This is a genomic window from Mycolicibacterium peregrinum (genome assembly GCF_001665625.1).
GTDB lineage: Bacteria > Actinomycetota > Actinomycetes > Mycobacteriales > Mycobacteriaceae > Mycobacterium > Mycobacterium peregrinum_B.
The window spans coordinates 57,194-112,082 of record NZ_LZSY01000086.1 but is presented as its reverse complement, the minus strand read 5'-3'; the positions used below and the strand labels follow the sequence as shown (position 1 = coordinate 112,082).

58 protein-coding genes (1 of these 58 only partly in view) are annotated in these 54,889 nt (G+C 67.3%); 38 read left to right on the top strand and 20 right to left on the bottom strand.

Annotated elements, in window-relative coordinates; genetic code table 11:
• The first annotated feature begins 39 nt into the window (after positions 1–39).
• Together A5779_RS11750 and A5779_RS11745 are read left to right on the top strand one after the other, a co-directional pair.
• The gene (locus tag A5779_RS11750; protein WP_064881974.1) at positions 40–1,200 is read left to right on the top strand and encodes a THUMP-like domain-containing protein; all 1,161 of its coding nucleotides are present in this window, start codon (positions 40–42) and stop codon (positions 1,198–1,200) included.
• A gap of 74 nt (positions 1,201–1,274) precedes the next feature.
• Entirely contained in the window at positions 1,275–1,964 is a 690-nt protein-coding gene (locus A5779_RS11745) for an esterase (RefSeq protein WP_064881971.1), read from the top strand.
• A 7-nt stretch (positions 1,965–1,971) separates the two neighbouring features.
• On the opposite strand, the gene A5779_RS11740 is transcribed toward A5779_RS11745, so the two are convergent.
• A complete protein-coding gene (locus A5779_RS11740; RefSeq protein WP_064881969.1) occupies positions 1,972–3,255 on the bottom strand; it encodes a BamB-related PQQ repeat family beta-propellar protein in 1,284 nt (427 codons plus the stop codon).
• A gap of 122 nt (positions 3,256–3,377) precedes the next feature.
• Here A5779_RS11740 and A5779_RS11735 point away from each other — a divergent pair, with 122 nt between their 5' ends.
• Entirely contained in the window at positions 3,378–4,121 is a 744-nt protein-coding gene (locus A5779_RS11735) for an acyltransferase (RefSeq protein ID WP_029111445.1), read from the top strand.
• A gap of 6 nt (positions 4,122–4,127) precedes the next feature.
• Here A5779_RS11735 and A5779_RS11730 read toward each other — a convergent pair whose 3' ends face one another.
• The 7 genes from A5779_RS11730 to A5779_RS11705 form a co-directional block, all read right to left on the bottom strand.
• Positions 4,128–4,733: a hypothetical protein gene (locus A5779_RS11730; protein ID WP_064881995.1), complete on the bottom strand. Its 606-nt coding sequence runs from the start codon at positions 4,731–4,733 to the stop codon at positions 4,128–4,130.
• Between the two features lie 63 nt (positions 4,734–4,796).
• A complete protein-coding gene (locus tag A5779_RS11725) occupies positions 4,797–5,555 on the bottom strand; it encodes an ArsR/SmtB family transcription factor (RefSeq protein ID WP_064881967.1) in 759 nt (252 codons plus the stop codon).
• Positions 5,548–6,231, bottom strand: coding sequence for an MFS transporter (locus A5779_RS34495; protein WP_236734742.1), 684 nt, complete (start codon positions 6,229–6,231; stop codon positions 5,548–5,550). The genes A5779_RS11725 and A5779_RS34495 overlap by 8 nt, the downstream gene beginning before the upstream one ends.
• Positions 6,114–6,929: an MFS transporter gene (locus A5779_RS34490; protein WP_236734740.1), complete on the bottom strand. Its 816-nt coding sequence runs from the start codon at positions 6,927–6,929 to the stop codon at positions 6,114–6,116. Before A5779_RS34490 ends, A5779_RS34495 begins: the two co-directional genes overlap by 118 nt.
• Before the next feature lie 40 nt (positions 6,930–6,969).
• On the bottom strand, positions 6,970–8,211 hold the full coding sequence (locus A5779_RS11715) for a glycosyltransferase family 4 protein (RefSeq protein ID WP_064881965.1): 1,242 nt from the start codon (positions 8,209–8,211) through the stop codon (positions 6,970–6,972).
• 91 nt (positions 8,212–8,302) lie between these two features.
• Positions 8,303–9,814, bottom strand: a complete 1,512-nt coding sequence (locus A5779_RS11710; protein ID WP_064881994.1) for a 1,4-alpha-glucan branching protein domain-containing protein — start codon at positions 9,812–9,814, stop codon at positions 8,303–8,305.
• Between the two features lie 92 nt (positions 9,815–9,906).
• On the bottom strand, positions 9,907–10,680 hold the full coding sequence (locus tag A5779_RS11705) for a class I SAM-dependent methyltransferase (RefSeq protein ID WP_064881962.1): 774 nt from the start codon (positions 10,678–10,680) through the stop codon (positions 9,907–9,909).
• Positions 10,681–10,908: 228 nt separating this feature from the next.
• Here A5779_RS11705 and A5779_RS11700 point away from each other — a divergent pair, with 228 nt between their 5' ends.
• From A5779_RS11700 to A5779_RS11645, 12 genes are all read left to right on the top strand, one after another.
• Positions 10,909–11,700, top strand: coding sequence for an electron transfer flavoprotein subunit beta/FixA family protein (locus tag A5779_RS11700; protein ID WP_055112679.1), 792 nt, complete (start codon positions 10,909–10,911; stop codon positions 11,698–11,700).
• Between the two features lie 22 nt (positions 11,701–11,722).
• Positions 11,723–12,679, top strand: a complete 957-nt coding sequence (locus A5779_RS11695; RefSeq protein ID WP_064881960.1) for an electron transfer flavoprotein subunit alpha/FixB family protein — start codon at positions 11,723–11,725, stop codon at positions 12,677–12,679.
• 288 nt (positions 12,680–12,967) lie between these two features.
• Positions 12,968–13,711: an SDR family oxidoreductase gene (locus A5779_RS11690; protein ID WP_064881957.1), complete on the top strand. Its 744-nt coding sequence runs from the start codon at positions 12,968–12,970 to the stop codon at positions 13,709–13,711.
• 1 nt (position 13,712) lies between these two features.
• Positions 13,713–14,123 carry a cupin domain-containing protein gene (locus A5779_RS11685; protein WP_064881955.1) on the top strand — a complete coding sequence of 137 codons (411 nt, stop codon included), beginning with the start codon at positions 13,713–13,715 and terminating at the stop codon, positions 14,121–14,123.
• Entirely contained in the window at positions 14,123–14,782 is a 660-nt protein-coding gene (locus A5779_RS11680; RefSeq protein ID WP_064881952.1) for a nitroreductase, read from the top strand. The genes A5779_RS11685 and A5779_RS11680 overlap by 1 nt, the downstream gene beginning before the upstream one ends.
• Positions 14,783–14,868: 86 nt before the next feature.
• Complete coding sequence (locus tag A5779_RS11675) at positions 14,869–15,717, top strand: GNAT family N-acetyltransferase (protein WP_064881951.1); 849 nt, start codon at positions 14,869–14,871, stop codon at positions 15,715–15,717.
• A complete protein-coding gene (locus A5779_RS11670) occupies positions 15,714–16,556 on the top strand; it encodes a lysophospholipid acyltransferase family protein (protein ID WP_064881949.1) in 843 nt (280 codons plus the stop codon). The genes A5779_RS11675 and A5779_RS11670 overlap by 4 nt, the downstream gene beginning before the upstream one ends.
• 47 nt (positions 16,557–16,603) lie before the next feature.
• Positions 16,604–17,818, top strand: coding sequence for a cysteine desulfurase family protein (locus tag A5779_RS11665; protein WP_064881948.1), 1,215 nt, complete (start codon positions 16,604–16,606; stop codon positions 17,816–17,818).
• Positions 17,815–18,885: a tRNA 2-thiouridine(34) synthase MnmA gene (mnmA, locus tag A5779_RS11660; protein WP_064881946.1), complete on the top strand. Its 1,071-nt coding sequence runs from the start codon at positions 17,815–17,817 to the stop codon at positions 18,883–18,885. Before A5779_RS11665 ends, mnmA begins: the two co-directional genes overlap by 4 nt.
• Entirely contained in the window at positions 18,882–19,892 is a 1,011-nt protein-coding gene (locus A5779_RS11655; protein ID WP_064881944.1) for a uroporphyrinogen decarboxylase/cobalamine-independent methonine synthase family protein, read from the top strand. The genes mnmA and A5779_RS11655 overlap by 4 nt, the downstream gene beginning before the upstream one ends.
• 69 nt (positions 19,893–19,961) lie before the next feature.
• A complete protein-coding gene (locus A5779_RS11650; protein WP_064881942.1) occupies positions 19,962–20,456 on the top strand; it encodes an SRPBCC family protein in 495 nt (164 codons plus the stop codon).
• A complete protein-coding gene (locus A5779_RS11645; protein ID WP_064881940.1) occupies positions 20,453–20,776 on the top strand; it encodes an ArsR/SmtB family transcription factor in 324 nt (107 codons plus the stop codon). The genes A5779_RS11650 and A5779_RS11645 overlap by 4 nt, the downstream gene beginning before the upstream one ends.
• A gap of 75 nt (positions 20,777–20,851) precedes the next feature.
• On the opposite strand, the gene A5779_RS11640 is transcribed toward A5779_RS11645, so the two are convergent.
• Positions 20,852–22,426: a 4-coumarate--CoA ligase family protein gene (locus A5779_RS11640; protein ID WP_064881938.1), complete on the bottom strand. Its 1,575-nt coding sequence runs from the start codon at positions 22,424–22,426 to the stop codon at positions 20,852–20,854.
• 12 nt (positions 22,427–22,438) lie between these two features.
• Complete coding sequence (locus A5779_RS11635; RefSeq protein ID WP_064881937.1) at positions 22,439–22,840, bottom strand: MmcQ/YjbR family DNA-binding protein; 402 nt, start codon at positions 22,838–22,840, stop codon at positions 22,439–22,441.
• 94 nt (positions 22,841–22,934) lie between these two features.
• Between A5779_RS11635 and A5779_RS11630 the strand changes: the two genes are divergently transcribed.
• Together A5779_RS11630 and ligA are read left to right on the top strand one after the other, a co-directional pair.
• Entirely contained in the window at positions 22,935–23,525 is a 591-nt protein-coding gene (locus tag A5779_RS11630; RefSeq protein WP_064881992.1) for a class I SAM-dependent methyltransferase, read from the top strand.
• Between the two features lie 31 nt (positions 23,526–23,556).
• Positions 23,557–25,677: an NAD-dependent DNA ligase LigA gene (ligA, locus tag A5779_RS11625; RefSeq protein WP_064881934.1), complete on the top strand. Its 2,121-nt coding sequence runs from the start codon at positions 23,557–23,559 to the stop codon at positions 25,675–25,677.
• Between the two features lie 6 nt (positions 25,678–25,683).
• Here the strand turns inward: ligA and A5779_RS11620 are convergent, their stop codons facing one another.
• Positions 25,684–26,352, bottom strand: a complete 669-nt coding sequence (locus A5779_RS11620; protein ID WP_207549066.1) for an ACT domain-containing protein — start codon at positions 26,350–26,352, stop codon at positions 25,684–25,686.
• A gap of 170 nt (positions 26,353–26,522) precedes the next feature.
• On the opposite strand from A5779_RS11620, the gene A5779_RS11615 reads away from it, so the two are divergent.
• From A5779_RS11615 to A5779_RS11580, 8 genes are all read left to right on the top strand, one after another.
• Positions 26,523–27,290 (top strand): DUF4190 domain-containing protein, encoded by a 768-nt coding sequence (locus A5779_RS11615; protein ID WP_064881932.1) that lies wholly within the window; start codon positions 26,523–26,525, stop codon positions 27,288–27,290.
• A 19-nt stretch (positions 27,291–27,309) separates the two neighbouring features.
• The gene (locus tag A5779_RS11610; RefSeq protein WP_131811637.1) at positions 27,310–28,131 is read left to right on the top strand and encodes a hypothetical protein; all 822 of its coding nucleotides are present in this window, start codon (positions 27,310–27,312) and stop codon (positions 28,129–28,131) included.
• Position 28,132: 1 nt separating this feature from the next.
• Entirely contained in the window at positions 28,133–28,855 is a 723-nt protein-coding gene (locus A5779_RS11605; protein ID WP_064881929.1) for a DUF4190 domain-containing protein, read from the top strand.
• 39 nt (positions 28,856–28,894) lie between these two features.
• Positions 28,895–29,722: a DUF3824 domain-containing protein gene (locus A5779_RS11600; RefSeq protein WP_131811636.1), complete on the top strand. Its 828-nt coding sequence runs from the start codon at positions 28,895–28,897 to the stop codon at positions 29,720–29,722.
• 106 nt (positions 29,723–29,828) lie between these two features.
• Positions 29,829–30,401, top strand: a complete 573-nt coding sequence (locus tag A5779_RS11595) for a hypothetical protein (protein ID WP_131811635.1) — start codon at positions 29,829–29,831, stop codon at positions 30,399–30,401.
• 65 nt (positions 30,402–30,466) lie between these two features.
• On the top strand, positions 30,467–30,766 hold the full coding sequence (gatC, locus tag A5779_RS11590; RefSeq protein WP_064881926.1) for an Asp-tRNA(Asn)/Glu-tRNA(Gln) amidotransferase subunit GatC: 300 nt from the start codon (positions 30,467–30,469) through the stop codon (positions 30,764–30,766).
• Positions 30,767–30,771: 5 nt separating this feature from the next.
• Entirely contained in the window at positions 30,772–32,253 is a 1,482-nt protein-coding gene (gene gatA / locus A5779_RS11585) for an Asp-tRNA(Asn)/Glu-tRNA(Gln) amidotransferase subunit GatA (protein ID WP_064881987.1), read from the top strand.
• 102 nt (positions 32,254–32,355) lie between these two features.
• Positions 32,356–33,387, top strand: a complete 1,032-nt coding sequence (locus tag A5779_RS11580) for an ATP-dependent 6-phosphofructokinase (protein ID WP_064881925.1) — start codon at positions 32,356–32,358, stop codon at positions 33,385–33,387.
• Positions 33,388–33,402: 15 nt separating this feature from the next.
• On the opposite strand, the gene A5779_RS11575 is transcribed toward A5779_RS11580, so the two are convergent.
• A complete protein-coding gene (locus tag A5779_RS11575) occupies positions 33,403–34,095 on the bottom strand; it encodes an NAD(P)-dependent oxidoreductase (RefSeq protein WP_064881985.1) in 693 nt (230 codons plus the stop codon).
• A gap of 74 nt (positions 34,096–34,169) precedes the next feature.
• Between A5779_RS11575 and A5779_RS11570 the strand changes: the two genes are divergently transcribed.
• Both A5779_RS11570 and gatB read left to right on the top strand, forming a co-directional pair.
• Positions 34,170–34,643: a MarR family winged helix-turn-helix transcriptional regulator gene (locus tag A5779_RS11570; RefSeq protein WP_064881923.1), complete on the top strand. Its 474-nt coding sequence runs from the start codon at positions 34,170–34,172 to the stop codon at positions 34,641–34,643.
• Positions 34,644–34,667: 24 nt separating this feature from the next.
• A complete protein-coding gene (gatB, locus tag A5779_RS11565; RefSeq protein WP_064881919.1) occupies positions 34,668–36,179 on the top strand; it encodes an Asp-tRNA(Asn)/Glu-tRNA(Gln) amidotransferase subunit GatB in 1,512 nt (503 codons plus the stop codon).
• A 7-nt stretch (positions 36,180–36,186) separates the two neighbouring features.
• Here gatB and A5779_RS11560 read toward each other — a convergent pair whose 3' ends face one another.
• Complete coding sequence (locus tag A5779_RS11560; RefSeq protein ID WP_064881918.1) at positions 36,187–36,846, bottom strand: TetR/AcrR family transcriptional regulator; 660 nt, start codon at positions 36,844–36,846, stop codon at positions 36,187–36,189.
• Positions 36,847–36,947: 101 nt separating this feature from the next.
• The gene (locus A5779_RS11555; protein WP_174554320.1) at positions 36,948–38,066 is read right to left on the bottom strand and encodes a PQQ-dependent sugar dehydrogenase; all 1,119 of its coding nucleotides are present in this window, start codon (positions 38,064–38,066) and stop codon (positions 36,948–36,950) included.
• A 135-nt stretch (positions 38,067–38,201) separates the two neighbouring features.
• Here A5779_RS11555 and A5779_RS11550 point away from each other — a divergent pair, with 135 nt between their 5' ends.
• Entirely contained in the window at positions 38,202–39,044 is an 843-nt protein-coding gene (locus A5779_RS11550) for a DoxX family protein (protein ID WP_064881917.1), read from the top strand.
• Positions 39,045–39,070: 26 nt separating this feature from the next.
• Here the strand turns inward: A5779_RS11550 and A5779_RS11545 are convergent, their stop codons facing one another.
• Positions 39,071–39,412: a PH domain-containing protein gene (locus tag A5779_RS11545; protein WP_064881916.1), complete on the bottom strand. Its 342-nt coding sequence runs from the start codon at positions 39,410–39,412 to the stop codon at positions 39,071–39,073.
• A 367-nt stretch (positions 39,413–39,779) separates the two neighbouring features.
• On the opposite strand from A5779_RS11545, the gene A5779_RS11540 reads away from it, so the two are divergent.
• Genes A5779_RS11540 through ilvC form a run of 3 tightly spaced genes read left to right on the top strand, consistent with a single transcriptional unit; the run spans position 39,780 to position 43,223 of the window.
• A complete protein-coding gene (locus A5779_RS11540) occupies positions 39,780–41,642 on the top strand; it encodes an acetolactate synthase large subunit (RefSeq protein WP_064881981.1) in 1,863 nt (620 codons plus the stop codon).
• On the top strand, positions 41,642–42,154 hold the full coding sequence (ilvN, locus tag A5779_RS11535; protein ID WP_055112725.1) for an acetolactate synthase small subunit: 513 nt from the start codon (positions 41,642–41,644) through the stop codon (positions 42,152–42,154). The genes A5779_RS11540 and ilvN overlap by 1 nt, the downstream gene beginning before the upstream one ends.
• A 55-nt stretch (positions 42,155–42,209) precedes the next feature.
• Positions 42,210–43,223 (top strand): ketol-acid reductoisomerase, encoded by a 1,014-nt coding sequence (gene ilvC / locus A5779_RS11530; protein WP_064881915.1) that lies wholly within the window; start codon positions 42,210–42,212, stop codon positions 43,221–43,223.
• A 73-nt stretch (positions 43,224–43,296) separates the two neighbouring features.
• On the opposite strand, the gene A5779_RS11525 is transcribed toward ilvC, so the two are convergent.
• The 3 genes from A5779_RS11525 to A5779_RS11515 all read right to left on the bottom strand — a co-directional run bounded on the left by A5779_RS11525 (position 43,297) and on the right by A5779_RS11515 (position 45,744).
• On the bottom strand, positions 43,297–43,581 hold the full coding sequence (locus tag A5779_RS11525) for a hypothetical protein (RefSeq protein WP_236734739.1): 285 nt from the start codon (positions 43,579–43,581) through the stop codon (positions 43,297–43,299).
• 124 nt (positions 43,582–43,705) lie between these two features.
• On the bottom strand, positions 43,706–44,317 hold the full coding sequence (wrbA, locus tag A5779_RS11520; protein ID WP_064881909.1) for an NAD(P)H:quinone oxidoreductase: 612 nt from the start codon (positions 44,315–44,317) through the stop codon (positions 43,706–43,708).
• Positions 44,314–45,744: a phytoene desaturase family protein gene (locus A5779_RS11515; protein WP_110777154.1), complete on the bottom strand. Its 1,431-nt coding sequence runs from the start codon at positions 45,742–45,744 to the stop codon at positions 44,314–44,316. Before A5779_RS11515 ends, wrbA begins: the two co-directional genes overlap by 4 nt.
• 60 nt (positions 45,745–45,804) lie before the next feature.
• Between A5779_RS11515 and serA the strand changes: the two genes are divergently transcribed.
• From serA to A5779_RS11495, 4 genes are all read left to right on the top strand, one after another.
• Positions 45,805–47,391, top strand: a complete 1,587-nt coding sequence (serA, locus tag A5779_RS11510; RefSeq protein ID WP_064881906.1) for a phosphoglycerate dehydrogenase — start codon at positions 45,805–45,807, stop codon at positions 47,389–47,391.
• Positions 47,388–48,398 carry a 3-isopropylmalate dehydrogenase gene (locus A5779_RS11505; RefSeq protein WP_064881904.1) on the top strand — a complete coding sequence of 337 codons (1,011 nt, stop codon included), beginning with the start codon at positions 47,388–47,390 and terminating at the stop codon, positions 48,396–48,398. Before serA ends, A5779_RS11505 begins: the two co-directional genes overlap by 4 nt.
• A 25-nt stretch (positions 48,399–48,423) precedes the next feature.
• Positions 48,424–49,011 carry a hypothetical protein gene (locus tag A5779_RS11500; RefSeq protein ID WP_064881902.1) on the top strand — a complete coding sequence of 196 codons (588 nt, stop codon included), beginning with the start codon at positions 48,424–48,426 and terminating at the stop codon, positions 49,009–49,011.
• 89 nt (positions 49,012–49,100) lie between these two features.
• Complete coding sequence (locus tag A5779_RS11495; protein ID WP_055112736.1) at positions 49,101–49,715, top strand: dihydrofolate reductase family protein; 615 nt, start codon at positions 49,101–49,103, stop codon at positions 49,713–49,715.
• Positions 49,716–49,731: 16 nt separating this feature from the next.
• On the opposite strand, the gene A5779_RS11490 is transcribed toward A5779_RS11495, so the two are convergent.
• On the bottom strand, positions 49,732–50,856 hold the full coding sequence (locus A5779_RS11490) for a hypothetical protein (protein WP_131811634.1): 1,125 nt from the start codon (positions 50,854–50,856) through the stop codon (positions 49,732–49,734).
• 261 nt (positions 50,857–51,117) lie between these two features.
• Positions 51,118–52,308, bottom strand: a complete 1,191-nt coding sequence (locus A5779_RS11485) for an MFS transporter (protein ID WP_064881898.1) — start codon at positions 52,306–52,308, stop codon at positions 51,118–51,120.
• Between the two features lie 91 nt (positions 52,309–52,399).
• Between A5779_RS11485 and A5779_RS11480 the strand changes: the two genes are divergently transcribed.
• The 3 genes in view from A5779_RS11480 to gltX are tightly spaced (at most 60 nt apart) and all read left to right on the top strand, a layout consistent with a single transcriptional unit that may run on beyond the window.
• The gene (locus tag A5779_RS11480; protein ID WP_064881977.1) at positions 52,400–53,575 is read left to right on the top strand and encodes an alpha/beta hydrolase family protein; all 1,176 of its coding nucleotides are present in this window, start codon (positions 52,400–52,402) and stop codon (positions 53,573–53,575) included.
• A 60-nt stretch (positions 53,576–53,635) separates the two neighbouring features.
• On the top strand, positions 53,636–54,412 hold the full coding sequence (locus A5779_RS11475; protein WP_064881896.1) for a fumarylacetoacetate hydrolase family protein: 777 nt from the start codon (positions 53,636–53,638) through the stop codon (positions 54,410–54,412).
• Positions 54,413–54,421: 9 nt separating this feature from the next.
• Positions 54,422–54,889, top strand: the 5' portion of a protein-coding gene (gene gltX, locus A5779_RS11470; protein ID WP_064881894.1) for a glutamate--tRNA ligase. 999 nt of this gene lie beyond the right edge of the window; the window shows 468 of its 1,467 coding nt (coding positions 1–468); it begins with the start codon at positions 54,422–54,424; its stop codon lies beyond the right edge, outside the window.

Here is a 54,889-nt window from a genome sequence, read left to right as displayed (position 1 = left end):
GTCACCGGGGTTAAGCCGACAGTAGATTGAGGCCGCCCGCTGTTTGATATCGGAGCCGTCGCATACCTGCGCTCGGAGGCGGGGGAGCAGGCCCTGGGTGAGGTGGCCGAGCGCCGCCTCACCGGAGCCAGCCTGGTCAGTGACATCGCCTCTGTCCGAGCGCAGTTCGGTGACCACGCGGCGGTGCTCGTGGAAACCGTGCAGCTGCGCAGGCGTGCGCAGGCCAAGTTCACCGACCCGGACCGGTGGTTGTTCACCGACGAAGCACTGCAACAGGCCACGGCCGCACCCGTGGCCGTCCACCGGGCCCGAAGGCTGACCGGCGCCCGGGTTCACGACGCCACCTGTTCGATCGGCAGTGAGCTTGTGGCACTGCGTGATTGCGCAGGGCAGCTGCTCGGAAGCGACCTCGATCCGGTGCGGTTGGCGATGGCCGCGCACAACGCCGAAGGCGTCGACCTCTGCCGCGCCGACGCGCTGGTGCCCGTCACCCACGACACGGTGGTGATCATCGACCCGGCCCGCCGCGCCGGCGGACGGCGCCGTTTCGACCCGCGGGCCTACACCCCGGCGCTCGATGCGGTCCTGGACGTTTACGCCGGCCGGGACCTGGTGGTGAAGTGCGCTCCGGGAATCGATTTCGACGAGCTCACCAAGATGGGCTTCACCGGGGAGATCGAGGTGACCTCGGTGGGCGGCAGCGTACGGGAGGCCTGCCTGTGGTCACCCGGGCTGACCGCGCCCGGGGTGCGGAGGCGGGCCAGCATGCTCGAGACCGGTGAGGAACTCACCGACGCCCAACCGGACGACTGTCCCGTCGCCGAGGCGGGCCGCTGGATCGTCGACCCCGATGGTGCGGTCGTGCGCGCGGGGTTGGTGCGCCACTACGCGGCCCGGCATGGCCTGTGGCAGCTCGACCCCGACATCGCCTACCTGTCCGGTGACGAGTTGCCCGCCGGGGTACGAGGTTTCGAGGTCCTGGAACAGCTGCAATTCCAGGAACGTCGGCTCCGGTCCGCACTGGCGGCACGGTCGGTAGGAGCGCTGGAAATCCTGATCCGCGGGGTGGACATCGACCCCGACGTGCTCCGGAAGCGGATGCGGTTGCGTGGCACCGAGCGCCTGGCGGTGGTGATCGCCCGTCTCGGCTCCGGAGCGGCCAGTCGGGCAACGGCATTCATTTGTCGCCCGTCTCGATGACTGGCACGTACCCTGAACGAAACACGCCGGTGGATCCACCGGTGTGAGTTGATCGCCTGCGAGGACGACTGACGATGCGAATTTCCCATGTGACAGCGCTGCTGGCGGCCGGTGCGCTGCTCGGCTGGCTCGGCATGCCCGTGGCGGGTGCGCAGTCGGCCTGTGTCGACCTCGGCGGCACCGTCGACGGTGACCAGACCTGTCAGGTGCACACCGCCAACGCCACCTACACACTGGATTACACGTTCCCGGTCGACTATCCCGATCAACAGGCCGTCGCCGGATACCTGATCCAGACCCGTGACGGTTTCGTCAACGTCTCGGGCATGCCGGGCTCACGCGATCAGCCCTATGTCCTGGACGCGAAGGGCACCGCGTACAGCTCGGGGACCCCACCGCACACCCAGAGCCTGGTGTTCGAGGTCTATCAGAACGTCGGCGGCGCCCACCCACAGACCTGGTACAAGACGTTCAACTACAACGTGGCCACTCGGGCGCCGATCACCTTCGACACCTTGTTCAAGCCGGGATCCAAGCCGCTGGATGTCATCTTCCCGATCGTGCAGCGCGAACTGCAGAAGCAGTCCGGCGTCGAACAGGCCATCACGCCGGCCGTCGGCCTGGACCCCGCGCACTATCAGAACTTCGCGATCACCGACGATTCGGTGATCTTCTTCTTCGGCCAGGGCGAACTGCTGCCCGAGGCCGCCGGCGCCAGCCAGGCCAACGTCCCGCGCTCAGCGGTGGCGGGGCTGCTGGCCTGAGCGCCGATCAGGCCGGCGCGAACCCGTACACCTGACCGTCACTGGTGGCGGTGACGATCCGGTGGTCGTGCCCGATCGACACACCGACCGGCCAGCCCGTGGCCTCGGGCACGGGATAACTGTTGAGGGTGTGCCCGTCGCCGGTGTCGAAGACCAACAGCGTCTGGCCGTGTCCGCCCTCCCGGGCGACTGCGTAACCCACCCCGTCCGCGCGGCTCGACGTGGTCAGCGGAACGACGTCGTCACGGGTCCAGGCCACCTCGCCGTGATCGCCGGCGTCGCGCACCGCGGTCAGCTTGGCCTCCGGCCCGCCGCCGGCAACGATCAGTCCGTCCGGTGACACCGAAGGCGGGGTCTGCGCCAGATAGCTCAGCGGCACCGACCATTTGGCGGAGCCGTCGGCGGAGTTGAGCGCCCACAGCTTCTGGTCACGGCCGTTGACGTACACCGTCGAGCCGTCGGCCGACAGCACCGGGCTGGCCAGCGGCCCGCGGTCCACGGCGCTGCTCGTCCATTCCTGCGTCAGCAATGTCTTCTCGCCGGGGTGGTAGCGCAAACCCATCAGTACGGGCGCCTCGGCGCCGGGCTGCCACACACTGAGCACCACGAGGCCGGCCTCATGCGAGAACGCCGGTGCGGCCGCCACCGGGCAGCGGGACCGGGCCGGTTGGCAATCGCCGAGACCGCGCTGCGAATCAGTCGGGTCCACACCGGAGACCAGGTCCAGCGGCGTGCCCTCGACCGTGCCGCGATGCCCGTCGAACACCAGCACCTGACCCAGATGGGTGACCACCAGCAGCTGGCCGTCATCGAGAAGCCTGGGCGTGGTCGGCATGCCGATCACCGGCTGGCGCCAGCGGATCCACTGGGTCGGAGGGAAGGACAAGATGGTGCCGGGCTGGCCGACGTAGACGTTGTCGAACCCGTCGAACAGGGGACTGGACCAGCCACCGCCGAGGACCAGTCGCGTACACCAGCGCTGGCGGGCGTTGTTGTCGGCCTCCCACACCATCAACGAACAACCACCGGCGGTCTGCGCGTTCACGGCCAGGCGGCCGTCCGAACTCAGCGCCACCTGGGCCGCCAGCTCACCCTTGACGGACCGGCTCCACTCCAGCCGGAGCGCTTCGGGACCACGAGATCGGATGTAGCTGCTGTTGGCGGCGTCTCCGTACTGTGCTGACCACCCCTGTGCGGCCTTTGCGTCCACCCATGAATCGGTGTTCTCGCAACCGGCGAGCAGGCCCGTGAGCAGCACCGCGACCGCCAGTGCAAGGTATCGCCGGAACACGATGTCCTTTCGTCGCCGAACACGCAGGGCGCTCGTAATTGTGACCCAGGTGAGGGTAACGCGACTGCGTAGCGGCGCAGGACCCGGAAGCCGTCGGAAGTGCTCAAGTAGGCTGTCCGGCCATGACGACGATGTGGGGCGCCCCGATTCACAAACGCTGGCGGGGCTCCCGGCTACGTGATCCGCGCCAGGCCGATTTCCTGACGAAAGCGTCGCTGAAATGGGTCATCGACAACCGCGCGTACACGCCGTGGTATCTGGTGCGGTACTGGCGGCTGCTGAAGTTCAAGCTGGCCAACCCGCACATCATCACCCGCGGCATGGTGTTTCTCGGCAAGGGTGTGGAGATCCAGTGCACCCCGGAACTCGCGCAGATGGAGATCGGTCGCTGGGTCCACATCGGCGACAAGAACACGATCCGCTGCCACGAAGGTTCGCTGCGTATCGGCGACAAGGTCGTGCTGGGCCGCGACAACGTGATCAACACCTACCTCGACATCGAGCTCGGCGACTCCGCGCTGATGGCCGACTGGTGCTACGTGTGCGACTTCGACCACAAGATGGACAACATCGACATGCCGATCAAGGACCAGGGCATCATCAAGGGCCCGGTGCGCATCGGACCGGACACCTGGATCGCCGCAAAGGTCACCATCCTGCGCAACACCTCGGTGGGTCGCGGATGCGTGCTGGGTGCCCACGCCGTGGTCAAGGGTGAGATCCCGGATTACTCGATTGCCGTGGGTGCCCCGGCCAAGGTGGTCAAGAACCGCAAGCTGGACTGGGAGACGTCGGCCGCCGAGCGGGCCGAGCTCGCCGCCGCACTGGCCGACATCGAGCGTAAGAAGGCCGCCAACAGCAACTGAGGTGGCTCACGCCCCGTTGCACACCCCGGAGTCGCGGATCACGTTCCCGTAGACATTGGCCGTGGCGACGTTGGCGTTGATGACGCCGGACGGCTGCTGCTTGGCGATCTTGTCGCTGATCTGGGTCAGCTGGTACCACAGGTGATAGATCGAGTCACCGTTGTACAGCGGTGAATACTGGCTCTGGTCTGGGTAATTGGTGATGTACAGGGTGTGGGCGCGGGGATCCAGGAAAGCCGCCGACTGGTCGACGTTGGCCCTCACGGCGTCGCCGGCAGCCTGCACACCGGGCGCGGTCCAATAGTCGTGCTGCCCGCCCAGGAAATTCTGGAAACCCACGATCTGCGTCATCAAAGTGCCGTACTGGGCGTTGAACCACTGGCAGGACTCGCGCTGGGCGTCGATCTGCTCGGGAGTGACGCGGACCTGCCACAGGTTGTACGGGAACACCGTGTAGTTCGGCGCCCAGTCCGAGGGATGGGGCGCGAAGGCGGGCAGGCTGGGGGTGGCGCCGCTGGGTTCGCCGGCTGCCGGCGCCGCCAGACCGAGTGAGAGAGCTGCACCGACGAGTGCAGCGCAAGCCTTGCGTAGGTGTCTCCGGGTGGGGGTCACGGCTCGATTGTGCTTGGTGGACACCGCGACCGACAGGGGTTCCGCGATTCTCGAACGCGTGCGTCAACCCGTCCAGTCGATGTCGAATTGTTTGCTCAGGGCAGCGCGGCCGGGACCGGTCACGGTGAGTGCGCGGTGACGCGGTGTGCGACGCAGCCAGTCCGCGGCCAGGAAATGATCCAGAAGCGCGCAGCCCAGCCCGCCGGCGACATGGTGACGCTGTTCGGTCCAATCGACGCAATAACGCACCAATGGCCTTGGGCCGGTGGGAATTTCGACGCCCATCTGCCGCAACAGGTCACGGCCGCCATCGGTGAGCTGGTAGTCCACGTCGTGGCCGGGACTGCTCAACCGGTCGGTGCCACCGGGGTGAAACCACCCGTCCCCTCCGGTGAGCACGCCCCGCTCCAACAGACTGCCCATGAGTTGCACACCGAGCCGGCCGGCGATGTGGTCGTAACAGGTGCGGGCCGAGCGTAGCCGGGCCGCGCGGGTCCCTTCCCGCAGCGAGGTGACCGGACGGGCCGGCGCCAGCCGGCCGAGCTGCTCGATGAGCGCGCCGACCTCGGGACCGGCCAACCGGTAATACCGATGCCGCCCCTGGATGCGAACGGTAAGCAGGCCGGCGTCGGTCAACTTCGCGAGATGACTGCTGGCCGTGGGACGGCTGATGCCGGCTTCCTCGGCCAGCACACCGGCCGGAAGGGCACGGCCGTCGTCGAGCGCGAGCAGCACCTTGCAACGGGCCGGGTCGGCCAGCAGCGCGGCCACCGCGGCGATGTCCACCTCGGTTGCTCCGGCCAACTCCTGCGCCTCACGCATGGCAGGACTCCTTCCCGATGGCGACCGTGGGCGCCGGTGTGTGCCGCGTCAGCCGCAGGGCCAGCACCGCACCCGCCAACTGGCACAGCGCACCGAGCAACAGCGCGGTGCGCACACCCGCGGCGCCGCCGACGACGGTCATGGCACTACCCAACACCGCGACACCGACAGTGATACCCAGCAGCCGGGACAGATTCACCACGCCCGCGGCCAGACCTGCCCGCCGCACCGGGATCGCGGCCATGGCCAGTGTCACCGCCGGGCCGGTGTTGAGGGCCAGCCCGGCACCGGCCAGCACGAAGGACAGTTCCAGCCATCCGATCGCGGCGTGCGGCCCCGCTGCGGCGTACAGCAGTGAACCCGTCGCCATCAACACCAGTCCGGCCGCCATCGGAAGACGTGGGCCGGTGCGGCGGGCCAGTGCGTTGACCGCGGGTATCAGCGCTAGGTAGACGAGCGCCATCGGCAGGAACCACGCTGCGGTCTCCAACGCACTGAAGCCGCGGAGTTGTTGGAAGGCAAAGCTGTTTACCAGCAGCAGCCCGTAGATGCCGAACGTCATGGTGAAGGTCGCCAGCAGGGCGCCCACCAGTCGGCGGCCGGCGAACAGATCCAGCGGCAGCATCGGGTGTGGGTTGCGCCGCTGGGTGGCCAGGAACCCGCCGACCGCGGCCAGGGCGATCGCGGCGACCGCGACCGTCTGCGGCCAGCGCCAGTCATGCCCCTCGACCAGGACCAGAGTGCCGCCCCGAGCGCCACCACGGCCAGGAGCTGGCCCGACAGATCGATGCGCGCGGCGTTCGGATCATGGGAATCGGGCAGATGCGTGACACTGGCGGCCAACGCCAGCGCACAGACCGGCACGTTGACCCAGAAGATCCAGCGCCAACCTACGGTTTCGGCCAGCGCTCCGCCCAGCAGTGGACCCAGCGCGGTGCTGCTCGCCGCGGCCATCGCCCACGCCGCGGTGGCGCGGGCCCGGCCGCGGGAGTCCGGAAACGCCGCGGCGGCGATGGCCAGGCCCTGCGGCAGCATCATGGCCGCACCGGCTCCCTGTGCCGCCCGCGCCAGCACGAGCCAGGTCAGTGACGGAGCCAGCGCGCAGGCCGCCGAGGCTGTGGCGAAGGTGATCAGTCCGATGCGGAGCATGCGGCGCCGGCTGAACCGGTCACCGAGGGAGCCCGCGGTGAGCAGGAACGCTGCGAATGTCACGTTGTAGGCGTCGATGGTCCATTGCGCGCCGGTCATCCCGCCGCCCAGGTCACCGCCGATGGCGGGCAGCGCCAGGTTGACTGCGTTGGCGTCGACCAGGCCGATGAACAGCCCGAGATACGCCGCGATCAGCGTGAGGACGGCAGATCGTTGTGGTGCCATATCCGCACGCTAGGTGCGGATTGATTCGATGCCGGTCGAATCAGCGGTCGGGGAGCGCGTGCTCGACGATCGGCCGACGCGGATGCGGTTCGCGTTCGGCGCGTTTGGCGGCCAGATAGACCTGGCTGGTCTCGGCGGCCACGGTGTGCCAGTCGAAGTCGGCGCTGAGCCGCTCGCGTGCGGCAATCGCCCGGTGCTGCGCGGCCTCGGGATCGTCGAGTACCGCGCGGACCGCTGCGGCCAACCCCACCACATCCCGTGGCGCGAAGGACATTCCGGTCTGGCCGTCGATCACCGCTTCGCCCAGCCCGCCGACGTTGGAGGTCACCAGCGGGGTGCCGGTGGCCGCGGCCTCCAGCGCCACGATGCCGAACGGCTCGTAGTGGCTGGGCAGCACGGCGGCGTCGGCCGCCTGCAGGGCCTGCAGCAATTCCTCGTGGCCGAGCCGTCCGACGAAGCGGGTCGCCTTGAGCACCTTGTGCTTTCGGGCCTGCTCCACGAGCCACTGCTGCTGGGTGCCGTCACCGGCGATGGTCAGTGTGGTGCCCGGATGTGCGCGGCGGATGCGGGGGAGGGCGGCAATCGCGTCGTGCACACCCTTCTCGTATTCAAGGCGGCCGAGGTAGAGCAGCTCGGGTGGACCCTGACGGGGGCGGCGGGGCGCAAACGGCCAGAGGTCGGCGTCGATCCCGTTGCGGATAACCCGGATCTCGGACAGCTCGGGTCCGAACAGCTCGGAGATCTCGTCGCTCATCGACGCCGAACATGTGATCAGCGAATCGGATTCGCGCACGAGCCAGGATTCCACCGCGTGCACCTGGCGGCTGATCGGCCCGGATACCCACCCGGAGTGCCGGCCGGCCTCGGTGGCGTGGATCGTGGAAACCAGTGGTACATCGAAATATTCGGCCAGAGCGATGGCGGGATGGGCGACCAGCCAGTCGTGGGCGTGCACGAGGTCGGGTACCCAGCGGTCGCCCGAATAGTCTTTGACGGCAAGGCCGGTGCGCACCATCGCATGCCCCATGGCGAGGGTCCAGGCCATCATGTCCGTACCGAACTCGAACTCGTGCGGGTCCTGTGCGGCGGCGACTACCCGCACGCCCTCACTGAGCTCGTCGGTCGACGGGTGGGTGCTCGGGTCGGTGTCGGTGGGCCTGCGGCTGAGCACCACGACCTCGTGACCGGCTTCGGCCAGCGCGGTGGCCAGGTGGTGCACATGCCGGCCCAGACCGCCGACGACGACGGGCGGGTATTCCCATGACACCATCAGGATCTTCATGACTGCGTGCCTTCGTGCCGGTGCGAGCGTGCGCACAATGCTGAGGTTTGGCGGGGTGTCGAGCGGCAGACACGCACGCTCGAGCTGGTGGTCATTTTGGCAGACGCCGGGCGTCGAGGGCGCCGAACAGGCCGTCGGCCTTGTTCCAGCCGTCGGCGAGGCGCTCGGCATGGTCACGACGACCCGAGGCCAGAGCGTCGGAGATCTCGCGGGTCGCGTGGGCGTGCAGGTGAGCGCGGTAGCGCGCGTACTCGGCCGCCGAATCCTTGCTCACCATGAACGGCCAGTCGCTGGAGACCGTCAACAGGGTCTCCCGCAGGATCTGATCGGCCACCCGGTCACGCGCGGTGGGTGCACCGACCGCGGCGTGCTGGGTGAGCGCCTTGTCGACGGTGCTCAGGGCGCCGTCGACCACCTCGCTGTTGAGTTGCACCAGATCGGCCACCTTCTCGCCGTTCCAGACCTGCCAGTTCTTGCCCGAACCCCAAGAGCTGGGCGGCAATTCGACCGGAGCGCCGACGAAACCCTGGGCCTTGGCGTCGGCGAGGGTGCCCACCCGGACGCCGGCCTCGGGCAGGGCCCGCAGTACCCGGCCCAGCCACTCCGGACCCTCGTACCACCAGTGCCCGAACAACTCTGTGTCGAACGCGGCCACCACGTGTGTCGGCCGGCCGAGCCGTTCGCTCTCGCTGATCAGTCGTCGGCGGACCACGCCGACGAAGTCGGCGACGTGCTCGTCGATCGCCCGGTCGGCGCGCTGCGGGTCGTAGGGCGCCTTCTCGTCGGACGGGACGTTGCGACCGGTCACCCGGGAGGGTTTGAGGCCCGTGGTGTGGTCGTAGGTGTGGAAATCGCGGTAGGCGGCGTGACCGGGATACCCCGACTTGGGCGACCACACCCGGTAGCTGACCTGCAGGTCGCGGCCGAACGCCACCACGTCGGACTCGCCGACGGGCCGGCCCAGCGCGGTGTCGCCGTGCAGGGACGGACCGTCCACCATGAAATGGCCGACACCGGCTGCGGCGTAACCGGTTTCCATGCCGGGCGCGTACGCACACTCCGGCGCCCAGATGCCGGCGGGGGTGTGCCCGAAGCGCTGCTGCGCGTCGGCCAGGCCTTCGCGTAGCGCGAACTCGCGCAGTCGCGGGTTGAGCAGCGGCTGGAACGGGTGCGAGAGCGGGCCGCCGAGCAGTTCGATGGTCTCGGCGTCGATCAGTTGGCGTAACAGTCCGCTGGCGCCGTGCCGCCAATGGGTGGTGAATTCCTCGATGGCCGCGCCGGCCTCGGCGTACTCACGAATCCCGAACTGCCGCAAACCTTCTGGCTCGCGCAGCGTCGTCGCCTCCTGGGCGCGCAGCTGCCAGTTGGACAGCCAGTGATGCATCCCGGTGAGGCAGTAAGGGTCATCGAGCTGGGCGGTGACCACCGGCGTCATACCGAGGGTGAGCAGGTGGCTGCGGTCCTCGGCGGCCAGGCCGCGCAGCACCCGCATCAACGGCAGGTATGCCGCCGCCCAGGACTGATACAGCCACTCCTCGCCGACCGGCCACCGTCCGTGATGGGCCAGCCAGGGGAGGTGGGTGTGCAGGACGAGCGTGAACAGGCCCGGAGCCGGGTCGCCGGCGACATTGGATCGGGGAGCCGGGTCGCCGGCGACATTTGGCCGGGGTACCGGCTCGGGGTCGGGATTCGACGTCACGGCCGCACCGCGATCGCCACCAGATCGAGGCTGTCGTCGATGTTGCGCTCGTCGGCGGAGGTCAGGTCGAAATCGTCGATGCTCACCGCCGCGACGTCGGCGAGCAGTTGCTCGGGCCACTCCGCGTCGGCCACCGCGCGCTGTACCTGAGCCTCGATGATCGAGCCACCGTGCCGGGCGTCGAGCTCGGCGAGCCCGGCACCGTGAAAGACCCCGAGCATCGACTCGACCGTGAATCCGGCGTCCTGCAGTAGCTCGGTCAACTCGGCGCCGTTGAGTTCACGGGTGTGGAACGGGTTGAGCGGGGTGTCGCGTCCGGGGGAGAAGGTGATGCGGTTGGGAGTGGACACCAGGAAAACGCCGCCCGGGCGCAGCACTCGGAAGCATTCGGAGACGAACTGCGCCTGGTCCCAGAGGTGCTCGATCACCTGGAAGTTCACCACGACGTCCACCGACTCGTCGGCCAGCGGCAGCTCGGCGAGGTTGCCGTGCTGGATGTCGACCCGGGGGTAGCGGGCCCGCACGTGTGCCACGGTCGCCTCGTCGTAATCCAGTGCCACGACTCGGCGAGCCACATCGGCGATCAGATCGGCTCCGTAACCCTCGCCGCAGCCCGCCTCGAGGACCTCGCGATCGACGCACCGCCCGGCCAATCGCTGATACACCACCTCATGTCGGCGAAACCAGTAGTTCTCCTCGGCCAGGCCGGGGATGGTCCGCTCGCCGGTCAGGGGTAGGGCGTGATCCGGATCGCCAACGAATGCGCTCATTGGAAGGCAGGCTAACCCAGGCTTACCCAGGTTGAAGGGTCGGTAGCGATTCGACCAACGGTTCCCTCACCCCGGAGGTGTGGTAGGGGAGGCCGGAATACAAACTCCGACCAGCTATGGTGTTCCTGCGAACCACTAAAAGTTACCGACCGGTAACATGGTGCTAGTTGCTCAGAACGTGATATGAGCCCGGGCCACCGGTCTCATCGAGGAGGACGAACCAGAGTCATGACGAACATCGTGGTCCTGATCAAACAGGTCCCAGACACTTGGTCGGAGCGCAAGCTGTCCGACGGCGATTTCACCCTCGACCGCGAGGCTGCCGACGCCGTGCTCGACGAGATCAACGAGCGCGCCGTGGAAGAGGCGCTGTTGATCAAGGAGCGTGAGGGTGGAGACAGCACCGTCACCGTGCTGACCGCCGGTCCGGAGCGCGCCACCGAGGCGATCCGCAAGGCGCTGTCGATGGGTGCCGACAAGGCTGTGCACCTCAAGGACGACGGCCTGCACGGCTCGGACGTGATCCAGACGGGCTGGGCCCTGGCCCGCGCGCTGGGCACCATCGAGGGCACCGAGCTGGTCATCGCCGGTAACGAGGCCACCGACGGTGTCGGCGGAGCGGTCCCGGCCGTGATCGCCGAGTACCTCGGTCTGCCGCAGCTCACCCACGTGCGCAAGCTGACCGTCGAGGGCGGCAAGGTCACCGCCGAGCGTGAGACCGACGAGGGCGTCTTCAGCCTCGAGGCCTCGCTGCCGGCCGTGGTCAGCGTCAACGAGAAGATCAACGAGCCCCGCTTCCCCTCCTTCAAGGGCATCATGGCCGCGAAGAAGAAGGAAGTCACCGTGCTCACCCTCGCCGAGATCGGCGTGGAAGCCGATGAGGTCGGCGTTGCCAATGCCGGTTCCAAGGTGCTGTCTTCGACCCCGAAGCCGCCGAAGACCGCCGGTGAAAAGGTGACCGACGAAGGCGAAGGCGGCACCAAGATCGCCGAGTACCTGGTCGCGCAAAAGCTGATCTAGCAGAAAGACATAACGAGAACTCATGGCTGAAGTACTTGTGCTCGCTGAGCACTCCGAAGGTGCATTGAAGAAGGTCAGCGCCGAGCTCATCACCGCCGCCCGCGCGTTGGGTGAGCCTGCCGCCGTCGTGGTGGGCAAGCCCGGCACCGCTGCTCCGCTGGTCGACGGCCTGAAGGCCGCCGGCGCGGCCAAGATCTACGTCGCCGAGTCTGACGACGCGGAGAGCTACCTGGTCACCCCCGTCGTCGACGTGCTCGCCGGGCTGGCCGAGTCGGCCGCCCCTGCCGGCGTGATCGTCGCCGCCACCGCAGACGGCAAGGAAATTGCCGCCCGCCTGGCCGCGCGTATCGGCTCGGGCCTGCTCGTCGACGTCGTCGAGGTCCGCGAAGGTGCAGTGGGCGTCCACAGCATCTTCGGTGGCGCCTTCACCGTCGAGGCCCAGGTCACCAGTGACACCCCGGTGATCACGGTGCGCCCGGGTGCCGTCGAGGCCGCCCCGGCCGACGGTGCCGGCGAGGTCGTCAACGTCGAGGTCCCGGCCCAGGCCGAGAACGCGACCAAGATCACCAAGCGCGAGCCCGCCGTCGCCGGCGACCGCCCCGAGCTCACCGAGGCCAGCGTTGTGGTCGCCGGTGGCCGTGGTGTCGGCAGCGCCGAGAGCTTCTCGGTCGTCGAGGAGCTGGCCGACTCGCTGGGCGGTGCCGTGGGTGCCTCCCGTGCCGCGGTCGACTCGGGTTACTACCCGGGTCAGTTCCAGGTCGGCCAGACCGGTAAGACCGTGTCGCCGCAGCTGTACATCGCGCTGGGCATCTCCGGTGCGATCCAGCACCGTGCCGGCATGCAGACGTCGAAGACGATCATCGCGGTGAACAAGGACGAGGAAGCTCCGATCTTCGAGATCGCCGACCTCGGCATCGTCGGTGACCTGTTCAAGGTCAGCCCGCAGCTGACCGAGGCGGTCAAGGCGCGTAAGGGCTAGTTCCCCCAAGCTGTCGACGCAGAACCCCGGTGCACCTGGTGCGCCGGGGTTCTGTGCTGTGTGGGGGCAATGATGTGGCGAAACGGTCTGGCGAAACGGTGTGGCGCAATCGGCGCCCACAACGCGTGCCGAGTGTCACGCTGGAGTGGCGCTCGAGCCCGAGAGCCACTCTCGCGTGACAAGGCGGCGGTGGGCCAGGCGACCGACTACGGACTTTCCAGGGTTTGGATCTCGGCATGCGGTGCCAGTGTTGGTTCTGTCAGCACGCCAGAGAAAAGGATTCGCACAATGAAAATCACAGTCATAGGTGCCAGCGGGCAGATCGGCTCGCGGGTGGTGCGGTTGCTCACCGAAGCCGGACACGACGTGGTCGCGGCCTCCCTTTCGTCGGGCGCCAATGTCCTCACCGGCGAGGGCCTCGCTGAGGCTCTCAGCGGCGCCGACGCACTCGTCGACGTGGTCAACTCGCCCTCGTTCGAGGACGGCCCGGTGCTGGACTTCTTCACGACGTCCTCGCGCAACCTGGTGACCGCCGCGAAGGAGACCGGTGTCGGGCACTACGTGGCGTTGTCGATCGTGGGGACCGACGGACTCCCGGACAGCGGCTACATGCGGGCCAAGGTGGCCCAGGAGAAGAACATCACCGAATCCGGACTGCCGTACTCGATCGTGCGGGCCACGCAGTTCCAGGAGTTCGCCGAGGCCATCACGGGATCGCTGGTGGTGGGTGACGAGGTGCGGGTCCCCGATGCGCGGATCCAGCTGATCTCGGTCGACGACGTCGCCGGTGAGGTCGCGAAGGTCGCTCAGGGCGCTCCGCTCAACGGGATCGTCAACATCGGTGGGCCCGACAAATTCTCGTTCGCCGACATGGCGCGTGCGGTGCTTGCCAAGCAGGGCGACGACAAGCCGGTCGTGGTCGATCCGCAGGCAAAGTACTTCGGTACCGCGGTCGACGACAACAGCCTGGTCACCGGTGACGACGGGATTCTCGGTGAAACCCGTTGGGCCGCATGGAGCGGGGCTCACTGACATGCCTGTGACCGCGGAGCAGGAAAAGGCCCTGCACGATGCGATGACCGTGATTGCCAGCGTGACACCGCCGTTCATCCCGCCGAACGCCGAAGTGATGACGACGATCATCGAGTGGCCGGCGGGTTCACCCGGCGCACCGCCGCACCGGCACCCAGCCGGACCTGCCTTCGGCTACGTCCTCGAGGGCGAGATGCTGTTCGAGTTGGAGGGTGAGGCACCGCGCGTGGTCAAGGCGGGGGAGGCCTTCTGGGAGCCCGGCGGTGACGTCATCCACTACTCGGATGCCAACAATCGCGACGACGTTCCGCTGCGGTTCCTCGTCAACATGCTGTGTGTGCCCGGCGAACCGATGCTCGTCATCGTCGAGGACGACGAACTCGAGGCCCGCAAGGACCGGCGAGTGCGCTGATGGCCGAGTTCGGAGACGTCGTCCGGTCGCGGCGGTCGTCACGGATGTTCTTGCCGGACAAGCCCGTTCCGCGAGAACTGCTCGACGAGGCACTCGCGCTGGCGATGCGGGCACCGTCGAACTCCAACACGCAGCCCTGGCACGTCTTCTTCGCCACCGGTGAGCAGCGCGTCCGATTGGTCGACGCGCTGCTCACCGCGGTCGATGCGGCCCCGCCGGCGATCGGCTCCGCGGGCCTGCCGCCCCAGTTCGCGCACCGGCGCAGGGAGAGCGGCGCCCTGGTCTACGGAGCCATGGGGATCGCCCGCGACGACGCCGAGGGCCGCTGGGCGGCCCAGCGGCGAAACTGGGAGTTCTTCCACGCCCCGGTCGCCGGGGTGGTCTGCATGCATCGCGATTTCACGAACGTCGACGCGCTCGGCGTCGGGATGTTCCTGCAGACCCTGCTGTTGGCGTTGAACGAACGGGGTATCGGCAGTTGCGTGCAGGTGTCGATCTCGTTCTATCCGGATGTGCTGCGTGAACAACTCGGTATCCCCGACGAGCTGACGGTCCTGTGCGGGGTGTCGATCGGCTATGCCGACCCGGACTTTCCGGCCAACCACCTGGACACACCCCGCGATCCGATCACCGAGAACGTGGTGTTCCTCGACGCCTGATCGCAGCACAAAACGTCACCTGGCGCTCACAGACATGTCATACGGGCGATGCCGTCTGGAGACCCGGCTGGGCGACCGTGCTCGGTATGAGCACTGCATCTGTACTCATCGCCGCTGATCACGCCGACAGTGCGACGCCCGATGCGCCGCGCTACACCCTGCTGTTGTCCGCCGACCCCGACCTCATCGAAGCCGCCCAGCGGCTCCGGCACGACGTGTTCACCTCCGAACCCGGGTTCGCTCTGGCCGGGACCACCGATGGACGTGACGCCGACCGATTCGACGAGCACTGCGACCACCTGCTGGTCCGGGAGGACCGCACCGGCGAGCTGGTCGGTTGCTACCGGATGCTGCCGCCACCGGGCGCCATCGCCGCGGGCGGGCTGTACACCGCCACCGAATTCGATGTACGCGGTCTCGACGCGCTGCGGCCGTCCCTGGTCGAGATGGGCCGCGCCGTGGTGCGCACCGATCACCGCAACGGGGCCGTCGTCCTGCTGATGTGGGCAGGCATCCTGGCCTACCTCGACCGTTCCGGGTACGACTACGTGACCGGCTGCGTATCGGTTCCGGTTGCAGGCAACGCCGACGGGCCGCCCGGAACCCAGATCCGCGGAGTCCGCGACTTCGTGCGGCGCCGCCACGCGGCCCCCGCCGAGCACACCGTGTACCCGTACCGGCCGGTGGTGCTCGACGGCAGAGGACTCGACGACATCGACCCGCCGTCGCGGACCACGGTGCCGCCCCTGATGCGCGGCTATCTGCGGCTCGGTGCGCAGGTATGCGGGGAACCTGCTCACGACCCCGACTTCGGGGTGGGGGATTTCCCGGCTCTACTGGACAAGCGCCGCGCGGACGTCCGCTACCTCAAGCGCCTGCGCTCGGTCTCGGCGGCCGCCGACATGGCCGGCGGGGTGGCCGGGGACGCGTCGTGACTGCCGCGAACGTCCAGCACCCATGGCTGCCCAGGGCGTCGTGTGACTCCAGCTGTGTGCACGTAGACGGTGCAGACGCCGGAAGGCGGCTCGTGGTGTGGGTACGCACCACGGTGCGGGTTGTCATGGCGGTTGTCCTGTTCCCGGGGGCGGTTCTGCTGGCAGTGCCGATGCCCGGACGCTGGCACCTGCAGCGGTTCTACTGTCGGCTGATGCTGCGTTGCTTCGGGGTGCGAATCGCCTTGTCGGGCGGCCCTATTCGTAATCTGCAAGGGGTGCTCGTGGTCACCGGTCACGTGTCCTGGCTGGACATCTTCACGGTCGGGTCGGTGCTGCCCGGCTCCTTCGTGGCCCGTGCGGATCTGGTGGAATGGCCCGCGCTGGGCCGGCTGGCCCGGGTGATGAAGGTGATCCCGATCGACCGGGGCAGCCTGCGCCGGCTGCCCGCGGTGGTCGACACCGTGGCCGAACGTCTGCGGGCCGGACATACCGTGGTGGCCTTCCCGGAGGGCACCACCTGGTGCGGGCTGGCGTACGGACCGTTCCGGCCGGCGATGTTCCAGGCCGCGATCGATGCGGCCCGCCCGGTGCAGCCACTGCGGCTGGACTACCGTCACCGCGACGGCCGCCCGTCGACGATCCCGGCCTTCGTGGGCGAGGACACCCTGTTGCGGTCGGTGCGGCGGGTCATCACCGCGCGTCGCACGGTGTGCCATGTCCACGTCGGGTCGCTGCAGCTGCCCGGAGAAGACCGGCGGGTGCTGGCCGGACGCTGCGAGGCAGTGGTGCGGGGCCACCAGGAGCTTCCTGGAGCTCCCGCGCACATTCTGGTGGCCTGAGGCGGCTGGAGGGCGGGTCGCCTGCCAGCGGCTATCCTGGAGAGGTTATGAGCTCCTCCGCGGGCAGGCCGGTCTATCTCGATCACGCCGCCACCACCCCGATGCACCCAGCCGCCATCGACGCGATGACGGCTGCGCTGTCGAGTGTGGGCAACGCCTCCTCGCTGCACGGTTCAGGGCGCCTGGCACGGCGCCGGATGGAGGAGGCCCGCGAGACGCTGGCCCGGCTGCTCGGCTGCCGGCCGTCGGAGTTGATCTTCACCGCCGGTGGCACCGAGAGCGACAACCTGGCCGTCAAGGGCATCTACTGGGCCCGCCGCGATGCCGAGCCGAAGCGGCGCCGCATCGTCACGACCGCCGTCGAGCATCATGCGGTTCTCGATGCCGTGCAGTGGCTCGTCGACCATGAGGACGCCGAGGTGACCTGGCTCCCGGTCGACGCCGAGGGCGTCGTCACACCCGAGTCACTGCGCTCGGCGCTCGAGGCCGGTGACGGACCCGCTGACGTTGCGCTGGTCAGCATCATGTGGGCCAACAACGAGGTCGGCACGATCATGCCGATCGCCGAACTGGCTTCCATCGCGGCCGAGTTCGACATCCCGATGCACAGCGACGCCATTCAGGCCGTCGGCCAGGTCCCCGTCGATTTCGGCGAGACCGGATTGGCGGCCATGAGCGTGGCCGCCCACAAGTTCGGCGGCCCGATGGGCATCGGCGCGCTGGTCCTGCGTCGGGACACCGCCTGCGTGTCGCTGCTGCACGGTGGCGGTCAGGAGCGCGACGTACGCTCCGGGACCCCGGATGTGGCCGGTGCCGTGGCGATGGCCGCGGCGGCCGAGGTGGCGATCGGGGGGCTGTCCGACCACAGCTCGCGGGTGCAGGCGTTGCGGGACAGGCTGATCGAGGGCGTGCTGTCCATGATCGAGGACACCTACCTGAACGGGCCCCGCGGAGCCGGCCGGTTGCCCGCCAACACACACTTCACCTTCCGTGGCTGCGAAGGTGATTCGCTGCTGATGCTGCTCGACGCCAAGGGCGTCGAATGCTCCACCGGCTCGGCGTGTACAGCCGGCGTGGCGCAGCCGTCACATGTTCTGATCGCGATGGGTGCCGACCCGGCCACCGCGCGAGGATCACTGCGGTTCTCGTTGGGGCACACCAGCACCGACGCCGACGTCGATGCGGTGCTGGACGTACTGCCCGCGGCGGTCGAGCGAGCCCGGCAGGCGGCACTGGCCAGTGCGGGGAGGACCTTCTCATGAGAGTCCTGGTCGCAATGAGCGGTGGCGTGGATTCCTCGGTGGCCGCAGCCCGCATGGTCGACGCCGGACACGATGTCGTCGGAGTGCACATGGCGCTCTCGTCGGCGCCCGGCACGTTGCGCACCGGATCGCGGGGATGCTGCTCCAAAGAAGACGCGGGCGATGCCCGCCGGGTGGCAGACATCCTCGACATCCCGTTCTATGTATGGGATTTCGCCGACCGCTTCAAGGATGACGTGATCGACGACTTCGTCGAGTCCTACGCCCGCGGCGAGACCCCCAACCCCTGTGTGCGGTGCAACGAGCGGATCAAGTTCTCCGCGCTGGCGGCGCGGGCCCTGGCGCTCGGTTTCGATGCGGTGGCCACCGGTCACTACGCGCGGCTGGCCGACGGCAGGTTGCGGCGCGCCGTCGATGCCGACAAGGACCAGTCCTACGTACTGGGTGTGCTGACGGCCGAGCAGTTGGCACATGCGATCTTCCCGATCGGTGACACGCCCAAGCCGCAGATCCGGGCCGAGGCCGCCGAGCGCGGCCTGGCGGTCGCGAAAAAGCCGGACAGTCATGACATCTGCTTCATTCCGGCGGGGGACACCCAGGCGTTCCTGGGCGCCCGCATCGGCATCAGGCCCGGAGCGGTGCTCGACAACGACGGCACGGTGCTCGCCGAACACGAAGGCGTGCACGGTTTCACGATCGGCCAGCGCAAGGGCCTGGGTATTCCGGGACCGGGAGCCGATGGCCGGCCGCGGTATGTCACCGCGATCGATGCCGAGACGGGCACGGTGCGGGTCGGACCTGCCGAGGATCTCGAGGTGCGGGAGTTGTTCGGCGACAAGCCGGTATTCACCAGCGGGACCCCGCTGGACGGACCGGTGGAATGCCAGATCCAGGTGCGCGCGCACGGCGGCATCACCGACGCGGTGGCCGAGCTGTGCGACGGCAGGTTGGTGTTGTCCCTGCGGGCGCCGCTGCGCGGCGTCGCTCCCGGGCAGACGGTGGTGCTGTACCGACCCGATGCCGAGGGCGACGAGGTCATCGCCAGCGCGACCATCGCACGCGCGTGAGTGTTTTCGCCACAGCGACCGGTGTCGGTTCCTGGCCGGGGACAGAGGCGCGGGCCGCAGCCGAGGTCGTCGTAGGTGAGCTGCACAATCTGTCGCACCTCGTAGAGCTGCCGGCCAGGGGGATCGGTGCCGATCTGATCGGTCGGGCCGGGGCCCTGCTGGTCGACATCGGTATCGACACCGTGCCGCGCGGGTACCGCATCGCCCCAGGGCGTAGCGCTGCGCTGCGCCGAGCGGTGAGCCTGCTCGGTGAGGACATCGACGCGCTGGAGGAAGCGTGGGAGCGCGCCGGACTGCGGGGTAGTGGGCGTGCGGTGAAGGTACAGGCTTCGGGCCCGATCACGCTGGCGGCTCAGCTGGAGCTGCCCAACGGACATCGCGCCATCACCGATCACGGTGCGCTGCGGGACCTTTCGGCGTCCCTCTCCGAGGGTTTGGCGGTTCACCGGGCCGAGGTGGCCCGGCGGTTGGAAACCCCGGTGGTGGTCCAGTTGGACGAGCCGTCACTGCCCGCTGCGCTGGCGGGGCGGCTGTCCGGGGTCACGAGTTTCACCCCCGTGCATCCGGTGGACGAGCCGCTGGCGATGAACCTGCTCGACGCGTGCGTGGCTGCGACCGGGTCGGAAGTCGCGCTGCACAGCTGTGCGCCCGATCTGCCATGGAAGGCGTTGTTGCGCAGTGCTGTTCACGCCGTCTCGGTCGATGTTTCGACCTTGACGCCCGCTGATCTGGATGGAATCGGGGAGTTCGTCGACTCGGGCCGGACCGTGTTGCTCGGGGTGGTGCCCTCGACAGCTCCCGAGGGCAGGCCCTCGGCCGAAGAGGTCGCCAAGGCGGCCGCGGCGCTGACGGATCGACTCGGTTTCGGCAGGCCGGTCCTTCGTGACCGGATCGGCATCACGCCGGCCTGTGGGCTGGCCGGCGCCACCGCGAAGTGGGCGCGCACCGCGGTGGAACTCGCGCAGAAGGCAGCGGATGCCTTCGCCGAAGATCCGGACGCGATCTGAAAAAAGCAACCAAAAGGTTGCGTGTGATGGCGGATGCTCCTACGCTGAGGAGCAACTGAAAGGTTGCATATGAGTACCGACCGGATCGAAAAGGAAGTTCTGCTCAAGGCGTCGCTGGACCGGGTCTGGCGGGCCATCAGCAGTTCGGAGGAGTTCGGCCGCTGGTTCGGCGTGCGCTTCGACGGGCCGTTCGTCGCCGGGAAATCGGTCAACGGGGTGATGACCCCGACCGAGGTCGACGAGGAGGTCGCCGCGATGCAGGAGCCCTACGCCGGGGAGGCCGACGCCTGGCACATCGTGGCGGTGGAGGCGCCGCACCGGTTGGCTTACCGCTGGCATCCCTACGCCGTCGAACCGGGCTCCCGCGAGCCCGAGGCGCCCACGACGCTCGTGGAGTTCACCTTGACCGAATCCGAGGGCGGCGTGTTGTTGCGCATCGTCGAATCCGGATTCGACGCGATCCCCGAGGCGCGGCGGAGGTCGGCCTTCGAGGGCAACAGCGAGGGCTGGGCCCACCAGACCGAGATGGTGCGGAAATACCTCGCACTCGGTGAGCCGGCGTGACAGGCGCCGTCGCCGACCGCGCACCGCTGTTCGACGCGCTCGGCGATCCCAACCGGTTGCGCATCGTCACCCGCCTGTGCGAGGGCGGGCCCTGTTCGACAGTGCAACTGACGCAAGTGATTCCGGTGACGCGCCAGGCTGCGACCAAGCACTTGCTGCTGCTGGAGGCGGTGGGATTGGTGACCAGCGACCGCAAGGGCCGCGAACGAATCTGGCGGATCGAGCCCGAGCCGCTGGTACAGGCCAGCGACTACCTGACAGCGCTGTCGCAGCGCTGGGACGGCGCGATCGACCGCCTGCGGGCCTACGTCGAGGAGTAGCGAACGTCTCGCACGCCCGTTGTCACGCCAGCGTGGCTGTCGATGCCGAGTGCCACTCTGGCGTGACAAAGTGGTCTAGCCGCCGCGGAGTTCCCGGCGCAGGATCTTGCCGGCCGACGACTTGGGGATTGCGTCGATGAATTCGACCTGGCGCACCTTCTTGTACGGAGCCACCAGGCCGGCCACGAACGCCATCACCTCGTCGGCGCTCAATTCGGATGCAGGCTGTTTGACCACAAAGGCTTTCGGCACTTCCTCGCCGGATTCCTTGTCCTGGACCCCGATCACCGCGGCATCGGCTATGCCGGGGTGGCCCAGCAGCACGGCCTCCAGTTCGGCCGGCGGCACCTGGTAGCCCTTGTACTTGATGAGTTCCTTCAGCCGGTCGACGACGTAGACACAGCCGTCGGAATCGACCTGCGCCAGATCTCCAGTGTGCAGGAAGCCGTCGGCGTCGATGGTCTCCTGCGTGGCTGCTTCGTTGTTGAGGTAGCCGGCCATCACGTTGGGGCCCTTGAACCAGAGTTCGCCGGTTTCGCTCAAACCCTCTGCGGGGATGTCGATTTCCTTACCGGTGTCGGGGTCGACCAGCTTGCTCACGCCGTTGGGGACGGTCCAGCCGCACGAGTCGAGCGGAGCCACCGTGCCCACCGCAGCCAGTCCACCGTCGTGCGGGGTGATGTGGCTGACCGGACTCAACTCGCTCATGCCGTAGCCCTGAGACACCGTGCAGCTCAATCGATCTGCGACCGCGCGACCCAGATCGGCGTCGAGGGAGGCCGCACCGGAGAGGACGGCCCGCAACGAGGACAGGTCGTAGGAATCGACCAGCGGGTGCTTGGCCAGTGCGACGGCCACCGGCGGGGCGATGTAGACGAAGGTGCACCGGCGGTTCGCGATGTTGCCCAGAAATTCGCCGAGATCGAACGACGGCATGATGACCAGTTGGGCGCGCGCATGCAGGGCGGCGTTGAGCAGCACCGTCATGCCGTAGATGTGGAAGAACGGCAGCACGGCCAACAGCCGGTCATCGGAGGTCAAACCCTGCAACGGGCGGATCTGAGCGACGTTGGCGGTCAGGTTGGCGTGGGTGAGCATGACACCCTTGGGGTTGGCCGTCGTGCCCGAGCTGTAGGGGAGCGCCGCGAGATGGGTGGCCGGATCGAAGCTCACCTCGGGCGCCGGGCCGTCGGCGCCGAGTCCGGCGCCGTCGAGTACCACCACCTGGTCCTCGGTGAGGCCGGCTCCCAGTGCTCCCTCAAGGGCCTGGGGTTGCAGCGCGCTCACCGTGACCAGCAGGCGGGCCTTCGAATCCTTGAGCTGCTTGGTGATGTCCCGTGCCGTGAACAGTGCGTTGACGGTGGTGGCGGTGGCCCCGGCGCGCAGGATGCCGTGGAACGCGATCGCGAAATCCGAACTGTTGGGGGACAGCAGTGCCACCACGTCACCGACACCGATCCCGCGGGCCGCCAACCCGCCGGCGAATGCGTCGATCCGGCTGACCAGATCGCCGTAGCTGGTTTCGGTACCGGACTTGGCATCCACCAAGGCGATCCGGTCCGCGTCGGCCGGTGACATGTCGGCGAACAGGTAGTCGTAGACGCTGACGGCCGGCAGGTCGACGTCGGGGAATGGGCTGGCGAAACTCATGGCTGTTTCCGATCAGTTCTCGTCGAGTTGTTTGATGAGGCGGCGTGAGGCGACCAGGCGGAACGAGGCGTCGATGAGTTCGCGGACCTCGCTCCAATCCACCTTCGCCGCAGTGAAGTCCAGACCGAGCCAGCCGAAGGGGCCCATGTAGGCCGGAAAGAAGAAGCGGCTGTCCTGTTCGAGCGCCCGGCGGTCGCTCTCGTCCACCTTGATCAGCAGTGAATGCGGATACGGCACCATCTCGCCGCGGCTCTCGGGTTTGACGTTCCCGCCGTACATGGCGAACATCCTCGGCGCGCAGAACACCGGACGGCCCCACGAAACCTTCTCGAAGGCCTCGGGAAATCCCAGGGCAACGGTGCGGAGTTCGGCCAGGCCCAAGTCGTCGTCGCTGAACATGATCGGGTGCGGCATGTCGACAGGGTAGCGGTAGGTGAGGACTTCCAGAATTGATTGTTAGGCTAGCCTTGCCTTATCGAGTAGGAAGGTGGACATGCCCACGACTTGGTTGGATTCCCTGACCCGGCAAACCCGCCGGACGGGTAGGTATCCGTATCCCCATCGGGCTGCCTACTTCTTGAACAATCCGTTGCGGCGACTCAGCGGCGATGACGACCGTGCAGTCAAACGGCTCGAGCTGACCGGGTTCGAGCGGGTGCTCGAAATCGGGCCGGGCCCCGGATATTTCAGCGTCGCGATCGCCCGCAACCTGCCCCGGGGCCGGCTGGACCTGTTGGACATTCAACTGGAGATGCTGGATAAATCCCGCAGCGCCCTGGACCGCGCCGAGTGCTACAACGTCAGCTTCCACATGGGCGATGCCGACGGAGAGCTCCCGTTCTATGACGACAGTTTCGACGTGGCATTCCTGGCTTCGTCGTTCGGTGAGATTTCGGACAGGCGAGGGTGCATCCGGTCCTTGCACCGGATCCTCAAACCCGGTGCGCTGCTGATATTCCGGGAAGGGTTCCCTGACCCGGACCGCCTGAGTGTGGCCGAGCTACGTGAGCTGGTGGAAGCCGATGACTTCGAGTTCTGCGATGCCACCGGGAACCGCTGGCACGACATCGTGAGGTTCCGCCGGTTGCCGCTGCCCTGAGCTGTCGGCGCACTCGACTAGCCTGCTCAGGGTGAGTGAGAAGCCGCCCGTGGATACCGACGCCGTGCTGCCCGAACAGCCCGATGCCGACCTGCGACGGCGTTGGCAGGAGCTTGCCGACGAGGTGCGTGGTCACCAGTTCCGCTACTACGTCAAGGATGCGCCGATCGTCTCGGACGCCGAATTCGACACCATGCTGCGGGAGCTGCAGGCGCTGGAATCCGACCACCCCGAGCTGCGAACACCCGATTCCCCGACCCAGCTGGTCGGTGGCGCCGGGTTCGCCACCGAATTCGCCCCGGCCGAGCACCTCGAACGGATGCTGTCCCTGGACAACGTGTTCGATTCCGACGAGCTGTCGGCCTGGGCAGCCCGGATCAGCGGGGAGACGGGCGATGCCGCGCACTACCTGTGCGAACTCAAGATCGACGGCGTCGCGCTCGCACTCGTCTACCGCAATGGGCGGCTGGTTCGGGCCGCCACCCGCGGTGACGGGCGCAGCGGTGAGGACGTGACACTCAACGCCCGCACCATCACCGACATCCCCGAGCAGCTGAGGGCCTCCGACGAGTTCCCGGTGCCCGCAGTGCTGGAAGTACGTGGCGAGGTGTTCTTCCGGGTCGCCGACTTCGAGGAGCTCAACGCCGGATTGGTCGCCGAGGGTAAGCCGCCCTTCGCCAACCCGCGAAACAGTGCAGCGGGCTCGCTGCGCCAGAAGAATCCTGCGGTCACGGCGCGCCGCCGGTTGCGGATGATCTGTCACGGGTTGGGCCATACCGAAGGCTTCAGCCCTGCGTCGTTGCACGACGCCTACCGGGCGCTGGGCCAGTGGGGCCTGCCGGTGTCCGCACACACGGCCAAGGTGTCCGGAGTCGCCGCGGTCGCCGAGCGGATCGCGTACTGGGGCGAGCACCGCCACGACGTCGACCACGAGATCGACGGCCTGGTCGTCAAGGTCGACGAGGTGGCGCTGCAACGTCGGCTCGGATCGACCTCGCGCGCCCCTCGCTGGGCGGTGGCCTACAAATACCCACCGGAAGAGGCCACCACGAAGCTGCTCGACATCCGGGTGAGCGTGGGGCGGACCGGCCGGGTCACACCGTTCGCCTACATGGAGCCTGTCAAGGTGGCCGGCTCAACTGTCGGGTTGGCCACACTGCACAACGCGACCGAAGTTCAGCGCAAGGGCGTGCTGATCGGCGACACCGTGGTGATCCGCAAGGCCGGCGACGTCATCCCCGAGGTGCTCGGCCCGGTGGTCGACCTGCGGGACGGATCCGAGCATGCGTTCGTCATGCCGACCAATTGCCCCGAATGCGGCACCGTGTTGGCCCCGGCCAAGGAGGGCGACGCCGACATCCGCTGCCCGAACACCCGCAGTTGCCCGGCGCAGTTGCGGGAGAGGGTGTTTCACGTCGCGGGCCGCGGCGCGTTCGACATCGAGGGGCTCGGCTACGAGGCCGCCACCGCGCTGTTGCAGGCCGGGGTGATCGCCGACGAGGGCGATCTCTTTACTTTGACCGCCGACCAGTTGCTGCGCACCGAGCTGTTCACCACGAAGGCCGGCGAACTGTCGGCCAACGGCAAGCGCCTGCTGGCCAATCTCGACAAGGCCAAGGCCCAGCCGTTGTGGCGGGTGCTGGTGGCCTTGTCGATCCGACATGTCGGTCCCACCGCCGCACGTGCATTGGCCACGGAGTTCGCCAGCCTCGACGCCATCGTCGCGGCCTCCGAGGAACAGCTCGCCGCGGTGGAAGGCGTGGGCCCGACCATCGCCGCCGCGGTAGTCGACTGGTTCACCGTCGACTGGCACCGCGCCATCGTCGACAAGTGGCGTGACGCCGGGGTCCGGATGGCCGACGAGCGCGACGCGAGCATCGAGCGCACGCTGGAAGGCCTGTCGATCGTGGTGACGGGCTCACTGCCCGGGTTCTCCCGCGACGAGGCCAAGGAGGCCATCATCAGCCGCGGCGGCAAGGCCGCCAGCTCGGTGTCGAAGAAAACCGCGTACGTGGTCGCCGGGGACGCGCCCGGATCCAAGTACGACAAGGCCGTCGAACTCGGGGTCCCGATCCTGGACGAGGACGGCTTCCGCACGCTGCTCGCGGAAGGTCCGCCGGCCGCCGACGAGGCCACGGCCGACGAAGGTTAGTCCGGTTCAGCGCAGGATCGTCGCGACGATCCCGGCCAGGTAACCCAACCGCGCCACCTCCGACGGCCGGAAACCCGGACCACCTGGGCGGCCCAACAGGATCGCGGTGTTGTGGTCGCCCAGTGGCGCGGCGGCCAGCGTGGTGTCCATGTCACTCCAGACCTGTGGCACCCATGGCTCGGTGCCGTTGAGCGTCGAAGCCCTTTCCAACGGCAGCCACGGCGCCGACTGTGCCTGGGTCTCGGGTGCGCCGTGGCTCGCGGCGACCCGTTCCACTGCGTCACCATTGGACCGGACCACCGTGCACCAGCCGACCCGCAGAACTCGTGGCGCTTCTTCGGCGAGCACCTGCAGCCGCTGTGCCTTCGAACGGGCCGCCGCGACGTGGTCGATCAATTCAAGTTCGCGGTGCGCCTCCAGCAGCCCGGTATGGGGCCGGATGCTGTCGACATAGACGCCGGACAGGTTTTCGGCGGCGGTGATCAAGCTGTCGGGCATCGAACCCTGCGGCAGGTCGACGACCAGATCGTCGATGGCGTAGCCGGTTCCACGCTCGACGACGTCGAGGGACAGGATGTCGGCGCCGACCGACCCGAGCGCCACGGCGAGCGAGCCGAGGCTGCCTGGTCGGTCCTCTAGCTGGACCCGGAGCAGATACGAAGGCACACGCATCACTGTTGCACAGGGGGAGTCTCGGGGCATGCCGGTAGGCCGCCGGGCGACGTCGCGACGCGGGCCGAGCCGAGGGGAAATTGGTGTCAGCTCCCCAGGCCAGGCCCGGTTACGATGCTCGCGCAGGGGTGTTCACAGGTAACTTTCACCGTGATCGGGGGGCTCGTCGCGCGATGACGCAGTGGGGAAGCGGTTGGCCCGCCGACAACGGCACATTCGGAAGCCCATTGCAGCCGTTCGGTACACCGCCGGATACCTCGCAGCCACCACCGGCGGCGGGTTCCCGTTGGCCCTTGATTGCGTTGGTCGTCGGGATCTGCGCCTTGGCTGTCGCGCTCTTTCCCGCCGGTATCGGATTTGTGGCGATACCCGTCGGGATCTTCGGCATCGTCGCGGGCGTCTTGGGCCTGCAGGCAGCACAGCGCGAGGGGCGCGGCGCGGGCAGCGCGATCACCGGAATCGTGGTGTCGGTGCTCGCGATGGCCCTTGCCGCGGTGATGTTCTTCATCGTGTATCGGACGCCGGCACCGGCACCGGCATCCGCAGCCCCCACGACAACGACCTCGAAGAAGTTGGCCCCGGCGACGGTGATCCCGGAGAACAACTACGACATCCAATCGGTCCTCAAAGACGAAGTCGACGTCAGCTTCGGCCCGTACAGCGACGACGGCGGCGACTTTATTGTGCGGGATCCGGTGGCCGAGATGACGGTGGTCAGCAAGCGCGACATCCCCCGCACGTGCCGCTTCACCGTACGGGCGGTCGACGGTGCGGGAGCCGAGATCCGGGGTGGATACCTGCTGGACATGAGGCTCAATCCTGGAACCACCGCTCGCGAGAACATCTTCAGTCTGGGCCAGAGCAGCATCAAACGCGAGGACGCAGATCGGTTGCGGACCGGGACATTCGAAGTGACCAAGGCAAGTTGCTCGCCTTACTGAGCATGTGGAGGGATATGCGATGACCGGTTTCGGGCAGCAACCGCCTGGCGGCGGGTTCGATTCGCCGTTCGGTGATCCGTTCGCGGCGGGTGGCCAGGCCCATGGACAACAGCACGGGTATCCCGATGCTGGGTTGGCAGCACCGCCGCCGATCGGTCAGCCGTTGTCGCCGCGAGCCGACTCGGCCGGTGCGCTGTGGCCGATCCTGTCCGTGGTGATCGGAATCATCGGCGTAGCACTCGTGTTGGTCCCGTTCTACAGCGACGCCCCGTTCTGGCTCGGCCTGATCGGGGCCGTCATCGGCTTGGCGGGTCTTGCTGCGGGGATCGTCGGTATACGCCAGGCTGGTCGCGATCGGGAACAGGTTCCGGCACTGGCGATTTCCGGTGTGGTGGCCGCGGGTGTTGCCGTTGTTCTTACGGTGAGTTCCGTTCTGGTTCACGTCAATTCGCCCAGCGGGAGCTCACCCGCCTCGTCAGCAGGGGCGGATGAGAGTGGCGCGACCAACACTGTCTTGCGCGACGAACTCGACGTCACGTTCGGGGCGTTCGAGTACACGCTCGACGGCGGCGCTAACAAGGTGTGGAGCAACAAAATACCGGTCACGTTCCATAACAAGACGAGCACTGCTCGCGACTTCGGGGTCGACATCGGAGCATTCGTCGACGAGCGCACCCAGATTGGTGGCACCTTCTTCAGTAAGGGCGGAAATCCTGGGACGTTGGAAGGCGACGCCACCACCACGGTGGAGTACTTCACTTTCGAAACCGATCCTGCAGTCGCCGAGAAGCTCAAGTCGGCAGAGTTCAAGGTCGTCGCCGCCCGGAGCAGGGAGGTCTGACGTGACGGGACCATTCGGCGGGCAACCGCCTGAATTCGGAAGCGGATTCGGCGCGCATCCGCCGAACATCCTCGGACAAACCGGCCAACCGGTATCGCCCGCTCCGCAGCAAACCCACGGTGCCACATCGGTACTCGCGATCATTTCGGTGATCGTGGGTGTCGGTGCACTACTACTGGCGTTTGTGCCCTATTACGTCGGGTTGGTTGCGTCGGTGGCCGGTATCGCCGGACTGACAGTCGGAATCGTTGCTCTGGTACGACGGGGAACCGACGGGCCGACTCTTGCTGCGATCGGCACTGCCACCTCGGCGCTCGCCCTCATCATGGGCATCGTCATGACCCTCGTCTATTCAGGTTCGGGCGATGGGGTCGAGACGCCCCCAGCGCAGACGGCGGCCCCGCGAGCAGACCGAGCGAACACACAAAACGTGCTCGCCGACCAGCTCGAGGTGGCAGTCGGAGACTTTGTGATGTCGAGCGGGAAAGGTGAGTTGTCGGTCACCGTGACGAATCGCCTGACAGAAGCACGGACGTTCTATGTGCTGATCGGGGCCTTCGAAGGAACCACCCAATTGGCGACGTCTTCGATCGAGGAAACGCTGAACGCTGGACAGACGAAGAAAACCAAGGCTTTTGACGGTTCCAAGAGTCCCGTGGACTACGACCAGATCAAGAACGCGACCTTCCGAGTGATCGAGGCGAGTTCCCGTGAACCGAAATAGCCGAGACGAGACGTTCATGCACTGTGGGGAGCCGATCCGATGACCGGACCAGATCCGTGGGGCACTCCGCCCGACTATCCGCCGTCGGCGGGTGGCTTTGGCGGGCAACAGTTCCCACCCACGCCCGGGGCCCCGAATTCCGGTGGTGGTCCATCGTGGGGTTACGCCCCACCCCCATCTATGTACGGCGGTGGGGCACCGCAGTTGACCCCGGATTACGGAGTCCCGATGGCCGGGTACGGCGCAGTGCCCCGTGCGCGGAGCGCCGGGACCGGATGGCGGCGAAGGTGGCCGCTGGTCTCCCTGGTGGTCGGCGCCTGCGGAATAGGACTGGCCTTCGCGCCGCCACCGGCGGGCTGGGTGGGTGCGGTTGCCGGTGTCTTCGGGATCATTGCCGCCGCCATCGGATGGCTGCGGCGGGAACGCGTACACGACGAATCGGTGCTTCCATCGGTTCTCGGCGGCGGTTTGTCCGCCATCGCCATCGCCATCGTGATCGGTATGGGGTTCGTCTACGGCGGGTCCGAGGTCGTATCAGCGGCCGGCGACGGCCTTGACGTCGAAATCGGTAACTATGAGTTTGAGTTCCAACCCGCCTCCGACGGCTACGCGGATCGAGTCGTGAACAACCGGTTGAAGGTGAAGGTGACGAGTAGGTCGGCAACCGGCGGACAATTCTCGTTGTCGATCGGAGCCTATGAGGGCGACTCCAACAATCAGGTCCAGGCCGACCGGACTGTCTTGCATTTGGTTCCGGGTGCTTCGCAAGACATCGAGATGTTCACCGGGCCGGTGAGCAAGGAACGAGCCGACGAGCTCAAGGGCGCCAACTTCCGGGTTATCGATGTCACGACACCAGGTCTCTGAGAGGTAGACGATGTACACCGCCACACCGATTCCCGCGGCACCCACAGGTCCGAGCTCCGGTGGCAGCACACCGCACCTGTGGTCGGCTGCCGCGACCATCGCCGGATTGATCGGCATGGCGCTGGCGTTGTTCTCACTGGTTCCGGCGGCCACCGTCGTGGCCGGTATCGGCGTTGCCGCAGGCATCGTCGCCCTGCTCCGCACTGCCGCGGCCCACCCGCTACCGGCCGTTACGGGCACGGTGATATCCGCACTCGCGGTCGCGGTCAGCGTTGTCATGCTCGTGGCACCGGCACTCACGACGCCGACAACCAAGTCCGATGCGGCAGGTCCCTCTGCTGAGCTCGGTGGCGAGGAGTTCATGAATGAAAACCTCGAAGACGTTCTCGCGAATGAGCTGCAGGTCGATTTCGGCGAGGTCTCCGTCACCCCGTCCGGATCACCCAAGTTGTCCCTTACGCTGACCAATAAAACTGACCGGACACGCAGCTTCTTCGTGACGCTCGGTGCATTCGACAGCAGTGGCGTCCAGATCGCCACGGACTCGGGTGCAGGAGCTCTCCTTGGGCCGCATGCCATCCAGAAACGAACTGCGTTCGGCTCGGTCCATGACAAATCGACTGTTGAAAAAATGAAGTCGGCGACATTCAAAGTCGTGGCGGTCACGCGCACGCTCTAGCGCCACACAGCGGCGGGTGCTGCCGCTGTATGACACCTCTGGTGCTTTGACTAGGCTGCTTTGTCGTGTCGAAGATCTCCCGAGACGAGGTTGCCCATCTGGCGCGTCTGGCGCGTCTGGCGCTGACCGACGACGAACTGGACAGTTTCGCCGGCCAGCTGGATGCCATCCTCGGCCATGTCAGCCAGATCCAGTCCGTCGACGTCACCGGCGTGGAGGCGACGGGCAACCCGCTGAAGGACGTGAATGTCAGCCGCCCTGACGTCGTCGAGCCGTGCCTGACGCAGGAGGAGGCGCTGGCCGCGGCGCCGCGCGCCGAAGACGGCCGCTTCGCCGTGCCGCGGATTCTCGGAGAGGGTGAATGACGAGCATGAGTGAGCTGACCCGTCGCGATGCGGCGACCCTGGGTGCCCAGATCGCGGCCAAGGAGGTCTCCTCGACCGAGGTGACCCGGGCCCACCTGGACCAGATTGCCGAGACCGACGAGCGATTCAATGCCTTTCTGCATGTGGCGGCCGATTCGGCGCTCGCCACCGCGGCCCGGATCGACGCGGCCGTGGCCGCGGGCGAGACGCTGCCCTCGCCGCTGGCCGGGGTTCCGCTGGCGCTCAAGGACGTCTTCACCGCCACCGACATGCCGACCACCGCGGGATCCAAGATCCTCGAAGGCTGGCGCGCACCGTACGACGCGACCGTCACCGCCAAGCTGCGCGCAGCGGGCATCCCGATCCTCGGCAAGACGAACATGGACGAATTCGCCATGGGATCGTCGACCGAGAATTCGGCCTACGGACCGACCCGTAACCCGTGGAACACCGAGCGGGTACCCGGCGGGTCGGGCGGCGGTAGCGCTGCGGCACTGGCCGCGTACCAGGCTCCGCTGGCGATCGGCACCGACACCGGCGGATCGATCCGTCAGCCGGCCGCGCTGACCGCGACCGTCGGCGTCAAGCCGACATACGGCACGGTCTCACGCTACGGCCTGATCGCCTGCGCGTCGTCGCTGGATCAGGGCGGTCCGTGTGCGCGCACGGTGCTCGACACCGCGCTGCTGCATCAGGTGATCGCCGGCCACGATCCCCGCGATTCCACCTCCGTCGACGCCCCGGTGCCCGATGTGGTCGGTGCCGCCCGGGCCGGTGCGGCAGGCGATCTCAAGGGCGTGCGTGTCGGTGTTGTCAAGCAGTTGCGGGGCGAGGGTTACCAGCCCGGCGTGCTGGAGTCGTTCAATGCCGCAGTCGCCCAACTGACCGCGCTCGGCGCCGAGGTCAGCGAGGTCGACTGCCCGCACTTCGACCATGCGATGGACGCCTACTACCTCATCCTGCCGTCGGAGGTGTCGAGCAACCTGGCACGGTTCGACGCGATGCGATTCGGGCTGCGGGTCGGTGATGACGGCACGCACAGCGCCGAGGAGGTCATGGCGTTGACCCGGGCCGCCGGGTTCGGGCCGGAGGTCAAGCGCCGGATCATGATCGGTACCTACGCGTTGTCGGCGGGCTACTACGACGCCTACTACAACCAGGCGCAGAAGGTGCGGACCCTGATCGCCCGCGACCTGGAGCAGGCTTACCAGAGCGTGGACGTCCTGGTGTCCCCGGCGACGCCGACCACTGCATTCCGGCTGGGGGAGAAGGTCGACGATCCGTTGGCCATGTACCTGTTCGACCTGTGCACGTTGCCGTTGAACCTGGCCGGGCACTGTGGCATGTCGGTGCCCTCGGGGCTGTCGCCCGACGACGGCCTGCCGGTCGGTCTGCAGATCATGGCGCCGGCCCTGGCCGATGACCGGCTGTACCGCGTCGGCGCGGCCTACGAGGCCGCCCGCGGCCCGTTGCCCAGCGCTCTGTAATTCCCGGCGAGCAGACGCAGAGTCACATGAAAATCGTGTGTCTCGTGCGATTGTGCGTCTGCTCGGCCCACTGAAACGGTCGCCGGAGGGCAAGATGGGGCCATGCGCATCGGAGTTCTCACCGGCGGCGGTGATTGTCCTGGCCTGAACGCGGTGATCCGGGCGGTGGTGCGTACCTGCGACCAGCGCTACGGCTCGTCGGTGGTCGGATTCCTCGACGGCTGGCGAGGGTTGTTGGAGGATCGCCGAATCCAATTGGCCAACGATGATCGCAATGACCGGCTGTTGGCCAAGGGCGGAACCATGCTGGGCACCGCGCGGGTCAACCCCGACAAGCTGCGGGCGGGCCTGGATCAGATCAAGCAGACCCTCGAAGACAACGGGATCGACGTGTTGATCCCGATCGGGGGTGAAGGCACTCTGACCGCCGCGCACTGGTTGTCCGAGGAGAACGTCCCGGTGGTGGGGGTGCCCAAGACCATCGACAACGACATCGACTGCACGGACGTGACTTTCGGTCACGACACGGCGCTGCAGGTGGCAACCGAGGCCATCGACCGGCTGCACAGCACCGCCGAATCCCACCAGCGCGTCATGCTGGTCGAGGTGATGGGCCGGCATGCCGGCTGGATCGCGCTCAACGCCGGGCTGGCGTCGGGCGCGCACATGACCCTGATCCCCGAGCAGCCCTTCGATGTCGAGGAAGTGTGCCGGCTGGTCAAGAAGCGGTTCCAGCACGGATCGTCACACTTCATCTGCGTGGTGGCAGAGGGGGCGAAGCCGGCCGAGGGCACCATGCAACTGCGTCAGGGCGGCATGGACGAGTTCGGGCATGAGAAATTCACCGGTGTGGCACAGCAATTGGCGCTCGAGGTGGAGAAGCGCATCAAAAAGGATGTACGCGTCACGGTCCTCGGCCACGTCCAGCGCGGCGGTACCCCGACGGCTTATGACCGCGTGCTGGCCACCCGGTTCGGTGTGAACGCGGCCGACGCCGCCCATGCCGGCGAGTTCGGGATGATGGTGTCGTTGCAGGGGCAGGACATCGGCCGGGTACCGCTGGCCGATGCGACCCGCCACCTCAAACTGGTACCGCAGTCCCGTTACGACGACGCCGCCGAGTTCTTCGGCTGAGCGCGCGCGGGAACGTCATGCGCTCTTGAGCGCTTCGCGGCGTAACAGTTGCCACATGGACGGCGTGTCCACAGTCGTCGAAACCGTCACGGTCGCACCGGTTTCCGGTGAATCGGCCAGCTTCAGCAGGTAGTCGGCAAGGTCGGTGCGCGACGTGAAAGCGCCCACCGGGTCGCACTGGCCGGCAATGTAATCGGTGACGTTCGGCAGGTCGAACAGGCCGGACGGCCGCACGATCGTCCAGTCCAGTCCGCTGGCGGTCACGACCTCTTCCATGCGACGCATGTCGGCGTAGAGGGTCCTGCCGAAGATGCGGCTGATGACGGGCTGGACCAGGCGCAGCGCGAACGGCGTAGCGGTGCGGCCGGGATAGTCGGCGATCGCGGTCGAACTCACGACGGCCAACCTCTCGACCCCGGTCCGGTGCATCGCGGTGACGATGTTGCTCACGCCGATCGAGTAGGTGTCGACGGGATCCATCGTGAACGTGACGCCCAGGGTGGACAGGACTGCGTCAGCGCCGTCGACGGCGGCGGCGACCGCGTCCGCGTCCCGCACGTCGGCCTCGGCCACGGTGAGTGCGGCGCCGGTGACGGGGAACGCCTCGGGGTGGCGGGTGACCGCCACGACGTCGTGCCCGGCGTCGAGGGCCCGGCGGGTGAGCAGACGTCCGGTTGCCCCGTTGGCGCCAAAGATGGCGATTCGCATGTTGCCTCCCATTTAGTCACTAATAGTGACAATCACGTTATATGACAATCACTAACAGTGCTAGTGTCGGCGGCATGGTTGAGGAACCGACCGGTGTGTCCGCTCTCGACGAGCGCATCCCGTTCCTGCTGTCCCAACTCGGCGCATATGTGGCCGATGGCTTCAGAGCGAAGCTGGAGCCGTTGGGTCTGCATCCCAGGGCCACCGCGGTTCTGCTGGCACTCGCCGGTGTCGACGGGCAGTCGCAGCGCGAGCTCTGCGAACGCCTTGGGCTGCACCGCAATGTCATGGTCGCGCTGATCGACACGCTGGAGGCCGAGGGTCTCGTCGAACGCCGGGCGCATCCCGATGACCGGCGGGCATTCGCCGTATCTCTGACCGGGCGGGCGCGCGAGTTGGTCCCAGCCCTGGACTCCGCAGGTCGTGCACTTGAGGACGAGGTGACGGCGTCACTGTCCGACGACGAACGCACCGCGCTGCGCCACCTGCTGCGCCGGTTGTCGGCCGCGGCCGGCCTGATCCCCGGCGTCCACCCCGGACTGGCCTGAAACGGCCCCATTAGGATCGACACCATGTCTGTCGCTACCGCCGAACTCGTTGACTACGACGACGTCATCGCCACCTATGAGCCCGTGATGGGTATGGAGGTTCACGTCGAGCTGTCCACGGCCACCAAGATGTTCTGCGGCTGCGCCAACCGGTTCGGTGCCGAGCCGAACACCCTGGTCTGCCCGGTGTGCCTGGGGCTGCCCGGGTCGCTGCCGGTGCTCAACGAGGCGGCGGTCGAGTCGGCGATCCGGATCGGCCTCGCGCTCAACTGCGACATCGCGCCGTGGGGCCGGTTCGCCCGGAAGAACTACTTCTACCCCGACCAGCCGAAGAACTACCAGATCTCGCAGTACGACGAGCCGATCGCGATCGACGGATACCTCGACGTGCCGCTCGACGATGGCACCACCTTCCGCGTCGAGATCGAGCGTGCGCACATGGAGGAGGACACCGGCAAGCTGACCCATCTGGGTAGCGACACCGGCCGTATCGCGGGTGCGACGACGTCGCTCGCCGATTTCAACCGTGCCGGTGTTCCGTTGATCGAGATTGTCACCAGGCCGATCGAGGGCACCGGGGCACGGGCACCGGAGATCGCCCGCGCCTATGTGACCGCGCTGCGAGATCTGTTGCGTGGCTTGGGCGTATCGGATGTCCGGATGGATCAAGGGTCGATGCGGTGCGACTCGAACCTGTCACTGAAGCCGGTCGGGGCCACCGAGTTCGGCACCCGTACCGAGACCAAGAACGTGAACTCGCTCAAGAGCGTCGAGGTTGCCGTCCGGTATGAGATGCGCCGCCAGGCAGCGGTTCTCAATTCCGGTGGCACGGTCACCCAGGAGACGCGGCATTTCCACGAGGACGGCTACACCTCCCCGGGCCGCAGCAAGGAGACCGCGCAGGACTACCGGTACTTCCCCGAGCCCGACCTCGAGCCTGTCGCCCCCGACGCAGAGCTCGTCGAACGCCTGCGTCAGACCATCCCCGAGCTGCCGTGGTTGGCGCGCAAGCGGATTCAGCAGGACTGGGGCATCTCCGACGAGGTGATGCGTGACCTGGTCAACGCCGGTGCGGTGGAGTTGGTGGCAGCCACCGTCTCCCACGGCGCCTCCAGCGAGGCCGCCCGCGCCTGGTGGGGCAACTTCCTGGTGCAGAAGGCGAACGAATCCGAGGTCGAGCTCGAGACATTGCCGATCACCCCGGCCCAGGTGGCCGTCGTGGTCAAGCTCGTCGACGAGGGCAAGCTGTCCAACAAACTGGCCCGACAGGTCATCGAGGGAGTGTTGGCCGGCGAGGGCGAACCCGAGCAGGTGATGGCCGACCGTGGGCTGGCGCTCGTGCGCGACGACTCGGTGATCCAGGCTGCCGTTGATAAAGCGCTCGAGGCTCAGCCCGACGTCGCGGACAAGATCCGCGGTGGCAAGGTCCAGGCCGCCGGGGCGATTGTCGGTGCGGTGATGAAGGCGACCAAGGGTTCTGCCGACGCGGCCCGGGTACGCGAGCTGGTGCTGGCCGCCTGCGGCCAGGGCGGGTAACCGCGCGTTACTTGACGGCGCCGGCGAACATCGTCATCGCGGCGGCGGCATATTGCTCGAGCCGTTCGCGTGGGTAGCTGGCCGGGTCGTGCACGGCGAGGCGGCCGAGCATCTCCGCGAACGACAGCAAGGTGTGGCCGAGAAGCTCGGGATCCAGTGCGGACAGCCGGGGATCCACGGCTATGCCCGCCTTTGCCATTTGCTTGAGCTCCGTGAGGATCTGGTTGCGGGCGTTGCGGACCGCTGCGTGGACATCCCGCGGCGCGGTGTCGGGTTCGGTGAGGATGAGCCGCCAGCGGGCCGGATTCTCCAGCACGCAGCGTAGGAAACCGGTGACCGTCGCCGTGTAGGCATCTGCCGGTCCGGTTACCGACAGATTCTCGGGCAGGGTGGTCAGGACCTGGCTCAGGCCCCGCTGGTGCTCCCGGACGAGCAACGCAGCCACCAGTTCGGTGCGGGTCCGAAACGCGGTATAGAGAACGGGTTTGCCGACGCCACCGGCCTCGGCGACCCCCTCCATGGTCAGCTCGTGCAGGGGGCAATCGTGGAGCACCGTCAAAGCTGCGTCCAGCAGTTGCTCGCGCCGCTCCTCACGCGGTAGCCGCGGTGCATATCTGCGGCGCTGGCGGTCAGGCACCCGGGTAATGGTACGTGATAGGCGAACCATTTCTAAGGGCACATTGTGGGCGTTGTATTCATATCAGCCGATTGACGCTGCCGGTCCCGGTCCGGGCCGGGGAGTCGATCTAGGCCGAAATGTCTTGTGTCCTAGGTGTTGTCAGCATTGCTGCGCGGGAAGCCGCCGCCCTGTGGGAAGAGCGGGAAGACGACGTCGTCGAAGTTCTCGGCATCTCCGGCGGTCCGGTTCACGGTTGCGCCCCACACGTTGCCGTCGGGGGAGAGCTGCAACGCCCAGGCATGACCGCGCACGTTCTCCCGGACCACCTCCGGGTCACCGGTGACCGCGCCCGTATCGGGTGCCAGGCGTACGGCGACGGTCTTCTTGACGTTGACCAGGTTCACCAACACCGTGCCCTCCAGGGCGGCGCATCCGGCGACGCCCGGCCGGTCCGGCCAGGTCCACACCGTGGAAATCTTGGAATCCTTGGTGATGCGCTGCAGTCGATCGGCGCTCGGGGTGCGGTCGGTGACGTAGAGCGAGCCGTCTGACGAATCGACACACATTCCGCCCGCGCCACCCAGGCCGCTTAGCGCTGTGGTGACCGGGGCCTGGTTGACGGTGGTGGGCTGCTCGATGCGCAGTACCTTGCCTGCCAGCGATGCGGGATCGGCGGCCAATGCCGGGTCGCCCGCATCGCCCGTCTGCACCAGCAGGGTGGTCTTGCTGGTGAACGTCAGCGCCCCCATGTTGCCGGTGGCACCCTTCGGAATGCCGGTGAGGATGGGTTTCGGCACGTCGCCGTCGGCGATGCGGATCACGCGGTTGTCCGTCGGAGTGCTGACATAGGCGTACATCAGACGGTCCTGGCCGTAGGTCGGCGACAGCACGATGTCCATCAGTCCGCCGTCGCCGGACGGATCGACGGGGATCGTCACCTTGACCTTCGGCTCGGCCTTCACCGACACCTGCTTGACCGCGCCGGTGAGCCGCTCGGCGACCAGGGCTGACTGGCTGTCGGGCAGCATGATCAGACCGCTGGTGCTGTCGAGGCAGCCCTGCATGACACCTGTCGCCTTGCATTCCTTGGGGAACGGCTTGGCCGGCAGCGGTGGCGGCGGCGGTGGTGTGGTGGTCGGCCCCGGTGCCATCTTGGGCTCGGTGGTGAAAGGTTCGGACTGGGCCGCGTCGAACCGGGCACAGCCCGACCCGACAAGCATCGCGGCACACAGAACGGCGGCCACCCCCATCAGCCGGCGCGATTTCATGCCGCCAGATTACGGATCGCTCGGCGGTGCGCGCCACGTCGGGACCGCGCGTCGGATCCGTAGCAGGTCGATACCAGGCGGAAGCGCCGGGGTAAATACCCGGATCGGACCGAACTTGCACTTACCCTGGCAGCTGTGACCAGCCACCCACAGGACCCACAAGCCTGGCAACGACCGGGTTACTCGGACGATTCCGCCAGGCCGGCCGGGGCCAGCCTGGTCGACCCCGAAGACGACCTGCCGTCGGAAAACTACGGCGGCGACTTCGAGACCACCGCCATTCCCCGCTACGACTCGAAAGCGGGCGACCAGTCCGCATTCAGCCTGGTCTCCGACCCCGAGCCACTGCCGTACGTGCAATCCGGCGGGCCGGCCCCCATGGCCCCCTTCTCGGCCGAACCGGCCGAGATCGAGCGCGACGACTTCATCGACGACCGGGTCCGGGCGGCCGGTCGACGCGGCACCCAGGACCTCGGCCTGCTGATCCTGCGCGTCGCGCTGGGCGGGCTGATGATCATCCACGGCCTGCAGAAGGCCTTCGGCTGGTGGGGCGGCCCAGGGCTGGACGGGTTCAACTCGTCGCTGGACGAGATGGGCTTCAAGAACGCCGACATCCTGACCTATGCCGCCACCGGCGGGCAGATCGCCGCAGGCGTGCTGCTGGTCCTCGGGTTGTTCACCCCGATCGCGGCGGCCGGCGCACTGGCCTACCTGATCAACGGGGTGCTGGCCACCGCGATGGCGGCGCATGAGCAGGCCCGCCTCGCGGAAGTCATCACCGACGGCACCGAATACCGGATGATCGTCGTCGTCGCCGCAGCCGCGATCATCCTGACCGGGCCGGGCCGCTACGGATTCGACGCCGGCCGCGGCTGGGCTCGACGCCCGTTCGTGGGTTCCTTCGTGGCCCTGGTGCTCGGCGTGGCCGGCGGCATCGCGATCTGGGTGTTGCTCAACGGCGGCAACCCGCTGGGTTGAGACGGCGCTGAACGGCGTTTGAACCGTCAGGCGTACGGATTCGGTACGCGGCCGCCGCTCACCTCGGTGAGCAACGGCAGTGTTGCGAACGTCACGGCAGGCAGGCGCAGGTCCGTACCGTCGCTCAAATCTGCGATCGCCCAAGAGGACCGGTCGAACCGCAATCCCTTGATCTCGGTCCACGACACGGTGCGGCTGCGCGTCAGCGACCGCGCTGTGACGGTGTCGGCATCGGCGGTCGTGCGGTACCGAATGATGGCCGCCGACAACGCAATCGGGATCACCAGCAGCACCGAGAACCAGGTCGGATTGCTCAGGACCAGCGTCAGCAGGCCGAGCGTCAGGAATCCGACTGCCAGGTGCGCCATGGGCGATATCCGGATTACGACAGGGGCGGTTGCCGATCGTGCGCTCACAGGTTCATCCTTGCACCACCCGGCGGACGGCCCCGCCGGCGTCACCGGGCGTCCGGGGCTCAGCGGAACCAATTTGACCTTTAACCTGTACGGCAGCTACCGTCGGGTGCTATGCAGAACCCCGGATTGCTCGTAGTAATTGGTTGGCGCGTTGATGCCGCGCTGGCCCTCTGCCGGGCATAGCCAACCGCATCGACGCGCCACCCTCGTACAGCTACCGGCTGACGGGGGTTTTTTATTTGCCCACAAGCGCGCCGTAATCAATGAAAAATTGAAACTTCCTGAAGAGGAATGTGAAGCAGACCGTGAAGAGGACATCGTGAGCGCACCGACAACGCGACCGCCAGCCCGGTCGGGAACCGCGCCTGCCAACGGCGCAACCAACGCCAAATCAGATTCGGGACAGCCCAACCGGGTTGCACCGCAGCAGCTCACCGGCGCCCAGGCGGTCGTCCGGTCGCTGGAAGAGCTCGGCGTCGACGTCGTCTTCGGGATCCCCGGTGGCGCCGTGCTGCCGGTCTACGATCCGCTGTTCGACTCGCAGAAGCTGCGCCACGTGCTGGTCCGCCATGAGCAGGGCGCCGGCCACGCCGCCAGCGGCTATGCCCACGCCACGGGCAAGGTCGGCGTGATGATGGCCACGTCCGGCCCCGGCGCGACCAACCTGATCACCCCGCTGGCCGACGCCCAGATGGACTCCATCCCCGTGGTGGCCATCACCGGGCAGGTGGGCCGCAGCCTGATCGGCACCGACGCCTTCCAGGAAGCCGACATCACCGGCATGACCATGCCGATCACCAAGCACAACTTCCTGGTGCGCAACGGTGACGACATCGCCCAGGTGATGGCCGAGGCCTTCTACATCGCCAGCTCGGGGCGCCCGGGCGCGGTGCTCGTCGACGTTCCCAAGGACATCCTGCAGGCCCAGTGCACCTTCTCCTGGCCGCCGCAGATGGACCTGCCCGGGTACAAGCCGAACACCAAGCCGCACAGCCGTCAGGTGCGTGAGGCCGCCAAGCTGATCGCCGCGGCGCACAAGCCGGTGCTCTACGTCGGCGGTGGTGTGATCCGTGGTGAGGCCAGCGCCGAACTGCTCGAGCTGGCCGAGCTGACCGGCATCCCGGTCGTCACCACGCTCATGGCCCGCGGCGCGTTCCCGGACAGCCACCCGCAGCACCTGGGGATGCCGGGCATGCACGGCACCGTGGCCGCGGTGGGTGCGTTGCAGAAGAGCGACCTGCTGATCGCTCTTGGCACTCGGTTCGACGACCGGGTCACCGGTCAGCTGTCCTCGTTCGCCCCTGAGGCGAAGGTGATCCACGCCGACATCGACCCCGCCGAGATCGGCAAGAACCGGCACGCCGACGTCCCCATCGTGGGTGACGTGAAGGCCGTCATCACCGATCTGATCGAGGTGCTGCGCCGCGATGGAACGACCAGTGCCGCATTGAAATTGGACGGCTGGTGGGAGTACCTGTCCGGACTGAAGTCGACCTACCCGCTGAGCTACGGCCCGCAGAGCGATGGCAGCCTCAGCCCCGAGTACGTCATCGAGAAGCTGGGTCAGATCGCCGGACCCGAGGCGGTCTATGTCGCCGGGGTCGGCCAGCACCAGATGTGGGCCGCGCAGTTCGTCAAGTACGAGAACCCCAAGACGTGGCTGAACTCCGGTGGCCTTGGCACCATGGGCTTCGCCGTCCCGGCGGCCATGGGCGCCAAGTTCGCCCGCCCCGAGGCCGAGGTGTGGGCCATCGACGGTGACGGCTGCTTCCAGATGACCAACCAGGAGCTGGCCACCTGTGCCATCGAGGGCGCACCGATCAAGGTGGCGTTGATCAACAACGGCAACCTGGGCATGGTGCGGCAGTGGCAGACGCTGTTCTACGACCAGCGCTACAGCCAGACCGATCTGGCCACGCACTCGCGTCGGATCCCGGACTTCGTCAAGCTGGCCGAGGCGCTGGGCTGCGTCGGGCTGCGCTGCGAGCGGGCCGAGGACGTCGAGGACGTGATCAACCAGGCCCGGGCGATCAACGACCGCCCGGTGGTCATCGACTTCATCGTCGGTGCCGATGCGCAGGTGTGGCCGATGGTCGCCGCCGGCACCAGCAACGACGAGATCATGGCAGCTCGGGACATCCGGCCGCTGTTCGACGAAAACGACGCCGAGGGGCACGCCTGATGAGCAACACCACGCCCACCCACACGCTTTCGGTGCTGGTCGAGGACAAACCCGGCGTCCTCGCCCGGGTGGCCACCTTGTTCTCCCGTCGTGGCTACAACATCCAGTCCCTGGCTGTGGGTGCCACCGAGCAGAAGCACATGTCGCGGATGACGATCGTCGTCAGTGTCGAGGAATCGCCGCTGGAGCAGATCACCAAGCAGCTCAACAAGCTGGTCAACGTGATCAAGATCGTCGAGCAGGAGGACGACAGCTCGGTCTCCCGCGAACTCGCCCTGATCAAGGTGCGCGCCGACGCGAGCAACCGCGGTCAGGTCATCGAAGCGGTGAACCTGTTCCGCGCCAAGGTGGTTGACGTTTCGACCGAGTCCCTGACCGTCGAGGCCACCGGGACCTCGGAAAAGCTGGAGGCCCTGCTGCGGGTCCTGGAGCCCTACGGTATCCGTGAGATCGCACAGTCCGGCATGGTGTCGGTCTCGCGCGGACCCCGTGGTATCAGCGCAGTGAAGTAAGCACGTCGAGTAGCGTTAGTCGGCTGTAGAGCTAGAAAGAGAAGGAAAATTTCGCATGGCAGTTGAGATGTTTTACGACGCCGACGCGGACCTGTCGATCATCCAGGGTCGCAAGGTCGCCGTCATCGGCTACGGCAGCCAGGGGCACGCGCATTCGCTGTCGCTGCGTGATTCGGGTGTCCAGGTCAAGGTCGGCCTGAAAGAGGGCTCGAAGTCCCGCGTCAAGGTCGAAGAGCAGGGCCTCGAGGTCGGCACCCCCGCAGAGGTCGCCAAGTGGGCCGACGTGATCATGGTGCTCGCGCCCGACACCGCGCAGGCCGAGATCTTCAAGAACGACATCGAGCCCAACCTGGAGGACGGCAACGCGCTGTTCTTCGGCCACGGCCTCAACATCCACTTCGGCTTGATCAAGGCTCCGGCCAACGTCACCGTCGGCATGGTCGCCCCCAAGGGGCCCGGCCACCTGGTGCGTCGCCAGTTCGTCGACGGCAAGGGTGTGCCCTGCCTGATCGCCGTCGACCAGGACCCGAAGGGCGAGGGCCAGGCCCTGGCGCTCTCGTACGCCGCCGCGATCGGCGGTGCCCGCGCCGGCGTCATCAAGACCACCTTCAAGGAAGAGACCGAGACCGACCTGTTCGGTGAGCAGGCCGTGCTCTGCGGTGGCACCGAAGAGCTGGTCAAGGCCGGCTTCGAGGTCATGGTCGAGGCGGGCTACGCCCCGGAGATGGCCTACTTCGAGGTGCTGCACGAGCTCAAGCTCATCGTCGACCTGATGTACGAGGGCGGCATCGCCCGCATGAACTACTCGGTGTCCGACACCGCGGAGTTCGGTGGCTACCTTTCGGGTCCGCGGGTCATCGACGCCGACACCAAGCAGCGCATGCGCGACATCCTGACCGACATCCAGGACGGCACCTTCGTCAAGCGCCTGGTCGCCAACGTCGAGGGCGGCAACAAGGAGCTCGAAGGTCTTCGCAAGGCCAACGCCGAGCACCCGATCGAGGTCACCGGCAAGAAGCTGCGCGACCTGATGAGCTGGGTCGACCGGCCGATCACCGAAACGGCATAACTGCTGCGTTCACTGGCCAGTTATTGCACGCGATTCACTAAAAAGCGTGCAGTAACTGGCCTTTCGGCGTTTTCTAGACGATTCGGTAGCCGATCGCGGCGAGCGTGCGGGCCACATTTCTACCCTCGGCGCTGCCGGGGAGCTTCTCGGTGCTGTCGATCTGCAGGCCCTCACCGACGACGCCGAACAGCTCGGTCGACACCGGGTCGTCGGGCTCCGGCGGCTCGATGCGGCCGTCCGGGTAGATGCACTGCGTTCGCATGGCCCACATCGTCTGTGCGGCGGCGACGACGTTGTACCCGTGCAGCGGTGGGCTCACGTGATAGAGCTCCAGGTCGCCCACCGCGAACAACTTCATGACCGGATCCAGGTGTGGGACTGATCCCACCAACCGTGCGACGCCCCCAAAGTTCACGCATCAAATCTAAGCGGCCTCGGCAGTGCTGCAGCGCAGCAGTTTTCCCGGCGCCAGCCGTCGGCGGCTACGAACCCAGCCGTGCCGCCACGCTGACGACCCGCCGGGCAAGGTGATCCAGCGCGTCGTAGGTGGTGTCGTCGAACTCGCTGATGTTGTCGTGGTTGGCCAGCAGGCTGGCGCCGTACGGGTTGCCGTCGACGAATTTGAGCGGATCGGTGTAGCCCGGCGGGACGATGATCCCGCCCCAGTGCATCAACGTCACGTAGAGCGTCAGCAGCGTGGTCTCCTGCCCGCCATGCGCGGTGTTGGTCGAGGTGAACCCGGCGTAGACCTTGTCGGCGAGCTTGCCCTGTGACCACAGGCCGCCGAGCGAATCGAGGAATGCGCGCAATTGCGAAGCGACAGAACCGAATCGGGTGGGGGAGCCGAAGATCACCGCGTCTGCCCAGACGATGTCGTCACCGGTGGCGCTCGGTTGATCCTTGGTGGCTTCGTAATTCGCGGTCCAGGCCGGATTGTGAGCGAAGGACTCTGGATCGGCGGTCTCGGCGACGGGCCGCAACCGCACCTCGGCACCTGCGGCCTCGGCGGTGGCGGTGACCCGCTGAGCCATGTGCGTGCCGTGGCCGGTCGCGGAGTAGTAGATGACGGCGACCTTGGGTGCAGGAGTGGTCATGGTGCCAGCTTAGGCAGATCCCGCATACCGAACTCGCGTTTGAGCACGGTGCGGGCGGCGTAGAACCCGGCCATCCCGTGCACGCCACCACCCGGCGGAGTGGCCGACGAGCACAGGTAGGCCTTGGGGATCGGGGTGGTCCACGGGTCGAACCGTGGAGTGGGCCCCAGCAGCGCGCTGGCCATGTTGTTGCCCCCCACACCGATATCGCCGCCCACCAGGTTGGCGTTGTGCTCGTCCATCCGCGACGCGGGCACGCTGCGGACCCCGACCACCAGATCGCGGAAGCCCGGGGCGAATCGTTCGAAGATGTCGGTGACCACCGTGGCCATGTCCCGCGTCGAATTGTTGGGTACGTGGACATAGGTCCACAGCGGGCGCCGGCCGGCGTCATCGATGCGGGATGCGTCGGCGACGTGGGGGAGCGCGCCCAGCACCATCGGCCACTCGGCGTGGCGGCCCGCGGCGATCTCGGACTCGGCCAGTGCCATCTGTGCCCGGCTGCCACCCAGGTGCAGGGTCGGCGCCTGGGCCAGACGCGGGTCACGCCAAGGGATCTCGCCGCTCAGCACGAAATCGACCTTCGCCACCCCCGGTCCGTAGCGGTAGCGGCTCAACGCCCGCGCATAGCGAGGCGGCAGGGCCTTGCCGTAGATCGACAGCAGCGCGGTCGGTGCGGTGTCGTAGATGACCACGCCCGACGGTGGTTCAGTGACCTCGTGTCCGAGGACGAGTTCGCCGCCGTGCGCGGTGAGATCGGCGATCAGCGCATCCGGGATCGCCTGGGATCCGCCGATCGGGATCGGCCATCCCACAGCATGTCCCAGCGTCGCCAGCATCAGACCAGCGCCACCCGATACCAGTGATGGCATCGTCGAGATCGTGTGTGCTGCAACACCACTGAACAACGCACGGGCATCTTCGCCCGTCAGTGTGCGCCACAACGGGGTGCCTTGGGCGAGCAATCGGGGCGCGACACGCGCGGCCGCGGTCAGCGACGGCGGTAGCGACCGCTTGTCGCCGAGGATCAGGCCCACCACGTCATCGCACTCGGCAGCCAGCGGACCGAGCAGCCGTCGCCAGGAATCTCCGTGGTCCAGTTCGGAGCACGTGCGCTCGATGTCGCGGTAACCGATCGCCGCCGGGCGGTGCTGCAACGGGCTGGCGTAGGAAATCTCGGGGACCGCCAGTTGCACCCCGCGGGCGGTCAGGTCGTAGGCGGCGAAGAACGGCGACGCCAACGCCAGCGGGTGCACCGCTGAACAGATGTCGTGGCTGACTCCGGGATATTCCGGGTCCGGCATGGTGCGTGCCCCACCGCCCGGGGTGGGTTGCGCTTCGATGACGCGTACGGCCAGTCCGGCCCGGGCACAGATGACCGCGGCGGACAGGCCGTTGGGGCCGCTGCCGACGATTGTGACGTCCACGCCCATCAGTACACCGCACGCGGTTCGGCTGTGGTAGGGCGCACACACTAGGCTGTCCGCGTGAGTCTCCCCGTTGTTTTGATTGCCGACAAGCTCGCGGAATCGACCGTCGCCGCTCTCGGTGACCAGGTAGAGGTCAGGTGGGTCGACGGTCCGGACCGCGAGAAGCTGCTCGCTGCCGTGCCGGAAGCCGACGCGCTGCTGGTGCGTTCCGCCACCACGGTGGACGCCGAGGTCATCGCCGCGGCCCCCAAACTCAAGATCGTCGCCCGCGCCGGTGTCGGCCTGGACAACGTCGACGTCGACGCCGCGACCGCCCGCGGGGTGCTCGTCGTCAACGCACCGACCTCCAACATCCACAGTGCCGCCGAGCACGCCCTGGCCCTGCTGCTGTCCACGGCGCGACAGATCCCCGCCGCCGACGCAACGCTGCGGGAACACACCTGGAAGCGGTCGTCGTTCTCGGGCGTCGAGATCTTCGACAAGACCGTCGGTGTCGTCGGTCTCGGCCGCATCGGTCAGCTGGTCGCCCAGCGCCTGGCCGCCTTCGGCGCCCACATCGTGGCGTACGACCCCTACGTCTCGCAGGCCCGCGCCGCCCAGCTCGGTATCGAGTTGCTGCCGCTGGAGGAGCTGCTCGGCCGAGCCGACTTCATCTCGGTGCACCTGCCCAAGACCAAGGAGACCGCCGGCCTGCTCGGCAAGGACAACCTGGCCAAGACCAAGCCGGGCGTCATCATCGTCAACGCCGCCCGCGGTGGTCTGATCGATGAGCAGGCCCTGGCCGATGCCATCACGAGCGGCCACGTGCGTGCCGCCGGTCTGGACGTGTTCTCGACCGAACCGTGCACCGACAGCCCGCTGTTCGAGCTGCCGCAGGTCGTCGTGACCCCGCACCTGGGTGCCTCGACCGCCGAGGCGCAGGACCGGGCCGGTACCGATGTGGCCGCCAGCGTGAAGCTCGCCCTTGCCGGCGAATTCGTGCCGGACGCGGTCAACGTGGGCGGCGGCGCCGTCGGCGAAGAGGTGGCGCCCTGGCTGGACCTGGTGCGCAAGCTCGGTCTGCTGGCCGGTGCCCTGTCCGATGCGGCCCCGGTGTCGCTCACCGTCCAGGCGCGCGGCGAGCTGGCGTCGGAGGATGTCGAGATCCTGCGGCTGTCGGCGCTGCGCGGGCTGTTCTCCGCGGTGGTCGACGAGCAGGTCACGTTCGTCAACGCTCCGACGCTGGCCGCCGACCGTGGCGTGGCCTCCGAGATCAGCACTGCCACCGAGAGCCCCAACCACCGCAGCGTGGTCGATGTGCGCGTCGTGCATGCCGACGGCAGCGCGGTGAACGTCGCGGGCACCCTGTCGGGGCCGCAGCTGGTCGAGAAGATCGTCCAGATCAACGGCCGCAACTTCGACCTGCGCGCCGAGGGCTACAACCTCATCGTCCACTACAACGATCAGCCGGGCGCCCTTGGCAAGATCGGCACCCTGCTGGGTGGGGCGAACGTCAACATCCTGGCCGCGCAGCTGAGCCAGGACGTCGATGGCGACAGTGCCATCGTGATGCTGCGGCTGGACACCGACGTGCCAGAGGATGTGCGTTCGGCGCTTGCCGCTGCCGTTGACGCCACGACGCTGGAAGTGGTCGACCTGTCATGAAACTCGCTGTAATCGCCGGTGACGGCATCGGTCCGGAGGTCATCGCCGAGGCGCTGAAGGTGCTCGACGCGGTGCTGCCCGGCGTGGACCGGACCGAATACGACCTGGGCGCGCGGCGTTACCACGCGACGGGGGAGACCCTGCCCGAGGGATTCGTCGAGGAGCTCAAGGGCTATGACGCAATCCTGTTGGGCGCCATCGGCGATCCGTCGGTCCCCAGTGGTGTGCTCGAACGCGGGTTGCTGCTCAACATGCGGTTTGCGTTGGACCACCACGTGAACCTGCGGCCGTCGAAGTTGTTCGCCGGGGTTTCCAGTCCCTTGGCCGGCAACCCGGAGATCGACTTCGTGGTGGTGCGCGAGGGCACCGAAGGTCCCTACACCGGCACCGGCGGCGCGATCCGGGTGGGCACCCCGCACGAGGTTGCCACCGAGGTGTCCACCAACACCCGGTTCGGCGTGGAGCGCGTGGTGCGTTATGCGTTCGAGAAAGCCCGCGCGCGACGCAAACACCTGACTCTGGTGCACAAGAACAACGTGCTGGCGTTCGCCGGCTCGCTGTGGAAGCGCACCGTCGACGAGATCGGTACGGAGTACCCGGACGTCGAGACGGCTTACCAGCACATCGATGCGGCCACCATCCACATGGTCACCGATCCCGGCCGGTTCGACGTGATCGTCACCGACAACCTGTTCGGCGACATCATCACCGATCTGGCGGCCGCGGTCTCCGGCGGTATCGGCCTGGCCGCCTCGGGCAATATCGATGCGACGGGCACGAACCCGTCGATGTTCGAGCCGGTGCACGGTAGTGCACCCGACATCGCCGGGCAGGGGATCGCCGATCCGACCGCCGCGGTGATGAGCGTGGCGCTGCTGCTCACGCACATCGGTGAGACCGACGCCGCCGCGCGGGTCGACAAGGCGGTCGGTGAGCACCTGGCCACCCGCGGTGACGCGAAGCTCTCGACCAGCGAGGTCGGCGAGCGGATCCTGTCGCTGCTGTAGCCGGTGATTCTGCGCTGAGTCGGCGGTGACTGCCCGCTTCGCCACCCTGACGAGGCAGTGTTGGCTGTTCGCCATCGGATCGGCGTTCTTCGCGGCCGCCACCGTGCCGGGTTTCCCTGCCTTGGCCGGTGCGGGCGTGACGAACACGCTGTGCTTCGTCGGCTCGTGGTTTTTCACCACGGCCGCGGGCATCCAGCTCGTGCTCGCCAGACGCGGACTCGACTGGTGGTCGGCGGCCACACAATTCGCCGGGACCCTCCTGTTCAACCTCAGCACCGGCGCGTCGGTCTGGGCCCACGCGGTACTGGCCGAGCGTCGGTTCGTCTGGGCCCCCGACGCGACCGGCTCACTGGCCTTCCTGCTCAGCGGCGTGCTCGCAGTGCTGGCGGTCGGCGCGTGGTCACCGAAATCCGCTGGCTGGCAGGCCGCGTGGATCAACATGATGGGCTGTGTGGCGTTCGGGGTCTCTGCGCTCGCCGCATTCGTTCGCAAGACCGGCGTGACAGTCGACGAGCGGCTCGCCAATTTCGGCACCTTCATCGGGGCGTTGTGCTTTCTGGCCGCGGCGTTGATGCTGCGTCCCCGGTCTGACACGGCACCGACTCTGCGCTGAGGGCGCGGGTCACTCGCACATTCGCGCCCTGGACGCAGAGTCGATCACCGAGGCGATGAGTCTTTGGGCGCCGGTCGGTCTATACGGGCATGGGACTCATCGACATCGAACTGTTCGCGACCCTCGACCTCGTCGCGCAGGCGCCGGGCGGGCCTGACGAGGACCCCGAGGGGTTCTCGTTCGGCGGCTGGCAGGCGCCGTTGATCGACGAGGTGTCGGGTGCACAGGTCGGCGCTGCATACGAGGGCACCGATGCTCTCCTGCTCGGGCGCCGGACGTACGACATCTTCGCCGCCTACTGGCCACACCAGACGGATGACTTCGGCACGCTGTTCAACAGCATCCCCAAGTACGTCGCCTCCCGCGGCACACCTGACCTCACGTGGGCCGGTTCCCAACAGTTGGGCGCGGACCTGGGTGCCGCCGTGCGTGAGATCCGGGATCGGCATGAGCATGTGAAGGTCGTCGGCAGCCTGAATCTGGTCCAGACGCTCTTGCGCGAGAAGCTCTTTGATCGCCTCGACCTGTGGGTGCACCCGATCATGCTGGGTGCGGGGAAGAAGGTGTTCGACGGTGGCGCGGTGCCCACCAACGTCACACTGCTGCAACCGCCGGTCGCCAGCCCGAACGGCATCGTGCATCTGCGGTACGGACTTGCCGACGGAATTCCGGGGACCGGGGACATGAGCGCGCCCGATCAATGAGTTCGGTTGTGCGCGGTCAGGGCTGGGCCGGTGCAACGGCGACGCTGCTGGCGTCGACATCGGCGATGTGGACGCGCTGATCGCCCTCGCGGATGAACAAGCTTGTGACGGTAGGCGGTTGGTTGGCCTGCCGCTCATCGGGCGGTCGGGGCACCTTCGCGACGATCACCGCGTCTCCGTCGGGCAGCGGGTAGTCGCGGTAGGTTCCCGACGGCGCGACTTGTGTCCACTGGCCGCCGTTCAGCTCCCACACGCCGCTGTCCGACGTGGGCTCGGACCGATTCGTCGGACACTGCTCGGCACCCGCGGTGGCCCGCAGCCTCCCGTCGGATGTCCACCACACCGCGCCGCTCTGATTGCCATAGAAGTAGGGCCCGGGGGTCGCATCGAAGGGCCCCGGTGGAAATCCGGCAGCTTGGTGGCCGGTGGCGGAGTCGAACACTGTGACCTGGTGTCGGTCGCAGGAGCCGGTCTTGTCGATGGCACCGGTTTCGTAGGCGAATCTGGTGCCGTCGGGGCTGAAGACCGCAGATATCCACTGCGTGGTCGGTTGGTGCGCGACATCGCGGACGGTGCCGTCGGCATCGACGAGGAACAGGCGATCGGCCTGGGTGAACCTGTCCGAGCCGTACTTCTTGACGATGGCCACCCGTCCATGGCCTGCGCCGATCACGTTTCCGGTGAAGTCCTGGGTTTCGGCGGGTACCGCCTGTTGCTCGGGCGTTCGTGGCGGTAATTGAACGGTGCGCAACACACTGGGCGTCGGGCTCGGCCGGCTGAGGTCCAACTGCATCAGGGTTACCTGACCGTCGGGAGCGTCCGCTGTCGGCGGGGCCTGCCAGACGATTGTGCTGCCCTGCAACGGATACGGGAGGCCGGGTCGACTCGGCCGTTGAGAGTCGGTGCGAGACTGAGCCGGAATGGCCACCTCGTGAGTTTGACGGCTTGCCACATCTGTCCACACCAGCTCGGCGTGCATGTCGCCGCCGTCGTAGGGATAGCGCCCAGCCTGCTCATCGGCGTACTGCGCGAAGGCATAGGTTCCGTCGGTAGTGAAGGCAGGTCCGCTCAGGCCCGCGAACCGGGACGCACCAACTTGTTTTTTCCAGGTGGCAATGGGATTCGAGCCTTCAGTCAGCACGAAACCCACCTCTCCCGAGTCGAACCAGGGGGTGGCTCTCGGCACGGTGTAGGCGATCAACGGGCCGTGAGTCTCCGGCAGGGCGGTTGGAGACGGCGGGCTCGACGGCTGGTCGTGCACCTGACATGCGTTTGTTGCCAGTGCGAACGCCAAGAGTGCGGATACGACACGACCGGTTCTGACCGGCCGGCTCGCCGCACCTACTCGAGTGGGGATGCCCGATCTCATCAGTGCAGCGTATGTCGGCTGAGACCCGCTGCCCTACGGTTCTTTGCGCACCGGATCAGCCGGAACCAGTGGCACCGCCAGCAACGGCAACAATGCGCACACCGCGAAGGCCGCGGGGTATCCGGCCACACCGATCAGCGCGCCGAACAACGGCGCAGAGCTGGCGGTGGCCAGGTGCTGGCTGGTGTTCTGGGTACCGAGTGCGCGCCCACTCCAGAACGGGCCGGCGATCTCCGCGATTGCCGTGAACGCCAAACCGTTGTCGGACACCGTGATCACCGAGGCGATCACGATCAGGGCGACACTGATCGGGGAGCCCAGCCAGTCGGTGAGCGCCAGCAGCCCCATTGTCGCTGCCGCCGCCAACGCGATGGTGCGGATGGGACGCAGCCGTTGTCCGATCACATCGGACCAGCGGCCCGCGGCGATTCGTCCTGCCGCGCCCAGCAATTGGGCGATGGTCACCAGCGTGCCCGCCGAGGCCGCGGACCAACCCCGATCGCTCATCAGCCACACCAGGGTGAAGGTCCACACCAGGCCCTGGGGCACGACCAGGAGAACCGACACTGCGTGGATGCGCCACAACACGTTTGAACCGCGATACGGGTTGGCGAGGTGTTCGGCCGGTGCTTCGTGGCGGGGTGGCCGTGGCGGATCCAGCACGCCCACAGCGCAGATCACCGCGGACAGCACGCATACGACCGCCGGAAACAGCAATGCGGTTGCCACACCGTGGGATTCAGCCAGGCGCGGAATGACCAACGCGCCCAGTCCGACACCCAGAGGCGTTGCCGTCTGACGGATTCCCATGGCCAGGCCACGCTGGTCGGGTGGGAACCAGCCGACCACGACCCGCCCACTCGCCGAATTGCTGCTGGCCGCGGCCATTCCGCCCAGTAGCAGGAACACGCCGACGGCCACCAGGGAATGCGCGGCGGCCGCTCCGAACGCCGCCGCGGCGGTCAGGGCCGAGCCCACCGTCAGCACGATCCGTTCACCGACCCGGTCGACGACGTAGCCCCAGGCGATCAGTGTGACCACCAATCCGAAGCTCGGCATCGACGACAGCAGACCGGCCTGCGCCAGATCCAGGCCTCGCTCGGCGTGCAGGGTGGGGATGAGAAATGCCGCGCCGTTGATGAACACGTTGGCACATGTGGTCGCAGTCAACGCGATCACCAACATCGACCAACGGCGAAATGTGCTGATCGACGAAACCGGCATGTCTGCATCGTTTCACGGATGTCCCAAAATATTGAACTGACATCTCAATATATGAGAAGCGTCCGGACTGTCCTAGGCTGTGACCGTGAAGATGTGGTTTGCGGTCACCGCTCTGCTGACGTGTGGATTCTTGACGGCGCCGACGGCGGTGGCGGCAGTCGCACCGGACTGGTCGGGCCTGGATGCCCGGCACTATGACGCACCGATTCCGGTGGCAGGCACCCTGATCGAGACGGTTCCGTTGGACCCGGCGCTGTCGGTACCGGGCGCGGCGAGTGCCTACCGCATCCTGTATTCGACTGTCGACCAGCATGATGCAGCCGCAGTCAGTACCGCTGTGGTGTTCATCCCGCACGGCCAGGCACCCGACGGCGGCTGGCCGACCATCGCGTGGGCGCACGGCACGGTGGGACTCGGTGACGATTGCGCACCGTCGGCGCAGCCCCGCAGCGCGCGGGATGCCGAATACCTGACGCACTGGCTCGACCAGGGCTACGCCGTCGTCGGCTCCGATTACGCCGGACTCGGCACCCCCGGGCTGATGAGCTATCTCAACAGCGTGGCCACCGCCCACAGCGTCGTCGACTCGGTGATCGCCATGCACCACATGGACCTGCCGTTGTCACCGAAATGGGCCATCGTCGGTCAGTCCCAGGGCGGCGGGGCCGCGGTCAACAGTGCGCGCTGGGCCACCGAATTCAGCCGGGGGACGGGTCTGGACTACCGCGGCGTGGTGGCCACCGGAACACCGTTCAACGTCCAGGGAATCGTCGAACAGTCCGGGCCCGATATGTTGCTGCCGCCGAATCTGGGACCCGCGGCCAACAGCTACACCGGCTACATCCTCGCCGGACTGCGTGAGGCGCGCCCCGATCTCGACATCGACAGCGTGCTCACCCCCGCCGGACTGGACGCGGTGAACAAGGCCGAGACACTGTGCAAGCCGGATCTCGATCAGCAGCTGGCCGGTATGACACCGACGGCGTACTTCAGCGCGCCGTTGGCCACCCGGCCCGGCGTTCCGGAAGCTCTCGACGCCTACATGGGGACACCGACCAGCGGCTACGACCGGCCGATCTTCCTCGGCGTCGGGCTCTTGGACCGCGATGTTCCGCCGAACATGTCGCAACAGCTCGCCGATCAGCTACGCGCCAACGGCCAGGACGTCACATTGAAGGTCTATCCCGACGAGGATCACTCGGGCACCGTGCTGGCCTCGGTTCCGGACTCCACGCCGTTCCTCGCCGCGCTGTTCGACGGGCACTGACGGAAGCCGACCGGAGGCGTCAGCGCTGGTCGTAAGACACTGCGCACTACCCTGGTCAAAATGCGCTTAGGTCGAATCGCCAGTCCCGATGGCGTCGCTTTCGTCAGTGTCGAAGGCGACGGTGCAGATGCCGTCTGCAAAGAGATCGCCGAGCATCCGTTCGGTAACCCCAACTTCACCGGGCGGAGCTGGCCACTGGCCGACGTCCGCCTGTTGGCACCCATCCTGGCCAGCAAGGTCATCTGCATGGGCAAGAACTACGAGGCTCACGCCGCGGAGATGGGCGGTGCGGCGCCCGAGGATCCGGTGATCTTCCTCAAGCCCAACACCGCGATCATCGGCCCCAATGTGCCGATCCAGTTGCCGGCCGATGCCAACCCCGTTCACCACGAGGGGGAGCTGGCGATCGTGATCGGGCGGCCGTGCAAGGACGTCCCCGCTGCGCGCGCCGCCGAGAACATCCTGGGCTACACCATTGCCAACGACATCTCGGCGCGCGACCAGCAGGCCAAGGACGGTCAGTGGATGCGGGCCAAGGGGCACGACACCTTCTGTCCGGTGGGCCCGTGGATCGTCAACGACCTCGATCCGTCCGATCTGGAGATTCGCACCGAAGTGAACGGCGTAGTGCGGCAGCGCAGCCGAACCTCGCTGATGATCCACGACATCGGTGCCATCGTTGAATGGGTCTCGGCCGTGATGACGCTGCTACCCGGTGATCTGATCCTGACCGGAACCCCGGAGGGGGTCGGTCCGATCGAAGACGGGGACACCGTGAGCGTCACCGTCGAAGGCATCGGCACCCTCACCAATCCCGTTGTGCGTAAGCAGAAATAGAGGCAAGTGATGACATCTCCCTCTCGTCCGGTCCGGGTGAGGTTCTGTCCGTCCCCGACCGGCACACCGCACGTCGGGTTGGTGCGTACCGCGCTGTTCAACTGGGCCTACGCCCGGCACACCGGCGGAACGTTCGTCTTCCGCATCGAGGACACCGATGCCGCGCGTGACAGTGCCGAGAGCTACGCCGCGATCCTCGACGCGTTGCGCTGGCTCGGGCTGGACTGGGACGAGGGCCCCGAGGTCGGCGGCCCCTACGAGCCGTACCGGCAGTCGCAGCGCAGCGAGATCTACCGTGACGTGATCAACCGCCTGCTCGAGGCCGGCGAGGTCTACGCGGCATATTCGACGCCGGAAGAGGTCGAGGCGCGGCACGTGGCGGCCGGACGCAATCCCAAACTCGGGTACGACAACTATGACCGGGACCTGACCGACGAGCAGCGCAAGGTATTCGTCGACGAAGGCCGCAAGCCCGTG

Excerpts from the sequence above, each read along its gene's own strand:
- A5779_RS11745 (WP_064881971.1), top strand. The coding sequence starts at position 1,275 with ATGCGAATTTCCCATGTGACAGCGCTGCTGGCGGCCGGTGCGCTGCTC.
- A5779_RS11735 (WP_029111445.1), top strand. The coding sequence starts at position 3,378 with ATGACGACGATGTGGGGCGCCCCGATTCACAAACGCTGGCGGGGCTCC.
- A5779_RS11725 (WP_064881967.1), bottom strand. The coding sequence starts at position 5,555 with ATGCGTGAGGCGCAGGAGTTGGCCGGAGCAACCGAGGTGGACATCGCC.
- A5779_RS34490 (WP_236734740.1), bottom strand. The coding sequence starts at position 6,929 with ATGGCACCACAACGATCTGCCGTCCTCACGCTGATCGCGGCGTATCTC.
- A5779_RS11715 (WP_064881965.1), bottom strand. The coding sequence starts at position 8,211 with ATGAAGATCCTGATGGTGTCATGGGAATACCCGCCCGTCGTCGTCGGC.
- A5779_RS11705 (WP_064881962.1), bottom strand. The coding sequence starts at position 10,680 with ATGAGCGCATTCGTTGGCGATCCGGATCACGCCCTACCCCTGACCGGC.
- A5779_RS11700 (WP_055112679.1), top strand. The coding sequence starts at position 10,909 with ATGACGAACATCGTGGTCCTGATCAAACAGGTCCCAGACACTTGGTCG.
- A5779_RS11695 (WP_064881960.1), top strand. The coding sequence starts at position 11,723 with ATGGCTGAAGTACTTGTGCTCGCTGAGCACTCCGAAGGTGCATTGAAG.
- A5779_RS11690 (WP_064881957.1), top strand. The coding sequence starts at position 12,968 with ATGAAAATCACAGTCATAGGTGCCAGCGGGCAGATCGGCTCGCGGGTG.
- A5779_RS11685 (WP_064881955.1), top strand. The coding sequence starts at position 13,713 with ATGCCTGTGACCGCGGAGCAGGAAAAGGCCCTGCACGATGCGATGACC.
- A5779_RS11680 (WP_064881952.1), top strand. The coding sequence starts at position 14,123 with ATGGCCGAGTTCGGAGACGTCGTCCGGTCGCGGCGGTCGTCACGGATG.
- A5779_RS11675 (WP_064881951.1), top strand. The coding sequence starts at position 14,869 with ATGAGCACTGCATCTGTACTCATCGCCGCTGATCACGCCGACAGTGCG.
- A5779_RS11665 (WP_064881948.1), top strand. The coding sequence starts at position 16,604 with ATGAGCTCCTCCGCGGGCAGGCCGGTCTATCTCGATCACGCCGCCACC.
- mnmA (WP_064881946.1), top strand. The coding sequence starts at position 17,815 with ATGAGAGTCCTGGTCGCAATGAGCGGTGGCGTGGATTCCTCGGTGGCC.
- A5779_RS11650 (WP_064881942.1), top strand. The coding sequence starts at position 19,962 with ATGAGTACCGACCGGATCGAAAAGGAAGTTCTGCTCAAGGCGTCGCTG.
- A5779_RS11640 (WP_064881938.1), bottom strand. The coding sequence starts at position 22,426 with ATGAGTTTCGCCAGCCCATTCCCCGACGTCGACCTGCCGGCCGTCAGC.
- A5779_RS11635 (WP_064881937.1), bottom strand. The coding sequence starts at position 22,840 with ATGCCGCACCCGATCATGTTCAGCGACGACGACTTGGGCCTGGCCGAA.
- A5779_RS11615 (WP_064881932.1), top strand. The coding sequence starts at position 26,523 with ATGACGCAGTGGGGAAGCGGTTGGCCCGCCGACAACGGCACATTCGGA.
- A5779_RS11610 (WP_131811637.1), top strand. The coding sequence starts at position 27,310 with ATGACCGGTTTCGGGCAGCAACCGCCTGGCGGCGGGTTCGATTCGCCG.
- A5779_RS11600 (WP_131811636.1), top strand. The coding sequence starts at position 28,895 with ATGACCGGACCAGATCCGTGGGGCACTCCGCCCGACTATCCGCCGTCG.
- gatA (WP_064881987.1), top strand. The coding sequence starts at position 30,772 with ATGAGTGAGCTGACCCGTCGCGATGCGGCGACCCTGGGTGCCCAGATC.
- A5779_RS11580 (WP_064881925.1), top strand. The coding sequence starts at position 32,356 with ATGCGCATCGGAGTTCTCACCGGCGGCGGTGATTGTCCTGGCCTGAAC.
- A5779_RS11575 (WP_064881985.1), bottom strand. The coding sequence starts at position 34,095 with ATGCGAATCGCCATCTTTGGCGCCAACGGGGCAACCGGACGTCTGCTC.
- A5779_RS11570 (WP_064881923.1), top strand. The coding sequence starts at position 34,170 with ATGGTTGAGGAACCGACCGGTGTGTCCGCTCTCGACGAGCGCATCCCG.
- gatB (WP_064881919.1), top strand. The coding sequence starts at position 34,668 with ATGTCTGTCGCTACCGCCGAACTCGTTGACTACGACGACGTCATCGCC.
- A5779_RS11560 (WP_064881918.1), bottom strand. The coding sequence starts at position 36,846 with ATGGTTCGCCTATCACGTACCATTACCCGGGTGCCTGACCGCCAGCGC.
- A5779_RS11555 (WP_174554320.1), bottom strand. The coding sequence starts at position 38,066 with ATGAAATCGCGCCGGCTGATGGGGGTGGCCGCCGTTCTGTGTGCCGCG.
- A5779_RS11545 (WP_064881916.1), bottom strand. The coding sequence starts at position 39,412 with ATGGCGCACCTGGCAGTCGGATTCCTGACGCTCGGCCTGCTGACGCTG.
- ilvN (WP_055112725.1), top strand. The coding sequence starts at position 41,642 with ATGAGCAACACCACGCCCACCCACACGCTTTCGGTGCTGGTCGAGGAC.
- ilvC (WP_064881915.1), top strand. The coding sequence starts at position 42,210 with ATGGCAGTTGAGATGTTTTACGACGCCGACGCGGACCTGTCGATCATC.
- A5779_RS11525 (WP_236734739.1), bottom strand. The coding sequence starts at position 43,581 with ATGAAGTTGTTCGCGGTGGGCGACCTGGAGCTCTATCACGTGAGCCCA.
- wrbA (WP_064881909.1), bottom strand. The coding sequence starts at position 44,317 with ATGACCACTCCTGCACCCAAGGTCGCCGTCATCTACTACTCCGCGACC.
- A5779_RS11505 (WP_064881904.1), top strand. The coding sequence starts at position 47,388 with ATGAAACTCGCTGTAATCGCCGGTGACGGCATCGGTCCGGAGGTCATC.
- A5779_RS11495 (WP_055112736.1), top strand. The coding sequence starts at position 49,101 with ATGGGACTCATCGACATCGAACTGTTCGCGACCCTCGACCTCGTCGCG.
- A5779_RS11485 (WP_064881898.1), bottom strand. The coding sequence starts at position 52,308 with ATGCCGGTTTCGTCGATCAGCACATTTCGCCGTTGGTCGATGTTGGTG.
- A5779_RS11480 (WP_064881977.1), top strand. The coding sequence starts at position 52,400 with ATGTGGTTTGCGGTCACCGCTCTGCTGACGTGTGGATTCTTGACGGCG.
- A5779_RS11475 (WP_064881896.1), top strand. The coding sequence starts at position 53,636 with ATGCGCTTAGGTCGAATCGCCAGTCCCGATGGCGTCGCTTTCGTCAGT.